This is a genomic window from Micromonospora sp. NPDC003197 (genome assembly GCF_053590565.1).
On the sequence record NZ_JBSFTE010000009.1, the window covers coordinates 113,311 to 169,888 of the forward strand.

The 56,578-nt window shown below is 68.7% G+C and carries 53 protein-coding genes and 4 pseudogenes (2 of these 57 running past the window's edge); 31 read left to right on the plus strand and 26 right to left on the minus strand.

Features of this window, described 5'->3' with window-relative positions; genetic code table 11:
- Together ACWDV4_RS12565 and ACWDV4_RS12570 are read left to right on the plus strand one after the other, a co-directional pair.
- A protein-coding gene (locus ACWDV4_RS12565) for a M14 family zinc carboxypeptidase (RefSeq protein WP_449977479.1) crosses the window boundary here: on the plus strand, positions 1-2,354 show its 3' portion. The gene continues 760 nt to the left of window position 1, outside the view; only the last 2,354 of its 3,114 coding nucleotides appear in the window; the start codon falls outside the window, past its left edge; it ends in the stop codon at positions 2,352-2,354.
- Between the two features lie 172 nt (positions 2,355-2,526).
- Positions 2,527-3,015 carry an N-acetyltransferase family protein gene (locus tag ACWDV4_RS12570; protein WP_449977481.1) on the plus strand — a complete coding sequence of 163 codons (489 nt, stop codon included), beginning with the start codon at positions 2,527-2,529 and terminating at the stop codon, positions 3,013-3,015.
- Positions 3,016-3,050: 35 nt separating this feature from the next.
- Here the strand turns inward: ACWDV4_RS12570 and pgm are convergent, their stop codons facing one another.
- Complete coding sequence (pgm, locus tag ACWDV4_RS12575; RefSeq protein WP_449977483.1) at positions 3,051-4,697, minus strand: phosphoglucomutase (alpha-D-glucose-1,6-bisphosphate-dependent); 1,647 nt, start codon at positions 4,695-4,697, stop codon at positions 3,051-3,053.
- Positions 4,698-4,846: 149 nt separating this feature from the next.
- Between pgm and ACWDV4_RS12580 the strand changes: the two genes are divergently transcribed.
- Positions 4,847-5,464: a DUF1707 SHOCT-like domain-containing protein gene (locus ACWDV4_RS12580; RefSeq protein ID WP_449977486.1), complete on the plus strand. Its 618-nt coding sequence runs from the start codon at positions 4,847-4,849 to the stop codon at positions 5,462-5,464.
- Here ACWDV4_RS12580 and ACWDV4_RS12585 read toward each other — a convergent pair.
- Positions 5,461-6,504, minus strand: coding sequence for an App1 family protein (locus ACWDV4_RS12585; protein WP_449977489.1), 1,044 nt, complete (start codon positions 6,502-6,504; stop codon positions 5,461-5,463). The two genes, ACWDV4_RS12580 and ACWDV4_RS12585, sit on opposite strands and share 4 nt — an antisense overlap.
- 100 nt (positions 6,505-6,604) lie before the next feature.
- Here ACWDV4_RS12585 and ACWDV4_RS12590 point away from each other — a divergent pair.
- Positions 6,605-8,270: pseudogene (locus ACWDV4_RS12590) on the plus strand (hypothetical protein).
- 7 nt (positions 8,271-8,277) lie between these two features.
- Here the strand turns inward: ACWDV4_RS12590 and ACWDV4_RS12595 are convergent.
- Positions 8,278-9,261 (minus strand): helix-turn-helix domain-containing protein, encoded by a 984-nt coding sequence (locus tag ACWDV4_RS12595; protein ID WP_449977492.1) that lies wholly within the window; start codon positions 9,259-9,261, stop codon positions 8,278-8,280.
- 227 nt (positions 9,262-9,488) lie between these two features.
- Between ACWDV4_RS12595 and ACWDV4_RS12600 the strand changes: the two genes are divergently transcribed.
- Complete coding sequence (locus ACWDV4_RS12600) at positions 9,489-9,902, plus strand: hypothetical protein (RefSeq protein ID WP_449977495.1); 414 nt, start codon at positions 9,489-9,491, stop codon at positions 9,900-9,902.
- A 74-nt stretch (positions 9,903-9,976) separates the two neighbouring features.
- A complete protein-coding gene (locus ACWDV4_RS12605; protein ID WP_449977497.1) occupies positions 9,977-10,912 on the plus strand; it encodes a hypothetical protein in 936 nt (311 codons plus the stop codon).
- Here ACWDV4_RS12605 and ACWDV4_RS12610 read toward each other — a convergent pair.
- The 3 genes from ACWDV4_RS12610 to ACWDV4_RS12620 all read right to left on the minus strand — a co-directional run bounded on the left by ACWDV4_RS12610 (position 10,877) and on the right by ACWDV4_RS12620 (position 13,276).
- The gene (locus tag ACWDV4_RS12610; protein ID WP_449977500.1) at positions 10,877-11,461 is read right to left on the minus strand and encodes an anthrone oxygenase family protein; all 585 of its coding nucleotides are present in this window, start codon (positions 11,459-11,461) and stop codon (positions 10,877-10,879) included. The two genes, ACWDV4_RS12605 and ACWDV4_RS12610, sit on opposite strands and share 36 nt — an antisense overlap.
- A gap of 36 nt (positions 11,462-11,497) precedes the next feature.
- Complete coding sequence (locus ACWDV4_RS12615; RefSeq protein WP_449977503.1) at positions 11,498-12,718, minus strand: MFS transporter; 1,221 nt, start codon at positions 12,716-12,718, stop codon at positions 11,498-11,500.
- Between the two features lie 105 nt (positions 12,719-12,823).
- Complete coding sequence (locus ACWDV4_RS12620; protein ID WP_449977505.1) at positions 12,824-13,276, minus strand: carboxymuconolactone decarboxylase family protein; 453 nt, start codon at positions 13,274-13,276, stop codon at positions 12,824-12,826.
- A gap of 164 nt (positions 13,277-13,440) precedes the next feature.
- Between ACWDV4_RS12620 and pdxR the strand changes: the two genes are divergently transcribed.
- Both pdxR and ACWDV4_RS12630 read left to right on the plus strand, forming a co-directional pair.
- On the plus strand, positions 13,441-14,826 hold the full coding sequence (gene pdxR / locus ACWDV4_RS12625; RefSeq protein WP_449977508.1) for a MocR-like pyridoxine biosynthesis transcription factor PdxR: 1,386 nt from the start codon (positions 13,441-13,443) through the stop codon (positions 14,824-14,826).
- Positions 14,827-14,945: 119 nt separating this feature from the next.
- Complete coding sequence (locus ACWDV4_RS12630; protein WP_449977511.1) at positions 14,946-15,974, plus strand: fatty acid desaturase family protein; 1,029 nt, start codon at positions 14,946-14,948, stop codon at positions 15,972-15,974.
- A 33-nt stretch (positions 15,975-16,007) separates the two neighbouring features.
- Here the strand turns inward: ACWDV4_RS12630 and ACWDV4_RS12635 are convergent, their stop codons facing one another.
- The 5 genes and pseudogenes from ACWDV4_RS12635 to tnpA form a co-directional block, all read right to left on the minus strand.
- On the minus strand, positions 16,008-17,186 hold the full coding sequence (locus tag ACWDV4_RS12635; protein ID WP_449977513.1) for a Cmx/CmrA family chloramphenicol efflux MFS transporter: 1,179 nt from the start codon (positions 17,184-17,186) through the stop codon (positions 16,008-16,010).
- Positions 17,187-17,555: 369 nt separating this feature from the next.
- Complete coding sequence (locus ACWDV4_RS12640; protein WP_449977515.1) at positions 17,556-18,830, minus strand: sensor histidine kinase; 1,275 nt, start codon at positions 18,828-18,830, stop codon at positions 17,556-17,558.
- Positions 18,831-19,502, minus strand: a complete 672-nt coding sequence (locus ACWDV4_RS12645; RefSeq protein ID WP_449977516.1) for a response regulator transcription factor — start codon at positions 19,500-19,502, stop codon at positions 18,831-18,833.
- A gap of 56 nt (positions 19,503-19,558) precedes the next feature.
- Complete coding sequence (locus ACWDV4_RS12650) at positions 19,559-20,824, minus strand: cation:proton antiporter (RefSeq protein ID WP_449977518.1); 1,266 nt, start codon at positions 20,822-20,824, stop codon at positions 19,559-19,561.
- A 51-nt stretch (positions 20,825-20,875) separates the two neighbouring features.
- Positions 20,876-21,262 (minus strand): annotated as a pseudogene (gene tnpA, locus ACWDV4_RS12655) (IS200/IS605 family transposase); the annotation flags it as partial.
- Positions 21,263-21,316: 54 nt separating this feature from the next.
- On the opposite strand from tnpA, the gene ACWDV4_RS12660 reads away from it, so the two are divergent.
- A complete protein-coding gene (locus tag ACWDV4_RS12660) occupies positions 21,317-22,522 on the plus strand; it encodes an RNA-guided endonuclease InsQ/TnpB family protein (protein ID WP_449977520.1) in 1,206 nt (401 codons plus the stop codon).
- Here the strand turns inward: ACWDV4_RS12660 and ACWDV4_RS12665 are convergent.
- Genes ACWDV4_RS12665 through ACWDV4_RS12680 form a run of 4 tightly spaced genes read right to left on the minus strand, consistent with a single transcriptional unit; the run spans position 22,519 to position 28,015 of the window.
- A complete protein-coding gene (locus ACWDV4_RS12665) occupies positions 22,519-23,859 on the minus strand; it encodes a cytochrome P450 (RefSeq protein WP_449977523.1) in 1,341 nt (446 codons plus the stop codon). The two genes, ACWDV4_RS12660 and ACWDV4_RS12665, sit on opposite strands and share 4 nt — an antisense overlap.
- Complete coding sequence (locus ACWDV4_RS12670) at positions 23,856-24,917, minus strand: alpha-hydroxy acid oxidase (RefSeq protein ID WP_449977525.1); 1,062 nt, start codon at positions 24,915-24,917, stop codon at positions 23,856-23,858. The genes ACWDV4_RS12665 and ACWDV4_RS12670 overlap by 4 nt, the downstream gene beginning before the upstream one ends.
- Position 24,918: 1 nt before the next feature.
- On the minus strand, positions 24,919-26,517 hold the full coding sequence (locus tag ACWDV4_RS12675) for an NAD(P)-binding domain-containing protein (RefSeq protein ID WP_449977528.1): 1,599 nt from the start codon (positions 26,515-26,517) through the stop codon (positions 24,919-24,921).
- Positions 26,507-28,015, minus strand: coding sequence for an aromatic amino acid ammonia-lyase (locus ACWDV4_RS12680; RefSeq protein ID WP_449977531.1), 1,509 nt, complete (start codon positions 28,013-28,015; stop codon positions 26,507-26,509). Before ACWDV4_RS12680 ends, ACWDV4_RS12675 begins: the two co-directional genes overlap by 11 nt.
- A gap of 64 nt (positions 28,016-28,079) precedes the next feature.
- On the opposite strand from ACWDV4_RS12680, the gene ACWDV4_RS12685 reads away from it, so the two are divergent.
- Genes ACWDV4_RS12685 through ACWDV4_RS12695 form a run of 3 tightly spaced genes read left to right on the plus strand, consistent with a single transcriptional unit; the run spans position 28,080 to position 31,962 of the window.
- A complete protein-coding gene (locus ACWDV4_RS12685) occupies positions 28,080-29,642 on the plus strand; it encodes an NAD(P)-binding domain-containing protein (protein ID WP_449977533.1) in 1,563 nt (520 codons plus the stop codon).
- Positions 29,632-31,074: a class I adenylate-forming enzyme family protein gene (locus tag ACWDV4_RS12690; protein WP_449977535.1), complete on the plus strand. Its 1,443-nt coding sequence runs from the start codon at positions 29,632-29,634 to the stop codon at positions 31,072-31,074. Before ACWDV4_RS12685 ends, ACWDV4_RS12690 begins: the two co-directional genes overlap by 11 nt.
- Positions 31,075-31,116: 42 nt before the next feature.
- Positions 31,117-31,962, plus strand: a complete 846-nt coding sequence (locus ACWDV4_RS12695; RefSeq protein ID WP_449977537.1) for an alpha/beta fold hydrolase — start codon at positions 31,117-31,119, stop codon at positions 31,960-31,962.
- Positions 31,963-31,990: 28 nt separating this feature from the next.
- On the opposite strand, the gene ACWDV4_RS12700 is transcribed toward ACWDV4_RS12695, so the two are convergent.
- From ACWDV4_RS12700 to ACWDV4_RS12715, 4 genes and pseudogenes are all read right to left on the minus strand, one after another.
- Positions 31,991-32,518, minus strand: a complete 528-nt coding sequence (locus ACWDV4_RS12700) for a GNAT family N-acetyltransferase (RefSeq protein ID WP_449977540.1) — start codon at positions 32,516-32,518, stop codon at positions 31,991-31,993.
- A gap of 34 nt (positions 32,519-32,552) precedes the next feature.
- Positions 32,553-33,305: a DUF4232 domain-containing protein gene (locus ACWDV4_RS12705; RefSeq protein WP_449977543.1), complete on the minus strand. Its 753-nt coding sequence runs from the start codon at positions 33,303-33,305 to the stop codon at positions 32,553-32,555.
- Positions 33,306-33,319: 14 nt separating this feature from the next.
- Positions 33,320-33,685: pseudogene (locus ACWDV4_RS12710) on the minus strand (DUF4232 domain-containing protein); the annotation flags it as partial.
- Positions 33,686-33,845: 160 nt separating this feature from the next.
- A complete protein-coding gene (locus tag ACWDV4_RS12715; protein ID WP_449977546.1) occupies positions 33,846-34,409 on the minus strand; it encodes an HAD domain-containing protein in 564 nt (187 codons plus the stop codon).
- A 301-nt stretch (positions 34,410-34,710) separates the two neighbouring features.
- Between ACWDV4_RS12715 and ACWDV4_RS12720 the strand changes: the two genes are divergently transcribed.
- The 4 genes and pseudogenes from ACWDV4_RS12720 to ACWDV4_RS12735 form a co-directional block, all read left to right on the plus strand.
- Positions 34,711-35,094, plus strand: coding sequence for a hypothetical protein (locus ACWDV4_RS12720; protein ID WP_449977549.1), 384 nt, complete (start codon positions 34,711-34,713; stop codon positions 35,092-35,094).
- 353 nt (positions 35,095-35,447) lie between these two features.
- Positions 35,448-36,260 carry a hypothetical protein gene (locus ACWDV4_RS12725; protein WP_449977552.1) on the plus strand — a complete coding sequence of 271 codons (813 nt, stop codon included), beginning with the start codon at positions 35,448-35,450 and terminating at the stop codon, positions 36,258-36,260.
- A 14-nt stretch (positions 36,261-36,274) separates the two neighbouring features.
- A complete protein-coding gene (locus tag ACWDV4_RS12730; RefSeq protein ID WP_449977555.1) occupies positions 36,275-36,742 on the plus strand; it encodes a DUF6301 family protein in 468 nt (155 codons plus the stop codon).
- Positions 36,743-36,830: 88 nt separating this feature from the next.
- A pseudogene (locus ACWDV4_RS12735) lies at positions 36,831-37,037 on the plus strand (TY-Chap domain-containing protein); the annotation flags it as partial.
- Positions 37,038-37,120: 83 nt separating this feature from the next.
- Here the strand turns inward: ACWDV4_RS12735 and ACWDV4_RS12740 are convergent.
- Both ACWDV4_RS12740 and ACWDV4_RS12745 read right to left on the minus strand, forming a co-directional pair.
- Positions 37,121-37,312, minus strand: a complete 192-nt coding sequence (locus tag ACWDV4_RS12740; RefSeq protein WP_449977558.1) for a DUF397 domain-containing protein — start codon at positions 37,310-37,312, stop codon at positions 37,121-37,123.
- Positions 37,303-38,106, minus strand: a complete 804-nt coding sequence (locus ACWDV4_RS12745; RefSeq protein ID WP_449977560.1) for a helix-turn-helix domain-containing protein — start codon at positions 38,104-38,106, stop codon at positions 37,303-37,305. The genes ACWDV4_RS12740 and ACWDV4_RS12745 overlap by 10 nt, the downstream gene beginning before the upstream one ends.
- A 321-nt stretch (positions 38,107-38,427) precedes the next feature.
- Between ACWDV4_RS12745 and ACWDV4_RS12750 the strand changes: the two genes are divergently transcribed.
- The 4 genes from ACWDV4_RS12750 to ACWDV4_RS12765 all read left to right on the plus strand — a co-directional run bounded on the left by ACWDV4_RS12750 (position 38,428) and on the right by ACWDV4_RS12765 (position 42,998).
- Positions 38,428-38,991 carry a copper chaperone PCu(A)C gene (locus tag ACWDV4_RS12750; protein ID WP_449977763.1) on the plus strand — a complete coding sequence of 188 codons (564 nt, stop codon included), beginning with the start codon at positions 38,428-38,430 and terminating at the stop codon, positions 38,989-38,991.
- Complete coding sequence (locus tag ACWDV4_RS12755) at positions 38,988-40,220, plus strand: Dyp-type peroxidase (protein WP_449977563.1); 1,233 nt, start codon at positions 38,988-38,990, stop codon at positions 40,218-40,220. The genes ACWDV4_RS12750 and ACWDV4_RS12755 overlap by 4 nt, the downstream gene beginning before the upstream one ends.
- 94 nt (positions 40,221-40,314) lie before the next feature.
- Positions 40,315-40,941 carry a copper resistance CopC family protein gene (locus tag ACWDV4_RS12760; protein ID WP_449977566.1) on the plus strand — a complete coding sequence of 209 codons (627 nt, stop codon included), beginning with the start codon at positions 40,315-40,317 and terminating at the stop codon, positions 40,939-40,941.
- Complete coding sequence (locus ACWDV4_RS12765; protein ID WP_449977569.1) at positions 40,914-42,998, plus strand: cytochrome c oxidase assembly protein; 2,085 nt, start codon at positions 40,914-40,916, stop codon at positions 42,996-42,998. Before ACWDV4_RS12760 ends, ACWDV4_RS12765 begins: the two co-directional genes overlap by 28 nt.
- Positions 42,999-43,041: 43 nt before the next feature.
- Here ACWDV4_RS12765 and ACWDV4_RS12770 read toward each other — a convergent pair whose 3' ends face one another.
- Positions 43,042-43,971, minus strand: coding sequence for an RNA polymerase sigma-70 factor (locus ACWDV4_RS12770; RefSeq protein WP_449977572.1), 930 nt, complete (start codon positions 43,969-43,971; stop codon positions 43,042-43,044).
- Between the two features lie 182 nt (positions 43,972-44,153).
- Between ACWDV4_RS12770 and ACWDV4_RS12775 the strand changes: the two genes are divergently transcribed.
- The gene (locus tag ACWDV4_RS12775; protein WP_449977575.1) at positions 44,154-44,639 is read left to right on the plus strand and encodes a carboxymuconolactone decarboxylase family protein; all 486 of its coding nucleotides are present in this window, start codon (positions 44,154-44,156) and stop codon (positions 44,637-44,639) included.
- 124 nt (positions 44,640-44,763) lie between these two features.
- On the opposite strand, the gene ACWDV4_RS12780 is transcribed toward ACWDV4_RS12775, so the two are convergent.
- On the minus strand, positions 44,764-45,936 hold the full coding sequence (locus tag ACWDV4_RS12780; RefSeq protein ID WP_449977578.1) for a trans-sulfuration enzyme family protein: 1,173 nt from the start codon (positions 45,934-45,936) through the stop codon (positions 44,764-44,766).
- A gap of 87 nt (positions 45,937-46,023) precedes the next feature.
- On the opposite strand from ACWDV4_RS12780, the gene ACWDV4_RS12785 reads away from it, so the two are divergent.
- A complete protein-coding gene (locus ACWDV4_RS12785; protein ID WP_449977580.1) occupies positions 46,024-46,587 on the plus strand; it encodes an Lrp/AsnC family transcriptional regulator in 564 nt (187 codons plus the stop codon).
- A gap of 30 nt (positions 46,588-46,617) precedes the next feature.
- On the opposite strand, the gene ACWDV4_RS12790 is transcribed toward ACWDV4_RS12785, so the two are convergent.
- Entirely contained in the window at positions 46,618-46,926 is a 309-nt protein-coding gene (locus ACWDV4_RS12790; RefSeq protein ID WP_449977583.1) for a YciI family protein, read from the minus strand.
- Between the two features lie 72 nt (positions 46,927-46,998).
- On the opposite strand from ACWDV4_RS12790, the gene ACWDV4_RS12795 reads away from it, so the two are divergent.
- The 9 genes from ACWDV4_RS12795 (at position 46,999) to ACWDV4_RS12835 (ending at position 55,248) form a co-directional block, all read left to right on the plus strand.
- A complete protein-coding gene (locus tag ACWDV4_RS12795; protein ID WP_449977586.1) occupies positions 46,999-47,991 on the plus strand; it encodes an asparaginase in 993 nt (330 codons plus the stop codon).
- A 110-nt stretch (positions 47,992-48,101) separates the two neighbouring features.
- Positions 48,102-48,764 carry a TetR/AcrR family transcriptional regulator gene (locus ACWDV4_RS12800; RefSeq protein ID WP_449977589.1) on the plus strand — a complete coding sequence of 221 codons (663 nt, stop codon included), beginning with the start codon at positions 48,102-48,104 and terminating at the stop codon, positions 48,762-48,764.
- Between the two features lie 140 nt (positions 48,765-48,904).
- On the plus strand, positions 48,905-50,185 hold the full coding sequence (locus ACWDV4_RS12805) for a cytochrome P450 (protein ID WP_449977592.1): 1,281 nt from the start codon (positions 48,905-48,907) through the stop codon (positions 50,183-50,185).
- A 137-nt stretch (positions 50,186-50,322) separates the two neighbouring features.
- A complete protein-coding gene (locus tag ACWDV4_RS12810; RefSeq protein ID WP_449977595.1) occupies positions 50,323-51,012 on the plus strand; it encodes a response regulator transcription factor in 690 nt (229 codons plus the stop codon).
- 140 nt (positions 51,013-51,152) lie between these two features.
- Positions 51,153-52,376 (plus strand): cytochrome P450, encoded by a 1,224-nt coding sequence (locus ACWDV4_RS12815; RefSeq protein WP_449977597.1) that lies wholly within the window; start codon positions 51,153-51,155, stop codon positions 52,374-52,376.
- 14 nt (positions 52,377-52,390) lie between these two features.
- Positions 52,391-52,588: a ferredoxin gene (locus ACWDV4_RS12820; protein WP_449977599.1), complete on the plus strand. Its 198-nt coding sequence runs from the start codon at positions 52,391-52,393 to the stop codon at positions 52,586-52,588.
- The gene (locus ACWDV4_RS12825; protein WP_449977601.1) at positions 52,585-53,874 is read left to right on the plus strand and encodes an NAD(P)/FAD-dependent oxidoreductase; all 1,290 of its coding nucleotides are present in this window, start codon (positions 52,585-52,587) and stop codon (positions 53,872-53,874) included. Before ACWDV4_RS12820 ends, ACWDV4_RS12825 begins: the two co-directional genes overlap by 4 nt.
- On the plus strand, positions 53,858-54,694 hold the full coding sequence (locus ACWDV4_RS12830; protein WP_449977603.1) for an SDR family oxidoreductase: 837 nt from the start codon (positions 53,858-53,860) through the stop codon (positions 54,692-54,694). The genes ACWDV4_RS12825 and ACWDV4_RS12830 overlap by 17 nt, the downstream gene beginning before the upstream one ends.
- A 110-nt stretch (positions 54,695-54,804) precedes the next feature.
- Entirely contained in the window at positions 54,805-55,248 is a 444-nt protein-coding gene (locus tag ACWDV4_RS12835; protein ID WP_449977606.1) for a DNA-binding protein, read from the plus strand.
- Between the two features lie 109 nt (positions 55,249-55,357).
- On the opposite strand, the gene ACWDV4_RS12840 is transcribed toward ACWDV4_RS12835, so the two are convergent.
- Both ACWDV4_RS12840 and ACWDV4_RS12845 read right to left on the minus strand, forming a co-directional pair.
- Positions 55,358-56,197 (minus strand): alpha/beta hydrolase, encoded by an 840-nt coding sequence (locus tag ACWDV4_RS12840; protein WP_449977609.1) that lies wholly within the window; start codon positions 56,195-56,197, stop codon positions 55,358-55,360.
- 85 nt (positions 56,198-56,282) lie between these two features.
- A protein-coding gene (locus tag ACWDV4_RS12845) for an ABC transporter permease (RefSeq protein WP_449977612.1) crosses the window boundary here: on the minus strand, positions 56,283-56,578 show its 3' portion. The gene runs 499 nt beyond the window's last position; the window shows 296 of its 795 coding nt (coding positions 500-795); its start codon lies off the right edge, out of view — the gene reads right to left on this strand; its stop codon occupies positions 56,283-56,285.

Below are 56,578 nucleotides of genomic sequence, written 5' to 3' on the forward strand. Positions count from 1 at the left end.
GGATCACCAACGGCGACGGCGTCGACCTGAACCGCAACTTCGACTACCAGTGGGGTTACGACAACGAGGGTTCCTCACCGGACCCGGCCAGCGAGACCTACCGGGGACCGGGGCCGAACTCCGAGCCGGAGACGAAGGCACTGGACAAGCTGCTGCGCCGAGTTGGTTTCGAGTTCTTCATCAACTACCACTCGGCCGCCGAACTCCTGCTCTACGGGATCGGCTGGCAGGTCAGCACTCCGTCCCCGGACGACGCGATCTACCAGGCGATGGTCGGTGACGACGCCAACCCGGCCATCCCCGGCTACGACCCGGACCTCTCCGCCGAGCTGTACACCACCAACGGCGACACCGACTCGTACGCCACCGTCCGGTACGGCACGCTCGGCTTCACCCCGGAGATGTCCACCTGCGAGTCGGCCTCGGCCTCGGACCCCAACGACCAGTGGCACCCGGAGGACTGCGTCAGCGGTTTCATCTTCCCCGACGACGAGAAGCTGATCTCCGCTGAGGTGGCCAAGAACCTCCCGTTCGCGCTGTCGGTGGCGAAGTCGGCGGCCGACCCGGCGAACCCGGTGTCGGTGGTCGGGCGTAGCACCCCCGACTTCGTGGTGGACGCCTTCGACGTGTCGTACGGCGCGACCCAGCAGGTCGCCACTATCGCGCGTAAGTCGCTGAAGAACGTACGGATGCACTACACGATCAACGGCGGCCGTCCGAAGACCGTCTCGGTCAAGCAGTGGCGCGGTGGCGAACGGTACGGGGACACGCACAGCGACTACTTCGCCGAGCTGCGCGGAAAGGTCACCGGTGCCCGACCGGGTGACCGGGTCGAGGTGTGGTTCACCGGCACCAAGGCACGGTCGGGGGTGGTGGCAAGCGAACACTTCAGCTACCGGGTGCACACCGATATCGGTGGTGAGGTGCTGGTGCTCGCCGTCGAGGACGTCACCGGGTTGAGCCCGGTGCAGACCGGGACCACCGCGAAGTACGCCGACGAGATCACCGCCTCGCTGACCGCCGCCGGGCGGACCAGCGACGTCTACGACTTCGACACGATGGGCCGGAAGGCACCGCATCCGCTCGGCGTGTTGTCGCACTACCGGGCGGTGGTCTGGGAGACCGGCGACGACACCATCCTGCGCTCCCCCGGCCAGGTGCCCGGCACCACGGCCAAGGCGGCGCTGGATGTCGAACTGGCCGTCCGGGACTATCTCAACGAGGGCGGCAAGCTCCTGGTCAGTGGCAAGAACGCGCTGCTCGCTCAGTCGGCGGACGGGGCCTACACCTACCATCCGGACGCCCCGCCGGAATGCACCTCGGCCGACGACCCGGCCTGTCTGCCGATCCTGAACGACTTCCAGCAGTACTACCTGGGTGCGTACACCTATGTCAGCGGCGGCGGCACCGCACCGGACGGTACGGCGTACCCGGTGCGCGGCGAGAATGGGAGATTCGACGGCTTCACCGGCACGCTGAACGCCCCCGGATCGGCCGGCAACCAGGACCACACCGCGTCGTTCCTAACCACCTCCGGGTTCCTGCCCCCGGCGGACTTCCCGCAGTTCACCAGCGCCCCGGCGCTGGGTTGGGTACGCCCCGGCGCGGCACCGTTCGACCCGCGCACCGGTGACTGGTATCTGTTCAGTGGGCAGTCCGACCAGTCGTACAAGCGGTTGTCCCGAAACGTGGACCTGACCGGGGCGAGCAGCGGCGCATTGCAGTTCGCCGCGTCGTACGACATCGAGCGCAACTGGGACTTCATGATCGTCGAGGCGCGTGAGGTGGGCACCGACAACTGGACGACGTTGCCGGACGCGAACGGGCACACCGGCACCGAAACCGGGGAGAGCTGCCGCTCGGGCTGGGTCAACCGGCTGCACCCGTTCCTCGCCCACTACCAGGGCCCGGACTGCTCCCCCAGCGGCACGACGGGTGCGTGGCACGCCGCCACCGGCCCGTCGAGCGGCTGGCAGGACTGGTCGGTCGACCTGTCGGCGTACGCCGGCAAGCAGGTCGAGGTCTCCATCACGTACGTGACGGACTGGAGCACCCAGGGCCTGGGCCTCTTCCTCGACGACGTACGGGTGGTCGTGGGTGGTACCACGGTGGCGGAGACCTCGTTCGAGACCGATCTGGGTGGCTGGACGGTGGCCGGACCGCCGGCCGGTTCCCCGACCGGTGCCAACGACTGGTCACGCAGTCAGCAGGCGTTCGAGGAGGGGGCGGCGGTGCTCACCCCGGACACCGTCTACCTCGGTTTCGGTCTGGAGGGCCTCGCCCCGGCGGCCCGCGACGACCTGGTGGCCCGGTCGATGCGGCATCTGCTGGGCACCAGCCGGAATCGGCCGTAGCGAGAGAGCCAGTAACCGGTCCTGGCGGGAGAGCCAGTAACCAGCTCTGGCAGCGATAACGAACGGCGGGGCGGTCGGCGCACCACAGCCGACCGCCCCGCACCACAAAACCAAGCAGCACGGATGCCGTCGTCCCCAGTAGCATCGCCGGAAACCCTGGGGAGGATCATTCATGACCGTCGTGCTGCGTCCGATGACCGAGCAGGAATTCGCCGAACGGAACACCGTACTGATCGACCGGTACGCCGACGACCTACGGGAGTCGGGCCGGGTGTCGGCCGTGGAGGCCCACGAGGAGTCGGTACGGCAGAACACCGGCTTCCTCCCGCAGGGTATCGACACCCCCGGAATGCTGCTCTTCATGGCCGAAGCCGATGGTCAGTCCGTCGGCTGGCTCTGGGTCGGCCCCACCATCAAGCCGGACCTTCCCGAACAGGCCTGGATCTACAACATCGAGGTCAATGAGGAACACCGGAGCAAGGGGTACGGCCGGGCCATACTCGAGGCCGTCGAACGCGAACTCGGCAACCATGGCTACACCAAGATCGGCCTCAACGTGTTCGGGAGCAACACGGTGGCGATCCGCCTCTACGAGAGCCTCGGCTTCGAGGTCACCGCACAGCAGATGGCCAAGCCCCTCACCCCGACCGGCACCGCCTGAGTCCGGGCCCGATCCGGGAAGGCACGGAAGACACGTCAGGCGTTCTGCAAGACCACGGTCACCAGATCACGGGCCTCCTGCTGGATCCGGGCCAGGTGCTCCGGTCCCTGGAACGACTCGGCGTAGATCTTGTAGACGTCCTCAGTGCCCGAAGGCCGGGCGGCGAACCAGCCCGAGTCGGTGCACACCTTCAGCCCACCGATCGACGCACCGTTGCCGGGTGCCGAGGTCAGCTTGGCGGTGATCGGCTCCCCGGCCAGGCTCGTGGCGGTGACCTGGTCCGGGGAGAGCTTGCCCAGTGCCGCCTTCTCCGGTCGGCTGGCCGGGGCGTCCACCCGGGCGTACACCGGCTCGCCGAAGTGCGCGACCAGGTCGGCGTAGTGCTCGCTCGGCGACCGACCGGTGCTGGCGATGATCTCGGCGGCGAGCAGGCAGAGCAGCAGCCCGTCCTTGTCGGTGGTCCAGGTGGTGCCGTCCTGTCGCAGGAACGACGCCCCGGCGCTCTCCTCACCACCGAATCCGATCGTCCCGTCGAGCAGTCCGGGGACGAACCACTTGAAGCCCACCGGCACCTCGACCAGGGGACGACCGAGGTCGGCGGCCACCCGGTCGATCATGGACGACGACACCAGGGTCTTGCCGACCGCCGCCTCCGGTGACCAGGCTGGCCGATTGCGGTAGAGGTAGGAGATGGCCACCGCCAGGTAGTGGTTGGGGTTCATCAGACCGGCGTCGGGGGTGACGATGCCGTGCCGGTCGGCGTCCGCGTCGTTGCCGGTCGCCACCTGGTAGTCGGAGCGGGCAGCGATCAGCGACGCCATCGCGTTCGGCGACGAACAGTCCATCCGGATCTTCCCGTCCGAGTCCAGGGTCATGAACCGCCAGGTCGGGTCGACCGTCGGGTTGACCACGGTCAACTCCAGCCCGTGCCGTTCGGCGATCTCCCCCCAGTAGGCCACGCTCGCCCCGCCCAGCGGGTCGGCTCCGATGCGCACCCTCGCCGACCGGATCGCCCCGAGGTCCACCACCGAGGGCAGGTCGTCGACGTAGCTGGCGAGGAAGTCGTACCGGCCGGTGGTGTCGGCGCTCCGAGCCCGGGCGTACGGGATTCGGCGTACCCCGGTCAGGCCGGCGGTCAGCAGTTCGTTGGCCCGGTCCTGGATCCACCGGGTCACGTCACCGTCGGCCGGTCCGCCGTTGGTCGGGTTGTACTTGAACCCGCCATCGGCCGGCGGGTTGTGCGACGGGGTGATCACCACCCCGTCGGCGAGCCCGCCGCTGCGGCCCCGGTTGTGGGCCAGGATCGCGTGCGACACCGCCGGGGTCGGGGTGTAGCCGTCCCGGCTGTCGAGCAACACATTCACCCCGTTGGCCGCCAGTACCTCCAACGCGCTGACCATCGCCGGTTCGGAGAGCGCATGGGTGTCCCGCCCCAGGAACAGCGGACCGTCGATGCCGTTCGCCTCGCGGTAGTCGCAGAGCGCCTGGGTGACGGCGAGAATGTGGTGCTCGTTGAAGGCACCTCGCAGACTCGACCCGCGATGCCCCGAGGTGCCGAAGGAGACCTGCTGTGCCGGGTCGGCCGGATCGGGTTGCTCGGTGTAGTAGGCGGTGACGAGGTGCGGCACGTCGACCAGGTCCTGCGACTCGGCGGGCTGACCGGCACGGGCGTGGATCGACATCGACAGCCTCCTAGGGCGGGTTCGGCGCACTCATCGTGTGGGGTACAGGACTTGTTGATCGATAATGCCCCAGCTCCCCGTCGCCCGAACCTGGATCGACGGACACACCGGTCGGCCGAGTGGTTACTCGGTGCGTAGAATTCGCGGGCGTGCAGCTGGAACCGCGTGACGATGACGACCGCATCCGGGTGTCCGACCGGGAACGAGAGCAGATCATCGAGTTGCTCGGTACCGCCACCGGCGAGGGCCGGCTGACCCTGGACGAGTACGAAGACCGGGTCACCCTGGCGCATGCGGCGCGTACCCGGGGCGAACTGGCCCGGCTCACCCACGACCTGCCGGTTACCGCCGCCGGCCCGGCCGTCGTCCAGCCCACCAGCATCAGCCCAGCGGAGCCGGTGGAAAAGTTGACGGCCATCTTCGGGGAGGAGACCCGCAAGGGCCGCTGGCGGGTGCCGGCGCTGCTGCGGACCCTGTCGGTCTTCGGCTCCTGCCGGGTCGACCTGCACGAGGCGGAACTCCAGCAGTCGGTGACGGTGATCGAGGCGACCACGGTCTTCGGTGACCTGACCGTGGTCGTACCGGAGGGGACCGACGTCCGGCTCACCGGCAGCGCGATCTTCGGTTCGAAGACGTCCAAGATGCGGGAGCCGGTCCGACCAGGCGCACCGGTGGTTGAGATACGCACCCGGGTGGTCTTTGGTGACGTGACTGTGCGCCCGCCGAAAAAGCCCTGGTTGAAGCAGCTCCTCAACGACATCGGCTAGGCGAGGTCCGCCTCCCGGAGCAGGTGCCAGAGGCCGGCACCGTCGGGCGCGGACAGGACTTTCTGCCCTTCTGGTCCGGTGGAGCGGGCGCCGCCTCCCGGTGCCGGCAGATGGCCGGCCAGCACCGCCTGGGTGGGCGAGAGCCGCCGAATCGCCACGGCGGCCACGTTGTCCGGGTATGCGGCAGCGAACTCGGCGTAGATCTCCTGGTCGTGTTGGCCGTCGTCACCGACCAGCAGCCACCGGATGTTGGGGAACTCCTTGGCCAGCCGGATCAGCATGGCTCGTTTGTGCGCCCGGCCGCTGCGGAACCACCGGTCGGCGGTCGGCCCCCAGTCGGTGAGCAGCAGCGGCCCGGCTGGATAGAGATGGCGGGACAGGAACCGGGTCAACGCGGGGGCCACGTTGAAGGCCCCGGTGGAGAGGTAGAGAACCGGTGCACCCGGGTACGCGTTGACCAGCCGCTCGTAGAGCACCGCCATCCCCGGTACGGCTGCTCGGGCGTGCTCGTCGAGCACGAAGGTGTTCCATGCGGCGAGCAGTGGTCGGGGCAGCGTGGTGACCATGACCGTGTCGTCGATGTCCGACAGGATGCCGAAGCGTACCGCCGGGTCGACGATCCGTACCGGGGCCTCGACCGGCTCCGCGTCCGGGCTGGTCAACCGGACGGTTCCCCAGCCGGGTGGCAGGTCGGCGGGCACCACGACGTCGATGAAGCCGCTGCGGTCGGCCTGTGTCTCGTGCCGCACATCGCCGGCCTCGATGATCACCGGCGCCCCCTTGGCGGGGAGGGTGGCGAAGCTACGCCAGCCGCGTAGTTTGGCGGGCCGACGGCGGGGACGGCGGGCCAACCGGCCAAGCAGCACCCGGCCCATCACCCGTACCCAACCGGGTGCACCGTAGCCGGGATAGGCGATCATCGTCACGTCCCAGCCGCCCCGCCGCAGCCTGCGGGCAACGAAGTGATGGACCGCGTCCTCTATCCGTGCCGCCCGGTGCAGCTGGGGTATGGCCACCTCATTGGGGGAAGTTGGGGACACGGCTGCCACCCTGCCATACGCCGCCGACACACCTTACGCCGCCAACCCGTTTCCCCGCCGCCGCAATCTTTGTCAAACCCGGGCATTTTCCCCGCACTTCGTGCGAGACTCCGGACGGGACGACGACGGGGGCGTTGGTCGTGTCGGTGGCAGCGCAACACGACAGGCGGCGGGCCCGGCTCCGGCTCGACCGCCCAGCCTGGGTGGCGCTCGCCCTCGGCCTGGCCGGCCTCGGTTACCGACTGGTCCTGTTGCTGCTCAGCGTTCCCGGCTCGAACAGCGACGAGGCCACCTTCGGCCTGGTCGCCATGCACATCGCCGCCGGCCGGGGCTGGCCGGTCTTCCTGTACGGGCAGCACTACATGGGGACCTTCGAGTCCTACCTCGCCGCCCCGCTGTTCCTGTTCTTCGCACCGAGTTGGCCGCTGCTACGGGTCCCGCTGCTCCTCCTCTACGCGGCCTTCGTCCTCCTGATGTACCTGCTCACCCGACGGCTCTACTCCCCCTGGCTGGCCACCTTCACGGTGGGCCTGCTCGCCCTCGGCTCCGAGCGGGTGGTCCGAGACCAACTCACCGCTGTCGGCGGGCGACCGGAGATCAAGCCCGCCGTCGTACTGCTCCTGCTGCTCGCAGTGGCCCTCGGGCAGCGCCGGTTAGGCCACCGTCGGCTGGCCTGCGTCGTCTTCGGGCTCGTCGCCGGGCTCGCGCTGTGGAACGACTGGCTGGTGCTGCCGTACCTCGCCGTGGTCGGGCTGGTACTGCTGATCGGGTCCTGGCGGGAGCTGCTCGGCTGGTCCGGGGTGCTGCTGGTCGGCGGATTCGTGCTCGGCCTCCTCCCGTTGATCGTGGACAACCTGACCGCCCCGCCCGGGCAGGACTCGCTCTCCGTACTCCGAGAGCTCAGCAACGGCGAGAGCGAACCGGCGACGCTGTCGGAACGGCTGCGCGGCGCGATACTCACCGGCCTACCACTGGCCACCGGGCTGTGCCCGTCGACCGGGTGTGCACCGTGGCAGTCCTGGTGGGGACCGCTCTATCTGGCGCTGCTGCTCGGTGCGGCCGTACTGGCGGTGCTCGGGCTGCGACGCGCGGGCGGTGACCGGATCCGGTACGTGGCACAGCTCGCCCTGCTGCTCGGCGCGGCCCTGACCGTGCTCAGCTATGCCCGCAACGCGCTGGCCGCCACCGCACCGCTGGCGACCGCCCGCTACCTGTCGGTGCTCCAGATCTCACTGCCGGCAATACTGTGGCCACTCTGGCTGGCCGCCCGGCAGACCTGGCAGCACGCGGCGACCCGACAGACCTGGCGGAGCGGGCTCTGGCGACCGGTCGGGGCGCTGGCCACCCTGGTCCTGGCCTGGGTCACCGTGCTGATGATCTACACCACGGCGGTGTTCGTCCGCGACATCGACGCCATCCGGGACGAGGAACGGGGCGCCCGGGAGCTGGCTGCTGCCGTGCAGCGCGCCGGTATCCGCTACACCTACGGCGAATACTGGACCTGCAACCGGCTCATCTTCAACAGTCGCGAGCAGGTGATCTGCTCGGTAGTCGGCGCGGACCTGAGCGCCGGCCAGAACCGGTATCCACGCTACGCGGCACAGGTGGACGCGGCCTCCGCACCGGCGTACGTCTTCGAGGCGGATGAGCCCGCCGATACTGCCTTCCGGGCGTACCTCGAGCGGATCGGCGTCCCGGCACGGGTGACCGAGGTGGCCGACTACCGGATCTACCAGCCCGCGGTGACCGTACGCCCGCCCGGCTGAGGTCTGATCACTGTCGCTGTTCGGTGAGGATGGTGGCCCCGAGCGGGTGCAGACTGTGTAGCACGGAGCCCCCGAGTCGGCGTGTGGTGATCAGGCCGGCCTCCCGGAGCACGGTGGCGTGCTGACTGGCAGTGGCCGGGGACACCCCGACCCGGCGGGCCAGTTCGGTCGTGGTGCAGCCGGTGTCGACCGCCTCCAGCACCGCCGCCCGGGTCCGGCCGAGCAACGCGACCAGCGCTTTCCGGTCCGACCGGGCAGCCGGGCCGGCCAGTCCGAGCCCCGTGGTGCCACGCTCGATCGGATAGACCAGGACCGGCGGAAGGTCCGGATCCCGCAGCAGGGTGGGCTGCTGCCAACAGAAGTACGACGGCAGCAGGTGCAGGCCTCGACCGTCGAGGTGGATGTCCCGGGTGCTGGTGAAGCCGTGCAGTTCCAACACGGGTGGCCGCCACCAGATGTCGGGGTGGATCGCGGCCATCAGCCCTTCGAAGCCGGTGTCGGCCAGCAGGCGAGCATGGGCGGCCCGCTCGGCGTCGATGCCAGCCCGGATCCGGGTCCAGTACGGCGCGATGGCTACCTGATGGTAGCGGCGGGTCGCATCGGCGAGCACCCCGAGGCTGGCTGCCCGACCATCAGCGAGTTCCCGCATCCAGCTTGTGACCTGCTGATATCCGGCCAGCTGCCCCAGGTCTGCGCGGAGCCGGGTGCGCGAGGTGGCGGTCAACGCGTCCAGCTCGGCTTCCAGGCTGCTACCGCTGATCGACGGGGTCAGGAAGTCTGGCGAATAACCGTGAGCCGGGGCCAACTCGAACAATGGTCGCATCGACCGGGACAGCCGCTGACGAGTCTGGTCCCGCCAATGTCGGAAGATCGGTGAGTGCGTTCTGATCTGTAACAAATGCAGACTGAGCAGGATCTCCCACATCGGACTTGGTTCAGTCGCTATCCGGAACCGGGCAAGATCCTGATCAGTGAAGAAGATTCGTATCATGCTGACTCCCCGTGTTCGCCAACATCCCCACAAACACTGCTGGCCCTGCGCGGCCCCCGGCAACCGATTAACCTGACGCATTTCCGTCACTCAATTAATTGATCACGTCGTTTACTCGAGGGTTTCGAGCACCGCCGAAACCCGTGGCAACAGCCTTTTCCCCGGGGCAATTCTGTTTGGCGTACGGCACGACAACCAGGTCGGCCGACGATCCAAGGGGGAAAGACATGCGCTCCCTGACCAAGGCAGCCACGTTGCTGCTCGGAGCCGCAACGACGCTGGCGGTGCTCCCGATGAGCCCGGCCAGCGCCGACAACGGGAACAACCAGCCCGGATGCAGCCGGGGGGAGATCTGCTTCTGGTGGGACACCGGGACCCGCTTCCAGAAGCAGTTCTGGTACACCGGCAACCACGGCGGGAACAACTTCATGGACGGCACCTCGGTCTCCAGCCTGCCCGTCCAGGACAACGCCCGCGACGTGACCAACCGCGACACGGACTGCCAGGTCCGGGTGGGCAACCTCGGCAACGGGCTCTGGACCTGGGTGTACATCCCGAACGACGGGAAGCGGTACTTCCTGAGCTTGGTCAACAACCGCAACGACCGACACGAGCGCGTGGGTGCCCCCGGCTGCGTCTGATCACGCTCATCACACCGGGTGGGGCAACGGCTCGGGGCGTCGCCCCACCCGGGAGCGGAAAGGAGAACCGTTCCATGACCCGGATTCCGGTCCGTTTGCCGGGCGTCCTCGGCACTGTCGGCGCGGTCGTGCTGAGCCTCGTCGGCGCGGTGGCGCTCACCGCCGGCTGCGCCCCGGACCGCCGCCCCACCACTGGCCGTTACCTCGACGTTCCCGCCGATCGCATCGCCGTGGAGGTGTTCCGGACCGACAAACTCGTCATGCTGGAACGCACCCAGGGCCGGCTACGTGCCGGCTGCCTGGCGAAGCGTGGGTTCCACCAGTTGAGCAAGCTCGACAATCCGGAGCAGCCCGACCCGTTCGCCGACCTTAACGTCACCGCCCCTGATTTCGCCGCCCGCAGCGAGGACGACGCTCGACGATTCGGGTTCGGCTGGAACGAACCGGCACAGTCGGCGCACATCATCAGCTCCGACCCCGCCTTCGACCGCGCCTTCGACCAGTGCGGGAACAGGGCTGCGCAGACGATCGACCCGGAGTTCCCCCGGTTACGCAGCCGGGCGTACGACCTGATCAACAAGATCAACGTCGAGACGACCCGGGCCAGCCTGGACGGACCGGCGGCGGCCGACTTCGACCGGATGACGGCTCCACTGCTCGACTGTCTCGACCGGCACGGCTTCCACGGTGCCAGCGGCCAGCAGCGCAGCCTCGACTCCTATGGGGTCGGCCGGCCAACCGGCCGACACACCGGCCCGGAGCCGACTGCGCCCCGCAAGATCCCGGGCACTGTGGAGGTCCTCCCCCCGGTCCCCGAACGCACCTATCTGCCAACGCCGCAGGAGAGCGCGCTCGCGGTCGCCACCGCCCGGTGCGCCCGCGACATCGGGTACGCCGACAGCTACGTGGCCCACCGCCTCGGCGTGCTGCGGACCCTGCTCACCACATACGAGTCCGAGGTCCACGAGGTCACCTCACGGATCGAGGAGATGGCCACCCGTCTCCGCTGACCTCCGCCGCTGTGTAAGGAAGGGCCCCTTCTTATCGCTTTCTGTATAGGAAGGGGCCCTTCCTAACCGCAAAGCGGGGCGGGGGCGGTCGATCACCTGGACGGCGAGCATCCCGGCGAAGGCCACCAACACCAGCGCGGTGCGTACGGTGTGCAGCCGCCACCACCGGTCCCGCAGTTCCGCCCAGTCGGCGGGTGGCGCGTCGGGCGACCAGGTGTCCACGACGTGGTTGATCGGCTCCAACACGGCGACAGTGAGCACGACGGTGGCCGCCACCAACAGTGCGGCGCCCCCGGTCAACCCGAACACCCACCACCCCCGGCGGTACGACAACACCCCGGACAGCAGGAGCAGCGCCAGACAGGTGAGCAGCAGCGGAGGCATGTTGCGGGGGTAGTCGGTGTTGAGGGCCTGCCAGTAGTGGATGTAGGCGGGGGCGGGCAGTTCGCGCACGGATGGCGCGAGCAGGAGACAGAACATCCCGCCGGTGAAGAGGCCGAGCAGTAACGTTCCGGCCGCCCGAACGATCGGCAACGAAATCCGGTGCATCCGTCCACCTCCGACAGCGACGGCACGAGCTAACTGTCAGTAATCCTGACATTTGAAAAAATTTCCGGCAATACCGAATGCTGGTTGACGCTTGGCCAGAAGCAGGGTGGGCAGCAGTAGCCCACAGCCGATCCACAGCACGCTCGTCGGGGAAAGCGTGTCGACCGCCAGGCCACCGAGCAGCGCGCCGAGCGCGATGGACAGGTTGAACATGGAGACGTACAGGGAGGATGCGGCCTCCGTGCTCTCGGGTGCCGCACGGAGAATCCAGGTCTGCAGGGTCACCGGGACCGCGCCGTAGCCCACTCCCCAGACAACGAGCGAACCGACCGCGACGACCATACTTTCGGTGGTCAGGGCGAGCAGGGCCATGGCTACCGTCATGACGAGGCCGATACCGATGACGGTCCGCCGCAGGTGTCTGGCGGCGAGCGCGCCGGCGATGAAGTTGCCGCAGATCCCGGCCACGCCAAAGACCAGCAACAACAGACTCGTACGGCTGTCCTCGACGCCTCGACCGTGCAGGATCGGACGGACGAAGGTGTACGCGATGAAGTGACCCGTGATGATCAGGAACGTCATGGCGATACCCGCCCGTAGGGCGGCGTTTGCCCGGAACACCCTTGGCAGGTCGGCGAGCGTGAGGGTGCGCTCCGGCGGAAGACCTGGCAGCAGGAAGACCAGGCACAGCAGGGCGACCAGACCCAGCAGACCGACTGCTGCGAACGCGGTACGCCAGCCACTGAGATCGCCGACGAACGTGCCGGTCGGCACCCCGAGTACGGATGCCGTCTCGACGCCGCCGAAGATCAGGGCGGTGGCTCGCGGGACGTGCCGTTCTGGCACCAGCCGCATCGCGATGCCACCCGCGATCGACCAGAAGCCGCCCACGCTGATCCCGATCAGGAAGCGGGTGGCAAGAACGAGGGTGAAACTGGTGGCGAAGGCGGCGGCGAGGTTCGCCAATCCGACCAGCCCGACCAGCCCGATCAGTACGAGTCGACGGTCCACCCGGCCGGTGGCCACCGTTACCAGCGGTGCCGAAGCCGCGGCGACCAGGCCGGGCACGGTCACCATGAGCCCGGCGGTGCCGTCGGAGACGTCGAGGTCGGTGCCGACCGGGGTGAGCAGACCTACCGGCAACAGTTCGGAGGTCATCAGGGAGAAGATGCCGAGCGTCACGGCGAGGACGGCGAGCCAGCCCTTCACAGGGGAGCGTTCGCCTACGGCGGGTGGGTGGGGCGCGACGGCGGTCATGGCATCAGCCGTTCTTTCGGTACGAGCTACGGGTGGACATGGCGTGGGGCGGTGCCCGGCCGGTATGGCCGACACCGCCCCACGGTGTGCGAGTGGACAGTTGGGCTACTCGGTGCCCGGGGTCTTGCGGGTGGTCACGTTCATGCGGTTCCAGACGTTGACCGTGAAGATCAGCGCGATGAGCTGGGCCAGCTCCGACTCTTCGAAGTGCTTGGCGGCCTCGTCGTACACGTCGTCCGGAACCCCATCGGGCAGCCTCGTGGCGGCCTCGGTCAGGGCGAGCGCGGCGCGCTCCTTGGCGGTGTAGAGGCTGGCCTCCTCCCAGGCGCTGAGCTGGTAGATCCGGTCCTCGCTCTCGCCGGCCCGGCGAGCGTCACCGGTGTGGTAGTCGATGCAGTACGCGCACCGGTTGATCTGTGAGGCGCGGATCTGCACGAGTTCGAGCAGGACCGGGTCGAGGCCCTGGCGGGCCGCTGTGTCGAGGGCGAGCACGGCCTTGTAGACCTTGGGGGCGACGGTGGTGAAATTCATCCGCTGGGGAATCTGAACTGCTGTCACGTCAGAAACCCTAGGAGCCGATTGCCCCGAGGGTATGGTGCATTCTCATGTCAGATCAGTGGGGCAATCCATCCGAAGGTGACGTCAGCCGCGGGCCGGACCAAGACACAGGCGCGGACCTCCATCTGGAGCTCACCGGGGGCGGGACCCGGCGGGAGCAACTGATGCGTGCGCTGCGCGAGGCCATCAGCTCCGGCCGGCTGGCCCCCGACACCCGTCTTCCGCCGTATCGGAGCCTGGCCCGGGACCTGGGCATCGCCCTCAACACCGTTGGCGCGGCGTACGGCGAACTGGTGGCCGAGGGGTGGCTGACGGCACGGCCGGGCTCCGGCACCCGCGTCGCCCAGCGCAGCACCCCTCTCATGTCGGACCATCCCCACCGGAGCACGCCACCCGTACGACGTCCTTCCCATGATCTGATGCCCACCTCCCCGGATGCCGCCTCGTTTCCCCGGGCGACATGGCAGGCCTCAGCACGCCGCGCGCTCCACGCCGCCCCCAACGACGCCTTTGGCGTGGGGGATCCTCGCGGACGGATCGAGCTGCGCACCGTGCTCACCGAGTACCTCGCCCGGGCCCGAGGGGTGCGTACCGCGCCGCACCGGATCATCATCTGCACCGGGTTCGCGCACGCACTGAGCATGCTGGGTGAGGTCCTGGAGGGCACGGTCGCGGTCGAGTCGTACGGACTGGACTTCCACCGGTCCCTCCTGACCAAGGCAGGACGGGACACGGTGCCGTTGGGATTGGACGCACAGGGTGCCCGGGTCGAGGAGCTGTCGCGTACCGGCGCGAAGGCCGTCCTGCTCACTCCCGCCCACCAGTTCCCCACCGGAGGGCCGTTGCACTCCGCACGTCGAGCAGCCGTGATCGACTGGGCCCGGGCCTCCGGCGGGCTGGTCATCGAGGACGACTACGACGGCGAGTTCCGCTACGACCGCCAGCCGGTCGGCGCGGTGCAGGGCCTCGACCCGGACCGGGTCGTCTACATCGGCTCGACAAGCAAGAGCCTGTCCCCCGCACTCCGGCTCGGCTGGATGGCCGTACCCAGTCACCTCGTCGACGACGTTCTCGACGTCAAGGGCCCCCGGGAACTGTGGTCCGGGTCGCTGGAGCAGCTCACCCTCGCCGACTTCATCGCCTGCGGGTCGTACGACCGGCATCTGCGTCGGATGCGGCTGGCCTACCGACGCCGCCGCGACCAGCTTCTCGCGACCCTCGCCGAACGGACCCCGCAGGTCAGGGTCAGTGGCATCGCCGCCGGGCTACATGCCGTCCTCGACCTTCCCCCCGGCACCGAAGAAACTGCCCTTTCGGCGGCGAGACGTCAGGGCGTGGCTCTCGACGGACTCGCCTCCTATCGTCATCCCCACTGCACCATGCCGGTACGCGACGGCCTCGTCATCGGTTACGGCACCCCACCCGACCATTCCTTCGCCGGGGCACTGGACGCCCTGTGCCGCGCGCTGACAGCGACTACCCGACCTCACTCGGACCACATCCGTCCTGGTGAGGGAAGAATGACCGCAGGATCCGACAAGCGACGGTAGGGCTGGCCCTACCTACCTTTAGGGGGTTCTCAGGATTACTCACTGCAACCCAAACCCGAAAACTTGGGTACGACAGCGCGCCGTCCGGCGTCGCGCAGACCCGAGCATCTGGGGGAAGAATGGCCGTCGCCCTGGCAGCCAAGCCCGAGGTACGACAAGCGAGCGACTACTCGCAGCTACTTCGTCGGATCAATGCCGCGCGCCTGCTGGACCGCCGTCCGGGTTACTACACCGCGCGGCTGAGCCTGGTGGGCGGCCTTTTCATCGGCGGCTGGGTGGCCTTCTTCCTGATCGGCGACTCCTGGTGGCAGCTGCTGGTGGCGGTGGCGCTCGCGGTGCTCTTCGCCCAGATCGCGCTCGTCGCGCACGACCTGGCGCACCGACAGGTGTTCCGCAGCCGCCGGGCCAGCGGCGTCGCCGGGCGGATCGCCGGAAACCTGGCGGTCGGGATGAGCTACGGCTGGTGGATGGACAAGCACACCCGCCACCACGCCAATCCCAACCACGAGGACCTGGACCCGGACGTCGCACCGGACATCCTGGTGTGGTCGACGGATCAGGCTCGTGCCAGCAAGGGGCTCCCCCGGTTCATCGGGCGGTGGCAGGCGTACCTGTTCTTTCCGCTGTTGACGCTGGAGGGGTTCAACCTGCACGTCTCCAGCGTCCGGGCACTGCTGCGTCCGGGAATGAAGGGTCGCGGGCTGGAGGCGGCGCTACTGCTCGCCCACTTCGTCGGCTACCTGGCCGCCCTGTTCCTGGTGCTCTCCCCGGGCAAGGCGCTGGCGTTCCTCTTCCTGCACCAGGCGCTCTTCGGGGTCTACCTCGGCTGCACGTTCGCGCCGAACCACAAGGGCATGCCCACCATGAAGGAGGGTGACCAGCTCGACTACCTGCGTCGGCAGGTGCTGACCTCCCGCAACGTACGCGGCGGCTGGCTGGTGGACGTGGCGCTGGGTGGGCTCAACTACCAGATCGAGCACCACCTCTTCCCCAACATGCCGACTCCGCACCTGCGGCGGGCGCAGCCGATCGTCCGGAAGTTCTGCGCCGAGCGCGGCATCCCATACGAGGAGACCGGCCTGGTCTCCTCGTACCGTCGGGCGTTGTCCCACCTGCACGCCGTCGGCGCACCGCTGCGACGCAGGTGAGCCAGCGGCGCAGGTGAGCGAGGCAGGGCTGAGCTAGGAAGCGATCGCCTCCTGGCTCGGTCGTGGCTTGGCCCGGCGCACCGCCTGGGCCAGCCCGGCCACGACGAACGCCAGCGCGATCAGCAGGGCACTGACCCAGAGTGGCGACCGATAGCCGAGCCCCGCGCCGATGGTGGCCCCGCCCAGCAGGGGGCCGATGGCCGCGCCCACGTTGAGAGCGGCAGTCGCGAACGAGCCACCCAGCGCTGGCGCGTCGGTGGCCGCGTACAGCACCTGCGTGATCAACGTGGCCCCGACGGCAAACGAGAGCGCCCCCTGGACGAAGACAAGCACCAGGACCGCGTACGTATCGTCCGCCGCCAGCGTGAACCCGAGCCAGCCGACGAGCAGGGCAGCGCCACCAAAGAGCAGGACCAACGTCGGCCGAGTGTCCGACATGCGGCCGGCCACGGTGACCCCCACGAACGATCCCAGGCCGAAGAGCGCCAACAGCACCGGCACCCACCCCTGTTCGTAGCCGCTGACCTCGGTGATGATCGGGGCCAGGTAGGTGAAGGTGCAGAAGGTCGCCCCGTTGACCAGCGCGGCCAGGAGCAGGGTCACGAGCAGCCGGGGACGCCGCAGTGCGCGCATCTCCTGTCGGGCACCGGGTGCCGCCGCATCCGGTGCGACGGCCGGGACCGAAGCCAGGATCGCGAGAACGGCCGGTAGCGAGACGACCGCCACCGCCCAGAAGGCCGTACGCCAGCTCCACAGTTGACCGAGCACGGCCCCGGCGGGCACGCCGACGATGCAGGCGAGGGTGGTACCACCGAGCAGCACGGCGGTGGCCCGCCCCTTGGCGTTCGGCCCGACCATAGTGGTCGCCGTTGCCAGCGCCACGGCCAGGAACCCGGCGGTGGCCAGGGCTCCGACGAGCCGGGTGGCCAGCAGGGTGCCGAAGCTGGTGGTGACTGCCCCGACGACGTGGACCACGATGAAGGCGATCAGAAAGACGAGCAACGCCCGTCGTCTCGGCCAGCGCAGACTGAGGACGGCCATCAGCGGCGCGCCGATGATCATTCCTACGGCGAAGGCCGATGTCAGCGTACCGGCAGCCGGAACGCTGACCCGCAGGTCACCGGCGATGTCCGGGGTCAGGCCGGAGAGCATGAACTCGGAGGTTCCCTGGGCGAAGACGGCCAGTCCGAGCAGGTAGATGGCAAGTGGCACAACAGACTCCACGCGTCGTGAGTGAGCAGACAGGACGCGCGGGACACCGCTGGTCGCCCCGGGCACCTTGCCCGGCTACAGCCAGACGCGGCCGAGGCACGCTTCCGGCCGACCCGGGCAGGTCAGGCTGGGGACGTACGGGAGATCACCGCGCGCGGGAAGATCAGCCGGTACGGCGGCGATTCGATGGCGGGTATGGCGAAGCAGCGCGCGGTCAGCTACAAGATTTCGTCAGCGCGAGGTCACAGTACGGGTCAGCCACCGAAAAGCCGGTGGCTGGCGTCTGGACGCTTCCGGGCTGGACACGAAGCGAACCCTAGTTGCCGCCCGAACGCGCCGTCAAACGTTTCGATCGTCGTGGTGGAGCAGTCAGGTGCCGAGTTTTCTCCACCGAAGGCGTCTGAACCCCGAGGGTCTACCTGTTGGGGTGGGCAATCGTGCCGAGGGGAGGCGCACGGTGAAGGTCGCGCCTTGGCCCGGTCTGCCCCGGGCCTCGATTGTGCCGTGGTGACTCGTGACGACCTCCTTCAGCAGGGCCAGCCCCAGTCCGAAGCGGCGGTCGCCGGTACCCGTGCCCCGGTGGAACCGGTCGAAGAGGCGCGATGCGTCCGCCTGGTCGAAGCCATCCCCGGTGTCTGCGACCACGAGTTCGGCGTAGCCCTCGCCGGCCCGTAGCGTCACGTCGATCCGGCCTCCGACGGGGGTGTGGGCCAGCGCGTTCGCGAGCAACTCGCCAACGACCCGGCGCAGTGCCGACTCGACGCCCGGCACCGGCAATGGGCTATTGGGCGTGTCCGACGTGATCGTGACCTGACGTTCGGCGGCTCGTTCGATCTCGGCGGCGACCGTCGTCCCGATCAGCGAGGTGAGTTCGACCGGCGGGTTCGGCGGCCGGTCGGCGGGAGCCGCAGCGAGCTGGGCCGAGAGCAGCAGGTCGTCCACGACCTCGCCGAGTCGGCGCGTGGTGCCGATCAGTCGTTCCAGGTCGTTCAGTTCCGCAGCCGTGCCGCCGGTACGTGCTCGCCGGGCCAGCAACTGGGCATGGGTATGCACCTGGGCGATCGGGGTTCTCAGTTCGTGGCTGGCGTCCGCGACGAAGCGGCGCTGACGGGTCAGTGCCTCGGCCAGCGGTGCGACGGCCTGCCGGCCGACGAGCAGGCCAGTCAGCATGGCGGCGAGCATCCCGACGGCCGCCGCGAGGCTGAACGCGAGCAACAGGTACCGGCGGTCGGACAACTGGAAACGCGCGTCGAACACCGCCTGGACAACGCTGTCGCCACGGGCCTCGGTGCGCACGTGGTAGACCGTTCCGTTGCCGGCGACGGTGGTGGTCTCTGTTGTCCGGGTAGCCGCCACGTTGTCCAACGCGCTGTGCAACGGGAAGCCGGATGGCGGCGGGTTGATTCCGGCGTGCACGGTGGTGCCGTCGTACTGGAAGATCCAGCTGCAGGCGGGTGGACCGGCGATCGCCCCGTACCTTGTGCCCCATTCGAGTTCACGTTGTATCTGGGCGTTCTGGTGGCGGATCAGCGCCGCGTACGAGATCGCGCCGCCCAGTGTCAGCAGGGCGCCGATGACCAGGCCGACGAGTACGCCGATGCGTAGCCGGGCCCGACGGACGATTGCCCGCTCGGCCGACTCCATCTACAGCCTGCCGATCCGGTAGCCGAGCCCGTGCACGGTGCGGATCACCGCACGGCCGAGCTTGCGCCGGAGGTAGTAGACGTAGGTGTCCACGATCGATGCCGCGACGGCCTCGTCGAAGACCCGGCGGCGCAGCTCACCCCGTGGGTGCACGGTGTTCGGCCGAGCCACCAGCACCCGCAACAACTCGAACTCGCGGGCGGACAGCGCCACCCGGGTGCCGTCGGCCAGTACAGCGTCGCGCGCCGCCAGGTCGAGCCGCCCGGCACCGATGCGCAGCACATCGGTGGACTCGGCGGTACGCCGGCACAGTGCCCGTACCCGCGCGCTCAGTTCGTCCAGGTCGAAGGGTTTGACCAGGTAGTCGTCGGCGCCCGCGTCCAGCCCGGCGATCCGGTCGTCGACCGTGCCGAGCGCGGTGAGCATCAGCGCCCGTGCCGGGACTGCCCGGGAGCGCAGCCGGGTGACCAGGTCGAGTCCGTCGAGCACCGGCAGCAGCCGGTCGATGACCATGACGTCGTAGGTGCGGGTCAGTCCGAGATGCAGACCGCGCTGGCCGTCGGGGGCGCGGTCGACAAGGTAGCCCTCGTCGACCAGCGTCTCGGTGAGCAGCTCCGTCAGTTCTGCGTCATCCTCGACCAGCAGCAGCCGGTTCGGTCGTTCCCCGCGCATTCACCAACGATTACATAGGTCAATGCCGATTGAATCAGTGATAGTTGTCTCTTCAACTATTTTGAACTCGCCATGGCCGGTGTGCGTGTAGAAGTGGATGACCGGGCCTCCCGCCGCTCGATCCAGCTCAGCAACGGCGTCGTCATCAGCGTGGTGATCAGCGCGACCAGCACCAGCACGGTGAACAGTGACGGGTTCACGATGCCCGCCTCCAGCCCCACGTTGAGCGCGATGAGCTGCATCAGACCACGGGCGTTCATCAGCGCGCCGACCCGCAGCGCGACTGGCTGTGGCTCACCTCGGAGTCGGGCAGCCGCCCAGCAGGCACCGAACTTGCCGATGATCGCCGCCAGCACGCAGGCCAACGCGAAGAGCAGCACCGGCATGCTGCCGAGCAGCCCGAACTCCGTGCGCAGGCCCGAGTACGTGAAGAACAACGGCAGGAAGACCGTCGCGGCGATCGGGGTGAGGGTGTCCACCACCTTGTCGGTGTTCTCGGTGTGGGGCATGACCACACCGACCGCGAACGCACCGAAGACCGCGTACAGCCCGATCTCGTCGGTGTACCAGGCCACGAGGAAGAGCAGGACGACCGTGCCGAGCAGCCGGGCGCGGTCGTTGAGGCGATGGCCCGTCATCAGCGCGGTGGTCGTCCGGCGCCCGCCGAGCCAGAGCACCAGTCCGAAGAGGATCGCCCCACCCGCGGTGACGATCGCGGGACCAGCCCGGCCGGAGGCGAAGGCCAGCACGACGGCAAGCATGATCCAGGCGACCATGTCGTCGATCGCGCCGCTGGCCAGGGAAAGGGTGCCGTGCCGGGTGCCCGCATGGCCGCGTTCGGTGATGATCCGGGCCAGCATCGGGAAGGCGGTGATGGCGAGTGCGACGCCAACGAACGCGGCCGAAACCCCGAGCGAGGTCCCGTCGGCCCTGATCGGCACCACATCGGAGGTCACCAGGACCAGCAGGACACCCAGCACGAGCGGCGCGGCGATCCCGGCCAGCGACACCGCCCCGGCGGTGCCGGCGAGACCGGTGACGCGGTGCGCGCTGAACGCGTATCCGGCCTGGAACATGAACAGCACCAGGCCGACCTGGCCGACCACGTAGAGAACGGGGAGCAGCGGAGCCGGGAAGAGGGCGTCCTGCACGTCCGGTAGGAGCAATCCGAGCAGCGACGGGCCGAGCAACACACCGGCAAGCATCTCGCTGACCACGGCGGGCTGACCTACCTTGCCGAGCAGCCAGGCCACCCCCTTGCAGAAAAGCAAAATCACCGCGACCGCGATGAAGAACCGCGGTGCCAGCTCCGTTGGGGTCATCGGAGTCTGCCCGTGAAACCCCTGGCTTCAGCCATGGGGAGGAAAGGGCGGTCAAGCGTTGCGTTGGTTTTCGACATAGCGTTTGACGACCTCCAAGGTGGCGGCACCGCCGGGTGGCGACGAAGTAGTTGTTGGTCCACGCCGGTGGGCAGTCGGGACCGCAGGGACGGGAACTCGGCGTGTAGCAGACGTGATGACCGGCTTTTGATCTGTTTGACCAGACGGTGCATGCCGTACTGCGGGTCGCAGCCGAGGAGTAGATGTACATGGTCGGGCATCGTTTCCAGTTCCACGATCGGGGCGTCCCGTTCTGCGCACACCTCGGCGATGATCTGTGGGAGGCGGGTTGTGGATGTCGCCGGTGAGGACCGGCCGGCGGTATGTGGGGCACCGGACGACGTGGTGGGTGTAGTGGTACGTGTCGTTGTTGCGGGAGCGACGCTTATCCGCCGCGACCGTGTTGTGACGTGTGGTAGTTGTAGGCTGTCTGGTGTGGAGGAGACGGTGCGGTACACGTACCGGTTGCGCCCTGGCGCGACGGCGGTAGCCGCGCTGATATCCGAGTGGGGCCGGTGCCGCTGGCTGTGGAACGAAGCCGTCCACCAGCAGAAATCCGGCAACAAGCCGACGTTCGGCAAACTGTCGAAGCTCCTCACCGAGGCGCGGGCCCGTTCGGCATGGCTGCGCGAGGGTTCGCAGGTCGCCCAGCAGCAGACACTGCGCGCCTACGCGCTGGCGTTGCGGCAGTCGTTCACGGTCAAGGGACGCGGACGGCCGACAGTCAAGCGGCGGAGGAACACCCTGCCCAGCCTGGAATACACCGTGCGTGGTTTCTCGATCCGTGACGGGCGGCTGCGCCTGGCCGGCGGTATCGACATCCCGGTGGTCTGGTCCCGCGACCTGCCGTCCGCCCCGACCAGCGTCCGGGTCTACCGGGACTCTCTCGGCCACTGGTACGCCTCGTTCGTGATCCGCCGCCATATCCCGCCCGCACCCGTGCCCGAGGCTGACGCTGATGCGGCGATTGGCGTGGACTGGGGTGTCACTGTCACGGCCACCACCACCAACCCGGCATACGACCTGCCTTATGTCGGGCATCGCCGGCGGTGTGCCGCGGAGTTGGCGAAAGCACAGCGCCAGATGAGCCGCAGACGCCGCCCCCGAGGAGCCGCACCGTCGAAGGGCTACCTGCGGGCCGCCCGGCAGGCCGCGAAATGGCACAAGAAAGCGGCCCGGCAGAACACCCACGACGCCCGCCAGTGGGCCAAACGTGTCGTGGACCACCATGCGACGATCGCCATCGAAGACTTCCGACCGACGTTTCTCGCCAGGTCGACGATGGCTCGTAAGGCGGCGGACGCCGCGATCGGCGCGGCGAAGCGGGAGCTGATCGACCGTGGCCGGCGGGCGGGCCGGAAGGTGGTGTTGGTGCCGCCCGCCTACACCACGATGACCTGCTCGCAGTGCGGTACGAGAGCCAAGAACCGCCTCGGGTTGGGTGTCAGGATCTTCCGGTGCGATACGTGTGGGCATACCGCCTGTCGTGACCGGAATGCCGCGAGGACGATCCTCGCCACGGTAGAGCGTGACCGTGCTGGTGCCGACGACGTAAGACATGTGCTCACCCCCTCCCAGGGCGGTGGGTCCGTGCGGTCTGATCCAGAAATCCCCCGGCCTTCAGCCGTGGGGAAGCGTTAACGGACAGCCTCCTTGAAGTAGTTGCTGCACAAGCGCTGACGACGGGCGTCGATGACCATCCAGGTGCCCAGCACCAGCTGCCGGACGCTGCGGCCCACGTCGGCCCAGCGGTCCCGCACCCGCATCGCGCCCAGCCGTAGCCGGCCGGGGCCGGGGACCCCAGCCGGGGTCAGGTACGCCGGGCCCCGGCTGGGCAGCGACCGGGTGTGTGCGGCCGAGGAGGCCAGGGCGTACCGGCGTAGCACCTCTCGGGTCGCGGCGCGCATCATCACCGGTGCGGCTCCCCGGGCCGGACAGGCCCGGTTCGCGGTGATCCCGTACGGGATGAAGCGGGCGTCCTTGCGTTTGAGCGTCAGCCACCGGTCCGGGGCGAACCGGTCGTCGGCGGCGGCCCCGGTGCGCTGGAAGGCCAGGTAGTTGAAGAGCAGCACCGATCCGGTGGGGAGGGTCACCCCGGTGGGCAAGGTGATCGGCGCGGACGTGATCCGGTGCGCGACACCGAAGAGTGGATGCACCCGTAGCGTCTCGTCGACGACCCGGTCCAGCGCCTCATCGTCGTCGAGGCCACGCTGCAGGTCGGGATGGGTGGCGAGGGCCAGCAGCACGTGCGCCATCGCCTCGGACATCTGCACGACCGCGGTGTTGAAGAAGGCGCCCTGCAGGTACCAGGCCGTTTCCTGCGCGTCGAACGGTGGCGGCAGCGTCACCGGGCAGGTCCCCGCGTCGATCCGGTGGCGCAGGTACCTGGTCAGCCGGTCGCGCCGTTGCATGTGTCGCAGTCCGGTGCACTTCAGCGAGTTGACCACGTCTTCCGCGTTGGCGACGATCATCGCCCGCGCATCAGGCGGGCACGCCTCGTCGAAGACCAGCTCGTAGAAGACCTCGGCCCAGACCGGCATCATCAGGTCGCGCAGCCGTACGTGGTTGACCCGACCAGCCGGCAACTCGTCCAGCACCCGCCGCGTGGCGGCGGTCGCGAGCTCGTCCGAGCGTTGCTGCCGCACCGCGAGGATCCGCCTGGTCGTACCGGCCACCGTGCGGTAGCGCTCGCCGGGTTCCAAATGCTCCTGGTGCATCTGCGGCCCGGGCGCCAGCCAGTACCAGAACAGGTCCGACAGCCCGGCCCCCCGACTGCGCCCGTCGGCCGCAGGGTCCGAGTACACCCGCTCGAAATGCTCGACGCCGACGGTGGGGCCCGGCACCGGGATGCCTTCCGCGCCGTTGACCCTGGCGAAGACCCACTCGCGGAGCCGGACCACCGCCGGGGGCAGCCAACGCGGGACGGTCCAGGCCGCACCGAGCACGGCCAGGGCGATCACGACAACCGGAGCACTCATCCGCGTGCCACCGTGGCGACGAGGTCAGCGCTGAGGTCGCCCGGTCTCGTGGCACCGGCCAACGCCAGCGCCCGGTCCAGGTCGGCACGCAACAGGTCGAGCACGTGCCGTACGCCGGCGGTGCCGCCCACCCCGAGCCCCCAGAGCACCGGGCGCCCGACCAGCACGGCGGTCGCGCCGAGCGCCAGCGCCACCAGTACGTCCGTACCCCGGCGGATGCCGCCGTCGACCAACACCGGCAGCCGCCCCCCGACGGCCTCGACGACTCCGGGCAACGCGTCCAGGGTGGCGACCACGCCGTCGAGTTGCCGGCCACCGTGGTTGGAGACCAGCACACCGTCGACGCCGTGCTCGACGGCCAGCCGGGCATCGGCCGGGTGGAGCACCCCCTTGAGCAGGATCGGCAGCGTCGTAATCCCGCGCAACCAGGAGATCCGCTCCCAGCTCAGCCCGGCGTCCATCTCGATGTTCCGGACCCGGCCGCCCGCGTCACGCATGTTCTCGCAGACCAGTCCGGGTGGCAGGTCAACGAAACCGTGCCGCAGGTCGCGTTCCCGCCGGCCGAAGACGGGCGAGTCGACCGTGACGACCAGGGCCTCGCAGCCGGCGGCCTCGGCCCGCCGCACCACAGTGGTGGTGAAGCCGAGGTCCGACTGCGGGTAGAGCTGAAACCAGAGCCTCCCGCCGGCTGCGGCGATCTCCTCGACTCCCCGGGTGGCCGCCATGCTGATCACCATGACCGTGCCGGCCTCGGCGGCGGCGCGCGCGGTGGCGACCTCCCCCTCGGGGTGGGCCAGCCGGTGGAACGCGGTCGGCGCGATCAGCACCGGCATCGAGACCGGACCGCCGAGAAGCGAGATCCGTAGGTCGCGTTCGCCCACACCGCGCAGCACCCGAGGCACGATCCCACGCCTCGTGAAGGCCTCCTCGTTGGCGCGGACCGTCCGTTCTTCGCCGGCTCCGCCAGCGAAGAAGTCCCAGTGCGCCGGGTCCAGGCGACGCCGTGCACCGGTTGCCAGGTCGGCCAGGTTCAGCCCCGCCTCGTCCAGCGTGAGCATCTCAACCCTCGACACCGGTAAGGCAGCGGTCGAGGAACGCGGCCAGCGGCGCCACGTGGACCTCCGGCCGATCCCAACGGTTTTCCAGGTTCTCCGCCAGGTGGTGGGTGGCCACGGTCCGCCCCGCGCGGTGGTAGCGAACGACCGGATGCAGGTACGCGGCATCGTGGGCCTGGCCGACGACGTCCTGCGCCACCCGGCTGACCGTGATGTCGAACGGGTCCACCTGGTCGTGCTCGGGGCCGTACTCGAGGGTGACGACAAAGGCGTGCGCGTAGTCGTGGTCGGGTGTGTGCAGGCCGGTCTGGGCGAAGTAGTCGACCGGTACCTCCTCGTGGTAGCGGGCGTCCGCCCCGGCGAGACCGGTCAGACCGGCCTGCTGCTGACCGGCCACGGTGACCACGTCAGCGAGGACGCCGAACTGCTGCCACAGGGCCGAGGTGCGGTTGACCCGGGCGACGACCGCATCGGCGATCGACTCCGCGGTCGCGTCCAGCTTCTCGGCCGGCCACGGCGTCTCCCCGTACCGTCGCTCAAGGATCTTGTGGAGCGCCCGTACGGCGTAGCGGAAGCCGTGGATGAAGCCGTTGGTGGAGCGTTTGAAGTCCCGTTCCTGGGAGAGCGTCCCGGCGAAGTACATGCCGGGCACGTTCACCGATTCCCACTCCGGGGTCTGGGCCGGGAACCGGTCTGAGATCGCGAGGGTCGGACGGCAGGTGTCATCGAAGATCGACGGGTCGAAGGCAAAACCGGTGCAGGCGAGCACCCGGTCGTACCACAGTTCCTTGATGACCTCGTTCGCGCGGGAGAACGAGAACGTCACCTTGAAGCCGGTGCCGTCGCGCTCGATCCTCCTGATGTCGCCGTCGAGGATCGCGTTCGCCGACTTGAGCTGGTACGTGTCCAGGAAGTTGTTGTTCACCGCGCGCAGGTGCCCGACGTAGTGGGTGCGCCAGGCCATCCGGATCGAGCTGGGCCCGGCGAGGTGGATCAGCGTGGTGGTCTCCATCAGGTTGTCGGCGGTCTCGAACGCGGAGTTGCCCTTGCCGATGATCAGCACCTTCTGGTCGAGGTAGTCACGCGGGTCGACGGACATGTCCGCGTACTGCTCGGCCAGCTCCAGGCCCGGAATCGGCGGCTCGTACGGCCTCGAGACGCCGGTGGCGACGATCAGGCGCCGGGCCCGGAACGTCTCACCGGCCGTCCGCACCTCGAAGATCCCGTCCACCTTGCCGACCGATGTCACCCGGGAGCCGTACCGCACCTTCACCCCGGTCTTCGCGGCAAAGTCCGCCAGGTATCGGACCATCACATCGGCGTCCGGGAAGTACCGCTCGGTGTAGCTGGTGAACCGCAGCGCCGGGTCGTCGCTGAGCAGCGAGTTCCAGTCCAGCCGCAGGTTCAGCTCCGGGTCGTCGGAGCCGGTGTGCGGCTTGTTGATGGAGATCAGTTGCCGGTGGCGGGGGAAGGTGGCAAAGAACGCCCCCGGTATGTCCGCGCCCTCCAGCACCAGATAGTCGCGGTTACCGTCGGCCTCCAACAGGGCGGCGAGTTGGAGCCCGGCTGGCCCGGCTCCAATGATCAGGTAATCAAGCGTCACGGCGGCCACCCCAGGGAAGAGAAGTTACGAGCGTTTCGATGACATCGGCGGCGCGCTGCACGTCACCGTCCAGCGGCCGGTCCGGGTCGACCGGAGGTACGGCCGCGACCAGCGCCGCCAGCACCTCGGCGCAGCCGGGCGCGGTCGGGGTACGCGCGCCGACGTACGCGGCCTGGCGCAGCCCCAACGCGAGCGACCCGACGATCAGGTGCAGCAGCCGGGCCTGGTCCAGCGCCCGCAGGGCGGCCTGGGTGCCAAGCGGGATGACATCCTGGTTGTGCAGGTTGGTCGGCAGGCTCTGCATGCTCGCGGGCATGGCGTCCCGGCGGATCTCGGCGATCAGGGCGGTCGACGCCAGTTGCACGCCCTGTAGTCCGTGCTGCTGTCCCGGGCCGGCGGCGAGCATCGGCGGCAGGCCGCCGTTGCGGTGCGGGTCGACGAGTAGGTCGAGTTGCCGTTCGGCGAGGTTGCCGACCTGCGCCACGACCATCGACAGCAGGTCGGCGGCGAACGCGGCCGGCTGCCCGAAGAAGTTGCCGCCGTGTACGACGAGGTCGTCGTCGGGAAAGAACAACGGGTTGTCACTGACGCTGCCGAGGTCGGTCGCGACGACGGCGTCGACGTAGCGCAGGGCATCCTCGGCCGCGCCGAGCAGTTGCGGCGAGCACCGGATGCTGTACGGCTCCTGTAGTGGGCGTTTGCCGGACGGGACGAGCCCGTCGCTGACCCGCCGCATCTGCGCGCCCACGTCGATCGCACCCGGATGGCCGTACGCGCGCAGGAGCCGGGCATCGAGGAACTGCGGGTCACTGCCGAGCAGATCGGCGAGCAGACAGGTGAGCACCTGGACCGCCCGGTGCGAGGCGCGTACCGCGCCCAGCGCGAGCGCGGTCGCCGCCGTGGTCAGCGACGTTCCGTTGACCAGGGCCAGGGCATCCCGACCGTCCAGCGGCAGCGGTTCGAGACCGGCCCGTTCCAGCGCCTCGGCCGCCGGCATCCGTACCCCGTCCAGATAGGCGTGTCCCCGGCCACGTAACGCCTGGGCGGCCGCGCCCAGCGGGATCAGGTCACCGCTGGCCCCGACCGAACCCAGCCGCGGCACCGCGGGGACGAACGTGGTCGCGAGCATCGCCGCGAGAGCGTCGATGACGTGCGGGGACACCCCCGACGCACCACGGGCCAGCGACCAGGCCCGGACCAGCATGGTCGCGCGGACGACCTCGGGTGCGATGTCCGGGCCGTGGCCCGCGCCGAGGTGGGCGAGCGTGTTGTCGGCCTGGTCGCGCAGGTCGGCCCGACCCGCGTACCCCACGAGGGCACCGAAGCCGGTGGTGCTGCCGTACACCGCTCGGTCGTCGCCGAGCACCTCGGACAGGAAGATGCGGGCGGTCGCGACCCGGTCGCGGACCTCCGGTCCGACCACGACCCGGACCGGGTCGCGGGCGGAACTCAGGTCGGCGATCCGCAGCGGGGCCGCGAGGTCTACCTCTGTCGTCATGCGACCGGACCCTAGAGACGGATTCTCAGAACGTTCTGAGATCAGGCCGTTAGGTTTTCGCCGCATGACGCTCGACTACCTGATCATCGGAGCCGGACCGGCCGGGCTCCAGCTCGCCGCCCTGCTGGAGCGCGACGGTCGCGACTATCTGGTCCTGGAGGCCGGCCCGGCACCGGGCACGTTCTTCACCACCTATCCGCGGCATCGGCAGCTGATCTCGATCAACAAGATCTGGACCGGTTCCGACGATCCGGAGTTCAACCTGCGCGCGGACTGGAACTCGCTGCTCACCGACGACTCAGCGCTGCTGTTCAAGAACTACAGTCAGCGTTACTTCCCGGACGCGGGCGACCTGGTGCGATACCTCGCTGACTTCGCCCACGGCCTGCGGATCAGGTACGGCACCACGGTCACCCAGGTCGCGCGGGACGGCGAACTGTTCACCATCACCGCCAGCACCGACGGCGACGGCGACGGCGACACCGTGACCGCCCGCCGGGTCATCGTCGCCACCGGCGTCTCCCAGCTGTACGTTCCGCCGATCGAGGGCGCGGCGCTCGCCGAGCGGTACGACACCGTCAGCGTCGATCCGGACGACTTCACCAACCAGCGCGTCCTCATTGTCGGCAAGGGCAACTCGGCCTTCGAGACCGCCGACGCCCTTGTCGAGACCGCTGCGGTCATCCATGTCGCCGGCCCACACTCGATCAAGATGGCCTGGCAGTCGCACTATGTCGGACACCTGCGCGCGGTGAACAACAACTTCCTGGACACGTACCAGCTCAAGTCGCAGAACGCGGTGCTCGACGGCACCGTCGAACGGATTGCCCGACGCGACGACGGCGGCTACCGGATCGACTTCCGGTACGCCCGGTCCGTCGAGTCCATCCGGCAGATCGACTACGACCGGGTCATCCTCTGCACCGGCTTCCGGTTCGACGCGAGCATCTTCGACCCGTCAGCCAGGCCGCGCCTGGTCATCAACGACCGCTTTCCCGAGCAGACCTCGGCGTACGAGTCGGTGAACGTACCCGGCCTGTACTTCGCCGGCACACTCACGCAGCAACGCGACTTCAAGCGCTCGACCAGCGGATTCATCCACGGTTTCCGGTACGGCGTGCGTGCCCTACACCGGATCCTGAACGCCCGCCACCACGACACCCCGTGGCCGTCCACCGCACTCGACGGCACCCCGGAGGCGATCACCGACGCGATCATCGCCCGGATCAACCGGACCTCGGCGCTGTGGCAGCAGTTCGCCGTCCTCGGCGACGTCGTCACCATCGCCGGCGACGCCGCGCTCTATCACGAGGAAGTGCCGGTCAGCTACCTGCGCGACGGCGGCCTCGGCCCCGAGCCGTTCGCCTTCGTGATCACCCTGGAGTACGGCCCGGACCACGACCAGGTCGACCCCTTCGACGTCACGATCCCCCGGATCGCCGAGAACGACGCCGCGCACGCCCACGACGCCAGCTACCTGCACCCCGTCGTACGGGTCCACCGGGGCGGCCGGGTCGTCGCCACCCACCACCTGGCGGAGAACCTGGAGAACGACTGGAACCTGCCCGCCGTGCACCAACAGCCACTCGCGCACTTCATCAAGGGCGTCCTGTCCGATGCCGACTGAGGTCTGGCCGCAACCCCTGCTGGACCTGCTCGCCACCGGCGGTGACCGGCCGGTCTTCGAGGACGGCGACCGGGTGGTCCGCGCCGCCGAGATGTCCGGGCTGGTCCGCCGCGTCGCCGCCGGGCTGCGCGCCGCCGGGGTCCGACCCGGTACCGGGGTGGCGCTGCGGCTCGGCATCACCCCGGAGGCCTTCGCAGCGACCATCGCCGCGTTCGCCGTCGGTGCCCGGGTCTCCGGGATCCGCACCGACCTGCCGCCGGCGCACCTCACCCACCTGCTCGGCAGTGACCAGGCACTGCTCGTCGACGACGCGCGCCTCGCCGAACTGGTGCAGACCCCCGACGACGGAAGCACGCTGGTCGCCGCCGGGCGTCCGAGCGATGCCGCGCGGATCATCTGGACCAGCGGCAGCACCGGCAACCCCAAGGGCTGCGTCCAGACGTACGCGGCGATGAGCGCGGCCTGGGCCCCGTACCCGAACCGCTGGCCTCCCGCGATCGCCGACCTCGCCACGCGACTGCAACGCTATCTCGTCTTCGGCTCGCTGAGCAGCCAGGTGATGCTGGAGTACGGCATCCTCACCCTGACCGCAGGCGGCACTCTCGTCGCCGCCCGCCCCCCGGGTTTTCCCGACATGCTCGCCCGGCACCGAGCGACCGCAAGTGTGATCACCGTCGGCAAGCTGCAACAACTCGTCCACGACCAGCGCACGGACCCGGCCGACTTGAGCAGTCTGCGGGCCCTCATGGTCTCCGGCTCCCCGCTCACGCCGAGCCGGCTCGCCGAAGCGCTCGATGTGCTCGGCCCAGTGATCTTCCACGGCTACGGCCAGACCGAAACCGGCATGATCACGATGATGACCCCGGCCGAGATGCTGGCGTCTCCGGCCGCGCTTTCCTCGGTGGGCCGACCGCCCGCCGTCACCGATCTGTCCATTCGGGACGCGGCAGGCCGCCCCGCCACCCAGGGTGAGCTCTTTGTGCGGACACCGGCACAAGCCACCGCCTACTGGGCGGACCCGGCCGAAACCGCCGACGTCTTCGCCGACGGCTGGGTACGCACCCGCGACCTGGCCCGACTGGACACCGACGGCTACCTGCACCTGCTGGGCCGGGTACGAGACATCATCATCGTCAACGCCAACGTGGTGTACGCCGGTCCGATCGAACGAGTTCTCGCCGCTGACCCTGAGGTCGCGGAGGCATACGTCATCGGCCTCCCCGATGACGTCACCGGGGAGGCGGTGCACGCGTACGTGGTGCCGACTCCCGGTCACTGTTTAGATGCCGTACGCCTGCGTGCTCTGGTGGTGGAGGCGCTGGGAGAGGCCGCAGCCCCGCAGACGATTCGGCCGATCGATCGGGTTCCGGTGGGGCCGAGCGGTAAGCCGGACAAGCGCGCACTGACAGTCCGAACGCAACCTCCCCTATAACTCCCTATCTGCGTTCCTATAGGGAATGTTAGGGTCTGCGCCATGACTGATCTGTCGATCTACAAGTCCGAGGCCGGTCAGCGTGAGATTCAGCGGCGCTACCGGGAGGCGCTGGGCACCTGGCCGGTCCCGGCTGAGCACGTACGGGTGCCGACCCGGCAGGGCGAGACCTTCGTCGTCGTCTCCGGCCCGGCCGACGCACCGCCGCTCCTGCTGCTGCACGGCTCGGGGGCGAACACGGCGATGTGGCAGGGCGACATCACCTCCTGGTCGCGACACTTCCGCGTCTACGCTCTCGACCTCATCGGCGAGCCCGGCCTGAGTGCACCGTCCCGCCCGCCGCTGGACTCCGAGGCGTACGTGCGATGGCTGGACGACGTGCTGGCGGGCTCCGGCGTCACGGACGTCTCCATCGTCGGCACCTCGCTGGGTGGCTGGATGGCGCTGGACTACGCCACCCGCCGGCCGGACCGGGTCACTCGCCTGGCCCTGTTGTGCCCCGGCGGCGTCGGCCGACAGAAGCTGGGCTGGCTGGTCACGCACCTGCTCCTGCAACCGCTCGGCCAGTGGGGGAAACGGCGGTCGGTCGCCGCCGTGGCCGGCCTGTCCGCACCGCAGTTCCGAGCCGCCCTCGACGCCGTGACGCTGACCTTCACCCACTTCAAACCCCGCACCGAGCGGCTGCCGATCTTCTCCGACAAGGCACTGGGCCGGCTGACCATGCCCGTACTGGTGATGGCCGGCGACCGGGACGCGATGTTCGACTCGGCGGAGACCATCCAACGTGTACGCCGCTGCGTCCCACACGCGACCGTGAAACTCCTGCCCGGGGTCGGGCATGCCATCCTCGGCCAGACCGAAACCGTCCTGACCTTCCTGCACAGCTGACCTGTCAGGGCGCTCGTCAGCCCCTCCCCTATCGCGAAAGCTCGAACCAATAGCGCCGGGCGGGACCGAACCTGGTGTCCTGGACACTCTCGAAGATTCCACCGCAGCGCTCGATCGTCCTCGCTGAGGCGACATTGTCGACCGCACAGACGGCCAGCAGCCGGTCCATGCCTAACGCTCGCGCCTCGTGGAGCATCTGACCGAGCGCCCAGACGGCCAGCCCGCGCCGGCGCGCGGACGGGCGGATGCCGTAACCGATGTGGCCGGCCCACAGAACGAAGTCGTCGCTATGGTGCCGTAGTGCGATCCCGCCGAGCACGCGATCGTCTTCGACGATCCATCGATAGCTACACCGACGTTTGCCGACGTCGATCGTCTCCGTCGGATCCGACCCGCCCGCGAGCCTCGCCACCCAGGCCGCGAACCCAGCTGGCGAGTCCACGTTGTCGGACGGGATCAGTCCGAAGCCGTCCTCGTGTAATCCGGGCCCCCACTCCGTATGCGCTTCGAGCCAGGCGTTGTGCAAGCGGACGGTAGGTGCGACCAACTCGGGCACGCGCCGAGGATACCCGCCCCGGGGACGGATGCGATCAGTCCAGCTTCGCCTGGCTGTAGCCCTCCTCGTTGAAGGGTTCGGTAGGCAGCAGCAAGGGACGATCAGTCAACGCGGTAATGGTGAAGTCCGGGACCATGCCCGTGCCAACGTCGATTGGTGGTTTCAGGTCACCGTGCCCGCCGGGCAGTTTGAAGGTCAGTTGGAAGCCCGAACGTGCCGACCCGCTGTCATCGAAAGCGAGTTCGGTGTAGGCGGCGCTACCAGGATTGATGACGAGCTGTCGCGAGCCGGGGTCGGGCGCGAACCTGCCGTAGTGCCGCACCGGGCCACCATCCAGTTGGACGGGCTTACCGGAGCGATCGCTGATGGCGAGGTCGAGGTAGCCGGACAAAGCACAGGGGCGGTCACCGGTGTTGGTCACCGCCAACGTCACGCCTTCGAAGGCACCGGAGTCGTGGCGGCGAGCGTCAGAGTCGGGTACCTGCCGCATCTTCATCTCTGCCGCCGCGCACGACACCACTCCGGCCTGTGCGCCTCCTGCGCTGGTAGCGTCCCTCGGCTCTGGCTGTGCCGACGTACATCCCGCGACCAGCACCAGCGCCACGCCCGCAACGACTGCAGCAATTCGCGTGCTCATCATGCTGATCACCCCACTGCCCGGAAGGGAAAGACTGCTGTGGTCCGCTCCTCGCGGTTGTAGTCGCGACTCATCACGCCCACGGGCCATGGCACGAATACCCATCCGTCTACGCCGGCAAAGGTGACCACTGCCCAGGTTGGCGACCACGAACTGAGTCCGGACGGCTCGTGGTACCGGATCCCCCCGTATGCGCGGCCGCCCGCAGCAAGCTTCAGGGAGCCTGTCGGTGTAGGCTTCGGAAGCTGCCAACTGGGACCCTGGAGCGCCTCGTTCGGCCCGAACAGCTGGATCTGCGGATCGCTGGGCAGGACACATTCCCCAGCGCCGGCATTGACGACATCCAGTCGGACGTACGAGTACGGACCAAGCTTCTCGCGCGGCCAGTTTGACGCGTGATCAGACTTGATCGTGATTTTCAACGAGGCTGGTTGACATGCTCCCGAGGCACTTGCCGACCCGGGCGCGTTGATCACCGCTGCGCACAGCACCGCGACTATCGGCGCAGCAATCCTCCGATGCCATTTCATGTTTCTCCTCAGTGTTGTCTACAGAGCAGAACGGGCGACATCGGGCCTGGGTTCAGCCGGCCGATCTGCCGGCCACGCGCGGCCGCGAACTCCACAGCGGACGTTCACCTCACGCCCACCGCGCCCGTCGATGAAGCGCACATCGCACAGATTGGCACCATTACCGGCCCAGCTCAAGCGCATGAGCGCTCTGATCAAGCCGTGACAACCCCTGCCTGAGCCAGCTCCCCACTGCGGAGAAGTCCGCTTCAGTCAGGCCCACGTACGGGTCAACCCGATGCAGCAGCGCCCGCCCCGGGTGGTGCGCGACGACCCATTGCCGGTCGACGTCCGTCAGCTCGTCGTCCAGCCAGACGAATGGGCGGCCCGCCGCCCGTTGAATGAGAACAGGGGTTTTCCAGTGCAGACCGTGCTTCGGCTCCTCATCGTCGTCCGACCACTCGACGACGGGCAGGTGCGGAAGCCCGAGCCGTGGCGAGATGACCTCGTTCGCCTCCGCCATCCAGGTCGTCGCCCAGACCAACTGGCCGCCCAACGCCAAGAGCCTGCGCCCGTCATCCGGATCGAGTCGGTCCAGCAGAGGCTTGCCGGTATCGCTCAGCGGCGGCACGACGGAACCGACCGAGGTACGTGTCCGGCCAACCGGCCGGGCTTTGAACGGGATCAACGGCCCGTCCACATCAAGGAAAATCAAGAAGCGGTTGGCAAGGCCGGGAATCACCATCGAACCGTATCGTGTGCCCATCGCCCATGGGCACACCATGAGCCATTTTCATCGTGACCGTGCTGGTCGGCGGCGTCAAAGCAGGGGTGAAATCGACATAGGTCGAGACTCTTGGTGCGGCCATAGTCAACCGATAAAGACAAGGCCGACGCAGGGACTTGAAGCCGGTGGCAATGCACCAAGGATCGAAGTACGACGCCCGCCTGGGCACCTTCCGGCCAGACGCCACTAGGCGGGGACCAGTGCCGTAGCATGGCGGCCCGGCAGACTTCGATGAGCATGATGGAAACGAGGCAGATACATGGACTTGAAGCCGGTGGTGATGTACCGGGAAATGTATCTGGACCGGTATCAGGACCTGCCCTCGCTGTGGACAGCGGAAACCGGAGTGACGGAGCCGGACCGAGCCCGGGTCCTGGACTACATGCACAGCGTGCGGGCTGTGCTCGATGCGATGGGGTCGGTGCCCGATCTCTTCGCCGACGGCGAGTGGATCCAGGGCGGATCATCGCTGTATTCCGACGGGATATGGGTCTGGCGCGAGGATTCGATGAAATATCTGGCTGAGCAGCCGCTGACACTACCTGCCGAGTTCGTCGGACACATTCGCGGGCACGACTACGCTCCACCCGCGTTCGATGATACGGACCCCGCTTTCGATGCAGCGTTTCTGGCCTACTTCTGACAACCGGAACTATCCGGAAGGACAAGTTTGTGTTGTTGGTGGATGTAGATGACTCGGAGTTCAGTACGGTCGGAGACCGACTTTTCTATCGCGGCGAGCCGTTTACTGGGGAAACCAGTGAGTCGCTTTCCAACATAACCGAGATCGAGACGATCTCGTACGAGGGTGGCTATCGCGAAGGATCCTGCCACGGCTGGCACCCGAACGGCACCCAACGATACTCAGGCGTCTTCGGTGGCGGTCGCAAGGTTGACGTCTGGCGATACTGGTCGGCGGAAGATCAACTCGTCCAAGAGGACGTGTTCGACCCCAGCGGAGGGCTTCGACATCGCAAACGTTGGGACGATACAGGCGTGCTCGTCGAGGACTTCGACGCTGCTGCCCTTGCGAAACCCGTGCTCCAGGGCGCGGTCAAGCGGAATGATGCTCGTCTCGAATACGACGTTATGTGGCATGCGGGCCGACCGTTCACCGGTCAGACCGTCACGTACTTCTACGACGGAGGGCCGATCATCCACCTTGAGTGGTTTGTTGACGGTTACTCCAACGGTCCCGAGCTCGGCTGGCACGGTGACGGCGCCCGCCGCGACGCCGGTCTGGTCGAGCGTAACCGCCCCATCGGACTCTGGCTGGACTGGTATCAGAACGGCAGCCTGAAGCACGAGCGCGTCTTCGATGCGGGTGGTGCCCTCAGACTCCGACAGGAATGGAACGAAACCGGCGAGCTTGTCGCCGGCGGCAGCTGCATACCTCCGCCTGCGGACGAGCTACCACGGATCGCGACGACCGATGACGAGCTCATCCGGGACGAGGTGAGCGGGCGGCTCCACCATCGCGGCAGCCCGTTCACCGGACGTCTGGAGACCCGGGCGAATGGCGTACTGGCCCGGTTCCAGGACTACCGGGACGGCTATCCCAACGGACTGTCCGTGGAATACGACCAGGGGCGGGAACGTCGCAAAGGGGTTGCCGATGCGAACGGCCCAATCGGCTGCTGGTACGAATACCGGCCCGACGGCCGGATCAGTCGCGAAGCGTGCTACGACCGTCAGCAGCGGCTGCTGCTGGACCGGCACTGGGATGAGGAGGGCGTCCTCGTTCGACCGGCGAGCGGGCTCGCACTACTCGACAACGACACCAACGCACCCGGGAGGGCAGACAAGTGAGGCCGTGGCGGACGATGCCGCCGGCAGACGTGGTCGAGGTGGCAACGCGACTACGTGCACTGGACTGGTCCTGGCAGATGGTGGACGCACCAAAGATTTCCACGGCATTCGGTTGGGACACGATTTCGAGCAGGCCGCGACGCCTCATTCTCGACACCGGGCTCGGCCCGGACAGTGGCAACATCCAAGCCAAGAACGGCCAGGTGGTACGCATCGAGGTGCAGGTCACCGACTTCGCCGACGCAGCAACCCAACACCGAGTAGCCGAAGCCTTCGAGGCCGTGGCCGAAGCCATGAGCGAGAAGTTCGGTGTCCCCACCGCAGCGCAGTCGGGACCTCCTGCCCAACTCCGGTGGGCAGGACCGGAAACCACCCTACTGCTGAATCGGCTCACGGCTTCGGTGTGGGTGGCCTTGGTAACCAATGCGCGGCTCGCCGCGGACGACCGCAACATCGAGCTGGAAGAACAGGGTTTGCTGTGACCGGCTGGGCTGATCTGGCCGAGAACCTGGCGATGGAACTCTGGACTGTGCCTGACACCTCGTACCTGGTCATCAGCGAAAACCATCCGGCTGCCACGTCGACAACTGGTGGGTGGAGTGCGAGTGGCCCGTCCGCCAGGAGGACTATCGTCGAGTTGCGGCCATGGCAGTTACCGGGCTACGTGACGGATTCCGGATCGCCGGCCCGAGCAACCTGTCATACAAGGGCTGGATCGCCCAGATGGGCAACTTCCCCCTACTCCTTCCGTCGCTGGGGCTGCCCGAAACTGAGTGAGTCCGCCGGGTACGCCCCACGCGGTCGCCGCAGAAGAGTGTGCCCGACGCGACCGGTGTAGGGGCGTACCCGAAGGTCGAGGCTCAGTCGCGGGTGGCTACGTCCGCGACAAAGGCCCGCCAGGCGGCGGGGCCGAAGACCAGCACCGGGCCGGTACGGTCCTTGCTGTCCCGTACGCCGACCACATCCGACAGGTTGTCGGCCACCTCCACGCAGGCCCCACCGCTGCCGTTGCTCCGCGTGCTCTTGCGCCACCGTGCGCCGGTCAGGTCCATGTCTCTGCCACCTCTGCCATCAACTCAAGGGACTGCTGGTGTGACAGGGCCAGGCTCCGGATGGTCTCCCACAGTTGGATCGCCAGTTGCACATCGTCCCGGCGGTCGAAGGTCTGACCGTGGAGCTGACCCTCCACATAGACGGTATCCTCTCCGACCGGCGAGGTGGCGATCACGAACGGCCCGTTGAGCCCGGGATAGACCCCGGCCGACCACGGCGCGACGTGGATGCGCACCCGGGGCAGCGACTCGCCGAGCTTGACCAGGTGGCGCAACTGTTCGCGCATCACGTCCGGCCCGCCGACGCAGCGCCGCAGCACGAACTCATCGATGACCACGGTGAGCACCGGCGGCTTCGCCCGGGTGAGGATCTCCTGCCGCTCGATCCGCGTCGCGACCTGCTGCTCGACCTCCTCGTCGGAGAGCAGTCCGACCCCGGAGAGGATGGTGCGCATGTAGGCCTCGGTCTGCAACAGACCCGGCACGAACATCGACTCGAACCAGCGCAGCGCCAGGGCCTCCTGTTCGATGCCGACCCACTCCCGGAACCAGGGCACCACGCTGTCCCGGCTGAGCCGCCGCTGGATCCGCGCGAAGACGCCGTTGGTGCCGAGCACCACGTCGCAACGCCGCGCGAAGTCGGGACTGGGACGACGGTCCCCCGTCTCCACCTTCGCCACCATGCCACTCGAATAGTTGATGGCTTCGGCGAGTTGGATCTGCGACATTCCCGCAGCCCCACGGGCAACCTTCAATTCTTCACCGAAGAGTTCGAGCATGGGCGACTTATTCACGGACAACCTCCGGACAACTGGCAGACCGACGCTAGAGATCTACAAACGCGCTGGTGGCGACACCTACACATCGGACAGTAGTGCTGCGGGCACCGAAATGCATCAATCAATCGCGGCGCCTGCCGATATTCGCGACGGCTCGCAAAAAATGATCTCTAATTGCCGCACAAAACGGCATCGGTCCGTTGCTCGCGCTTATCGGGGTGCGGATTCCGTGGCGGTGAGATGAGCCCCCGACCGGGTGAACCTCGTCTCGTCGGGAACTTCCCCGCCGCTCGGGCCGACCAACAGGCAGCACGTCCCCTGCAAGGAACGGAGAGCATCGTGTCGCACCTGGTCACCCGCCGGGCAGCCGTCGCCCGTACGACTCTGGCGGTGGTCGCCGCCCTGGCCGTCGGCGGCGTCGGCGGCTGCGGCACGGAGGACCCGCCGTCGAACACCCAGCCCAGTGCGACCGCCTCGACGAGCGCGGCGACCAGCGGCGTCACCGTACGGGATCCGTGGGCGAAGGCCGCCGACACCGGCATGACGGCCGTCTTCGGCACCCTGGTCAACAACGGCCCGGCGGACATCACGATCACCGGTGCCACTTCCCCACTCTCCCCCATCGAACTGCACGAGATGGCGATGGAATCCGGCAAGATGGTCATGCGGCAGAAAACCGGCGGGCTCACCATCAAGGCGAAGAGCAGTCACCCGCTGGAGCCGGGCGGCGACCATCTGATGCTGATGAAGCTCGCCAAGCCGGTCCAGGCCGGTGACGAGGTGACCATCACCCTGACCCTGGCCGACGGCGGCAGCATCCCGTTCACGGCCGTCGCCAAGCCGTTCGCGGGCGCGCAGGAAAGCTACGCCCCCGGCACACACGAAAGCCACCCGGCATGACCGACCAGCGGTCACCCCGTCGACTGAACCGACGTCATCTGCTCACCAGCGGCGCCGTGGCCGGCGGGGCCGTCCTCGGTGGCGCGGTCGGCGCGACACTCACCCGGGACCCGGCGCAGCCGGCACCGACCCCGGTCACCGCAGACACCACCATCGGTACGGCTATCGAGCCGTTCCACGGCCCCCGGCAGGCCGGGATCGCCACCGCGCCGCAGGCGCACGCCTCGTTCGTCGCGTTCACGCTGCGTCCGAAGACCGACCGGGCGGCCCTGGTCCGGCTGATGCGGCTGCTCACCGACGATGCCGCCCGGTTGACCCAGGGGCAACCCGCCCTGGCCGACACCGAGCAGGAACTGGCCCTGCTGCCGGCCCGGCTCACCGTCACCTTCGGTTTCGGTCCCGGGTTCTACCGCGCCGCCGGGCTCGACCAGCGCCGGCCGGCGTCCGTGGCCGACCTGCCGTCGTTCGGCATCGACCGGCTGCAACCGCGCTGGTCCGGTGGCGACCTGCTGATCCAGATCTGCGCCGACGACCCGGTCACCGTGGCGCACGCCCAACGGATGCTGGTCAAGGACGCCCGACCCTTCGGCACCGTCCGCTGGACCCAGCTCGGCTTCCGGCGCAGCCGGGGCGTACAGGGCGAGACAGCCACCCAGCACAACCTGCTCGGACAGTTGGACGGCACCACCAACCCGAAGCTCGGCACCGACGCGTTCGAGCAGGCGGTCTGGGTGTCGGACGACCCGTCCTGGCTGCGGAACGGCACCACCCTGGTGCTCCGCCGGATCACCACCGAACTGGAGACCTGGGACCTGCTCGGTCGTACGGACAAGGAACAGGCGCTGGGCCGGCGGCTCGACACCGGTGCCCCGCTCACCGGGCAGGCCGAGCACGATCCACCGGACTTCACCGCCACCGACGAGCACGGGTTCACCGTCATCCCCGACTTCTCCCACGTCGCGCGGGCCCACGTCACCGACGACCGGCTGCGCATCCTACGCCGGACCTACAACTACGACGGGGTGCCGGACGCCGACGGTCGGTCCGACAGTGGCCTGATCTTCGCGTCGTACCAGGCCGACATCGAGCGGCAGTTCCTGCCGATCCAGCGCCGGTTGGCCGAACGGGACCTGCTGAACGAGTGGACCACCCCGATCGGCTCGGCCGTCTTCGCCATCCCGCCCGGGTGTGCCCTGGGCGGCTGGATCGGCGAACAGCTCCTCACCTGAGCCGGACCAGCCCACCGTCCGACCCAGCCCACCGTCCGACCTGCCCGTCACCCGACAGCCCGCTGCCGTCATCTGACTTTGGAGTCGCCCGCAGATGCCCACCTCACCGCCACTGCCCGTACGGCTGCGTCGCGCGGCCGGTGCCGCGCCGATCGCCGTACTCGGCGTCATCCTCGTCGCGGTAATCGTCGCCGCATCCGTCGTGCTGCTGCCGGCCGGACCGGCCGCCGCGCACAACTCGCTGCGCTCGGCGACCCCGGAACGGGAGGCCACGCTCACCGCCCCGCCCACCGAGGTGGTACTCGAATTCGCACAATCACTGAACCCGGCCTACACCACGATCGTGGTCACCGACGCCGCCCGGCAGCGGGTGGCCACCAGCGAACCAGTGGTCACCGGCACCCGGGGCAGCGTGACCTTCACCGAGCCGCTGACCGACGGCGGTTACACCGTCGCCTATCGGGTGGTCTCCGCCGACGGGCATCCGGTGCAGGGCTCGTACCCGTTCACCGTTGGCCAGGCGTCGGGGAGCACTCCGTCGCCGAACGCCGCAGCGAGCACCCCGGCCACCCCGGCCGGGATCGCCGAGGCAGCCGGCCCGGACAGCGACGACAACGGGGGTGTCAGCGGTTGGCTGATCGCCGCTGGCACGGTTGCCCTGGTCGTGCTGCTCGCCGGTACCGGATACCTGCTGTGGCGTCGACGCCCCGCACGCCGATGACCCGGCCCGCTCCCCCACCGAACCGGCTCGCCCACCCCTGGTGGTACGCGATCGGGGGTCTGGCCGGCGCGGTCCTGGCCGCGACCGCACTGCTCTGGTACGGCGGCGGCATCAGCCGCGCGGACCTGCCCGGCCTGCCCGACCCCGGGATCGTCACCACCTGGGCGTTGCCGGCGGCCCGACTCGGCACCCAGGTCTGCGCGGTGGCGACCGTCGGGCTGCTGTTGGCGGCGGTCCTGCTGTCGCCCCGGGAGGCGGGCGGCCTGTCGGCGGTGGGCTATCGGCGGTTACGGGCCGCCGGCTGGACCGCGCTGGCCTGGTGCCTGTCGGCCCTGCTCACCCTCGGCTACACCCTCTCCGACCTGCTCGGTCAGCCGGTCAGCCAGGCGGCCACCCTGTCCGCGCTGATCAACTTCGCGGTCTCGGTCAACCTCGGCCAGGCGCTCGGCCTCTCCGCAGTGCTCGCCGCCGCGGTCTTCGTGACCTGCCGGGTCAGCCTGCGCCCGACCGGGGCCACCATCGCACTGGGGCTGGCGCTCCTCGCCGTCGTACCGCCGGTCTTCACCGGGCACACCACCGGGGCCGGTAACCACCAACTCGCCGTCTCCAGTCTGCTGCTGCACGTCGTACCGGTGACCCTCTGGGCGGGTGGGCTGCTCGCCCTCGCGATGACCGGCCACCGAGGCAGCGGGGCGGGCGCTGGCATCAGCACTGGCACCGCGCATCTCGCCACCGCCGTACGCCGGTTCTCGGTGCTGGCGACGGTGTGCCTGATCGCGGTCGCCGGCTCCGGCCTGCTCTCCGCCCTGACCCGGCTGCCCGGCGGCCTCGCCGACCTGGCCACCAGCCGGTACGGCCAGCTCGTCCTGGTCAAGACCGGACTGCTCGCCGTCCTGGCGGTGGTCGGCGGATGGCAACGGTTCCGGGCGCTCCCGGCGCTGCGCGACGGTGACCGTCGCCGCTTCGCCCGGGTCACTGCCGTGGAGATCGGGCTGTTCGGGCTCGCCATCGGCGCGGCGGTCGCCCTGTCCCGCACCCCCACCCCGAACGGCGAACTCGTCGAGGAGGACCTGGCTACCACGCTGCTCGGCTTCCCGATGCCGGGACCGTTGAGCGTCGGCGCGGTGCTCAGTGACTGGCTGCCCGATCCGCTGTTCATCGTCGCGGCACTGGCGGCCGCCGGCCTCTACCTGGCCGGGGTGTGGCGACTGCACCGACGCGGAGACCGCTGGCCGGCGGCCCGCACCTTCGCCTTCCTCGGCGGCTGCGCGGTGCTCCTGGTGGCGACCTCCAGCGGGCTGGCCCGCTACGGAATGGTGCTCTTCTCCGTACACATGGGGCAGCACCTCCTGGTCGCGATGCTGGCACCGATCCTGCTGGCCCTCTCCGGGCCGGTCACCCTCGCCCTACGCGCGTTCCGCAAGGCCGACGACCCGGCCTGGCCAGGGCCGCGCGAATGGTTGCAGGGTTCGCTGCGGCTGCGCATCGTGAAGGTGTTGGCGCATCCGATAGTCGCGCTGGTCCACTACGTCGCCGCCATGTACCTGATGTACTTCACCGGGCTGTACGAGTTCGCCCTGCGCTCACACGCCGCCCACCTGGCGATGATGCTGCACTTCTTCATGGCCGGCTACCTGTTCTTCTGGGTCGTGATCGGTGTCGACCCGGCCCCTCGGCCACGGCCCACCCCACCGCTGCGGATGGTGCTGGTGCTGTTGGCGATGGTCCTGCACGCCTTCCTCGGGGTCGCCATCATGCAGGCCACCACGCTGCTGGCCGCCGACTGGTTCACCGCGTTGCCCCGGGACTGGGGGCCCAGCCCGTTGGAGGACCAGCGGACCGCAGGCGGCATCGCCTGGTCGTTCGGGGAGATCCCCACCCTGTTCGTGGTCGGTGCGCTCCTGGTGCAGTGGATCCGCGCGGATGAGCGGGAACAGCGGCGACTGGACCGGGCTGCCGACCGGGCCGCCGCCGAGGGGCGGGAGGAGGAGGCGCTGGCCGCGTACAACGCCATGCTCGCCCGGCTCGCCGAACGCGACTCCGCCGAGCGGCGCTGACCGCCGGCCGACTGGTCAAAAAGGTCGAGGAGGTCGTTCGGACTCACCGGGTCATGCTGGTCTCGCGCTCGATCCGAGACAGCTTCTCCGGATTGCGCACGACATACAGTCCGCTCACCAAACCATCGGCGAGCCGTACCGCCACCACGTCGTCGATTTCGCCGTCGAGCCGGATGATCAGAGCCGGCCCACCGTTGATCTGCACCGGCTCGACCGACATCCGGCCGGCGACCTTGGGCAGTCCCTTGGACAGCAGGCGAGCCACCCGATCGGCTCCGACAATCGGCCGCACTACGGCCTGCACGAGGCCGCCACCGTCGGCCAGGAGAACGACGTCCGGCGCGAGAGTGTTCAGCAGATCCTGCAGGTCGCCCGTTTCGACCGCCCGCTGGAACGCCTCAAGTGCGCGGTGGGCTTCGGCTGTGGAGACCACCCCACGCGGTCGGCGGGCGGCGACGTGTGCCCGTGCCCGATGCAGAATCTGCCGGACCGCCGCCGGGCTCTTGTCGACGGCTTCGGCGATTTCGTCGTACTCCAGCTCGAACACCTCGCGCAGCACGAAGACCGCCCGTTCGGTCGGGGTCAGCGTCTCCAGCACCAGGAGCATCGCCATCGAGACGCTGTCGGCCAGCTCGACGTCCTCGGCCACATCGGGCGCGGTGAGCAGCGGCTCGGGCAGCCAGGGGCCGACGTAGGACTCCTTGCGCCGGCCGAGCGTACGCAGCCGGCTCAGCGCCTGGCGAGCGGTGATCCGGACCAGGTAGGCGCGCTGGTCCCGGACCGCATCGAGGTCGACGTTCGCCCACCGTAACCAGGTTTCCTGGAGGACGTCCTCGGCGTCGGCGGCCGAGCCGAGCATCTCGTAGGCGACGGTGAACAGCAGATTGCGATGGGCGACGAACACCTCGGTGGCGAGGTCCATGTGCCCGCCATGGGCGAGTGGCTTGGCGGTGTCCACTGATCTCTCGTCCATGATCGGCTCCCGCTCGTTCGCTCTCGACTGTGCTCCCCCACGAGACGCCGGTCTCCGTTCCGTTGTGACATCCAGGCAGGGTGGCGTGGGCCACATCGGCGCGCTGTCACAAGGATCGGGTGGCCGACATCTTGTGTTCGTCCAGTGCAGCAGCACACCGCGCCACGAGTGAGGACGCAGCCATGGAAGCCCGATTCAACCTGTTCGACAGCCCGACGGCCGTGAAGGTCGCCAAGCGGCTCTACAGCATTTCCCAGGTTATGGAGCAGTCGACGCTACCGAAGTCCACCCAGGAGTTGGTGAGCCTGCGGGCCAGCCAGATCAACGGCTGCGGTTGGTGCGTCGACATCCACATCAAGGACGCCACGGCCGCCGGCGAGACCGCGCTCCGGCTCAACCTGGTCGCCGTCTGGCGCGAGACCACCGTGTTCACCGAGGCCGAGCGGGCCGCACTGGCATTCACTGAGGAAGGTACCCGGCTCGCCGACGCCCACCACGGCGTGTCCGACGAGACCTGGGCCGAGGTGCGCAAGCACTACGACGACGACCAGACCGGCACGCTCATCTGTCTGGTCGCCCTGATCAACGCGGCCAACCGACTCGCCGTGATCGCCCAGCAGAAGGGCGGGTCCTACGAGCCCGGCAAGTTCTCCGACATCTTGAACTGATCAGCCCGCAGTTCCGGCCCGGATCCGACCGGATCCGGGCCGGAATCGGGCCGGAATCGGGCCGGAATCGGCGTACGCCTCGCCGGAGCCGGGCTGATCAGCCGAACCCCCGGAGCCGGGCCGGTCAGCCGAGCGCCTGGGCCAGGTCGGCCCGCAGGTCGTCGGGGTCCTCCAGGCCGATGGAGAGCCGGAGAATGTCGGCACCCGGTCGAGCCGACTCGGCCACCGGGCGGTGGGTCAGCGCCGCCGGGTGCTGGATCAGCGAGTCGACCCCGCCGAGGGAGACCGCGTGGGTGAACAGTTCGACCCGGTTGGTGACCTGCACGGCGTGCGGGTAGCCGCCGGCGAGTTGGATGGCCAGCATCGCCCCGCAGCCGCGCATCTGCCGGCCGACCAGACCCGCCGGGTCACGGTCCGGCACACCCGGATAGAAGACCTGACGTACGGCGGGATGGCTCTGCAACCAGGCCACCAGCTTCTCAGCAGAACTTTGCTGGGCGCGAACCCGGATGGGCAGCGTGGTAAGGCCCCGGTGCAGCAGATAGCCGGCCAGCGGGTGCAGCAATGCCCCGGTCACCGCCCGGACCCGACGCAGGGCGGCGGCCCATACGGCGCTACCCGCGACGACACCACCGACCACGTCACCGTGCCCGCCGAGATACTTTGTGGCGCTGTGCAGCACCAGGCTCGCCCCGTGCGCGGCGGGATTCTGTAGCACCGGGGTGGCGAACGTGTTGTCCACCAGTACCGGTCGGCCGGCGGCGGCCTCGACGACCGCGCCGATGTCCACCAGCTCCAGGGTGGGATTCGCCGGGGTCTCCACCAGCACCAGGCAGGTGTCGGGGCGGATCGCGGTCGCCACCTGCGCCGCGGTGCAGTACGTGACCTCGGCACCGAGCAGCCCGGAGGCGAGCAGGTGGTCCGTGCCACCGTAGAGCGGACGGACCGCCACGACGTGACTCCCGCCGGTCTCCGCCTTGGCGGCGAGCAGGGTCGCGGTCATCGCGGCCATGCCGGAGGAGAACGCCACCGCTTCCTCGGTGCCCTCCAGCTGGGCCAGGGCCGACTCGAACCGGGCCACTGTCGGGTTCCACAGTCGGGCGTAGACGTGACCGCCGCCGTCGACCGGGTGCCCGCCGCCGGCCATCGACTCGTACGACGCACCGCCCAGCTCGATGTCCGGCAGCGGACTGGTCGAGGAGAGATCCAGGGGCGGTACGTGTACCCCCAGGTCGGACAGATCCGCCCGACCGGCGTGCACCGCCAACGAGTCGAATGAAAGATTCGCGCTGCTCACGGCATGATGGTGCAAGAGGCTGCAACGCAGGGCAATGATGAGGAAAGATTCCTCGGCAGAATCGACAATATTGGCAGAATCATGGAGGTGAGTTCGGTGCCGCGCGTGGCCAAACCGAGGAATCCGCAACCTACCCGGGCCGGGAATCCGCAGCCGGCTCCGACCGTCGGGCTGGACGACACGGACCTCGCCATCCTCACCGAACTGGCGGCCGATGGGCGGCTCACCAACACCGCATTGGCCTCCCGGGTGGGAATCGCCGAATCGACCTGCGTCCACCGGGTCCGGGCGTTACGCGACAGCGGCGTCATCGCCGGCTTCCACGCCCAGCTCAGCCTGCCCGCCCTCGGCTATCCACTCCAGGCCGTGATCCGGGTACGGCTGGGCAGCCACAACCGGGAGCACGTCCGCAGCTTCCACGCCATCCTCACCGACATCCCCGGCGTCCTCACCGCGTTCCACATCGCTGGCGCGGACGACTATCTGGTGCACGTGGCGGTCGATTCCCCAGAGGCGCTCCGCGACCTCGTCCTGGAGCACATCACCGTGCATCCCGCCGTACGCCAGGCGGAGACCCATCTCGTCTTCGAGGTGCTGGCCGGGCGGGGTGTCCTGCCCCCGCCCGGCCCGCGCAACAGTCGCCGGGCCTGACCTTCGGGCCTTCCCCGGAAACCCCGTTCGTCAGCCGCGAAGCTGCGACTCGGACGTCGCTACCAGCGACTCGGCGAGGCTCCGATGGACCCGCCCGGGCTCGATCGTCGTGATCGCGTACGTCGCCACACCGGCCACGACAAAGGGATCTGCTGCGGCGATCCGCTCGACCTCCGGCCGGTCGATGCCACGCGCCACGATCGCGCCGCCGTGCACCGATGGAACCGTCTGCCCGGAGACCAGGAAGACGCCCTCGGCGTGCCAGCGCTCGAGGTAGTCGACATGCGCGCCGATGAACGGCTCGGCAACCTCCTCCGGACCGACATAGGACAAGATCATCAAGTGCAGCATGATGACAGTCAAGCAGTCGCCCACGGTGGCACCGCTTCGACCTGACGGAGGCCCGAGCAGATGAGCGTCGCACTGTTCACCCTCGGCGGCACGATCGCGATGACCGGCAGCAGCGGTGGAGTGGTCAGTCGGCTGACCGGTGCCGAACTCACCGCGGCCGTACCCGGGCTCGCCGATGTGGGTGTGCCGCTCGACGTACGGGACACACACGCCGTACCCAGTGCGAACCTGACCTTCCGACAGGTGCTCGACGTGGTCGCCGCCGCCTCGCGGGCAGTGACCGACGGCGCTGGTGGCGTCGTCGTCACCCAGGGCACCGACACGTTGGAGGAGACCGCCTTCCTCGCCGACCTCGTCTGGTCACATGCGGCACCACTGGTCTTCACCGGGGCGATGCGCAACCCGACCCTGGCCGGGCCGGACGGACCAGCGAACCTGCTGGCGGCGGTACGGGTCGCTATGTCGTCAGCGGCCCAGGACCTGGGAACGCTGGTCGTCTTCAACGACGAGATCCATGCCGCGCGGTGGGTACGCAAGACCCACAGCACCAGTACGGCGACCTTCGCCTCGCCGAACGCCGGACCGATCGGCCACGTCGTCGAGGAACGGGTACGCATCCTGTCCCGACCCGTACGACGGGAACCGATCCCGGCCGAGCCAGCACACCTGGACGCCCAGCGGGTGGCGCTCTACACCGTCACGCTCGACGACGACGGTCTACTGCTCGACGGTCTACTGCTCGACGGCCTCGCGGAAACGCATCACGGCCTCGTCGTCGCCGGCTACGGAGTCGGACATGTGCCGTCCGCGCTCGCCCCGGTGCTCGGCGCGCTCGCCGAGCGCATTCCGGTGGTGTTGACCTCCCGGACAGGCAGTGGATCCGTGCTCCGGCACACCTACGGGGCGGTCGGTTCGGAGACGGACCTGTTGCGGCGTGGCCTGGTCGACGGCGGGCTGCTCGACCCGTACAAGGCACGGGTGTTGCTCCGGCTGCTGATCGCGGCCGGGGCCCAGCGAAGCGACATCGCCGAGGCGTTCGCCCGGCACGGTTGACCGCAGCGGCTGGACCGCCACGACCTCGGCGTGCAACCCGTCTGACGGCCGGAAAAGCGGGTCGACTCGGCCGGAGGGGCAGGTCGACGCGGCCGGTACGGTGTACGGCCATGGCGACGGTGGAGCGGGCGAAGCAGGTGCGGGAGACGCGCGAGCTGATGCTGGCCGCCGCAGAACGGCTCTTTGCGGAGCGCGGGGTGGCCGTGGTGTCCGGTCGGCAGATCGGCGAGGCAGCCCGGCAGGGTAACAACACCGCGGTCAGCTACCACTTCGGTTCCAAGGACAATCTTGTCCGGGCCATCGTCCGCAAGCACGGCTCGCACATCGAGACCTTGCGCGAGCAGATGCTCGCCGACCTGGGCGATGGTCCGGAGCTGCGGGACTGGGTCGGCTGCCTGGTACGCCCGTTCACCGATCACCTCGCCGCGCTCGACGGCCCGACCTGGTACGCGCAGTTCGCAGCCCAGGTGATGACCGATCCGGGGCTGCGCGACATCGTCATTCAGGACACCCTCGCCGAGGCACCGCTACGGCGGGTCATCGAGGGCATCAACCGCTGGCTGCCCACCCTGCCGGCGCCGGTCCGGGCGGACCGCAACGAAATGGCACGTCAGCTCATCATCCACATGTGCGCCGCGCGAGAGCGGTCCTTGAATGACGGGGCCGGTACGTCGAAAGCGGCGTGGCAGGCCACGGCGGCGAGCCTGGTCGATGCGATCGTCGGGCTGCTGTCGGCACCCGTGGTGGCCGATCAGGGCCCATCGCTGGGCTGAGCTGAGCTGGGCGGAAGATAGTCCGGTTCGTCGCGAACTCCTCATCTGAGCAAACAATGCTCGAATACCCGCTGTGCCCCATTGATTAAGTCAACTGACTGAATTATGTTGGGTTTCTGGACGAGCACAATGGAGGTTGTATGACCGCCGACAAGTCGCCGATGACCCAGACCGTGCCGGACTACCCGTTCGCCCACCCATCCGCCCTGGCCCCGTCCCCGGAGTGGGACGAGCTGCGCAGCAGCTGCCCGGTCTCCCGAATCCGAATGGCCAGTGGCGACGAGGCGTTGCTACTGACCCGTTACGCGGACGTCCGGGCCCTGCTGTCGGACCCCCGCTTCACCCACAGCCTCGACAAGCCCGGGGCCGCCCGGATCGCCAGCTCGGACAACGGCGGCGTCTTCAACAACACGCCGCCGTACGAGAAGTCCCGCGGCAACGAGCCCGAACCACCACCACCGGCGGCGGCCGCGTCGATGACCAGCGGCCCCGGTCACAGCCGCTGGCGGCGGTTGATGAGCCGCTCCTTCACCGTCAAACGGGTCATGGCGTTGCAGCCGCGAATCGACCGGATCGCGCACGACCTGGTGGACGACATGCTCACCGCCGGCGCTCCGGCGAATCTCAACGCGTTCCTCGGGTTCCCGCTGCCGGTGTTCGTCATCTGCGAACTGCTGGGCGTCCCCCCGGAGCACCGCGACAAGTTCTCCTACTGGTCCGACACCATGCTCAACCTGACCCGCTACGACCAGCGCGAGATGGACGCGGCCGCCGCCGAGTTCCAGACGTTCATGGCCGACCACGTCCGGACGAAACGGCAGACACCGGGCGATGACCTCCTCAGCGACCTCGCCGCGGTGGTCGACTCCCAGGACGGCCGATTGACCGAGGCGGAGCTGGTCGCGACCGGGCAGGGTCTGCTGGTAGCCGGCCACGAGACGACCGCGAACATGATCGGCAAGATGGTGGCAATGCTGCTGGCCGACCGGCCCCGCCGCTGGGAACGGCTCCTCGCCGACCGGTCCCTCATCGCGTCCACCGTGGAAGAGGCGTTGCGCTTCGATGCCAATCCCGGGTTCGGCATCCCCCGCTACATCTCCGAAGACGTCGAGGTCGCCGACCAGACGATCCAGGCGGGCACGACGGTCATCACGAACCTCGCCGCTGCCAACCGCGACCAGCGGGCCTTCACCGAAGCCGACGACATGGTGCTCGACCGGACGCCCAATGCGCACCTCGCCTTCGGGGTCGGCCCGCACTCCTGCCTCGGGCAGGCGTTGGCCCGGGTGGAGCTACAGACCGTACTGGGTGTACTGCTCGACCGGCTACCCGGGCTCGCACTCGCGGTCGCGCCGGAGGAACTGCGTCGCCGGGAAGGCCTGATCGTCGGTGGCTTGGCGGAACTGCCCGTGCGCTGGTGACACCAGTCCTGCGGCTGTTCGCGTTCCACCCCAGGTATGGGAACAGCCGCAGGCGGTCGACGGCAGTCCGGCATCGCTGCGGAGCGAAGGGTTTCTGCATGCACAGCAGCAGCAGCACAGTGACAGCACATCCCGTCATGGCGCGTGGGCGCGACGTCCTGGCGGTAGTACCCGACCCCGACCTGCTGGAGTCGGTGGCGAAACCTCTGGAGCTGGCCGGTTATGCGGTCGCCTCGACCGCCACCGGCTCCGGCGGGCTGACGCTACTGGGCATCCGCCGCTTCGATCTGGTGATCGTGGACGTGGGCATCCAGGATCTGGACCAGCTGGCTCGGGGACGGCGTCTGCCGCCCACCGACCGTCCGCCCATCCTCTGCCTGGCGCCTTGCGAAATCCTGGACCGGCTGGTGCCCGAGCTGGGTTTCGGGGTGGAGGACTACGTCACCAAGCCATGCCGGGTCACCGAAGTACTGGCCCGAGCGCACGTGCTCCTGCGCGACCGGGACGCCACCCGACAGGCCAGCCTGCTCTGCTACGACGACCTCCTGATGGACGATGCGGTCTGCCGCGCCTGGCGTGGGCAGCGGGCGCTCGATCTCACGTCGGCGGAGTTCCGCCTGCTCCGCCAGCTGCTGCTACACGCCGAACAGGTGCTCTCCAAGGAGCAGATCGCCCGGCAACTCTGGGGCGAGGCCCGTGGCGACAACGCGATCGAGAGGTTGATCTCGCGGTTGCGACAGAAGGTCGACCATGACAATCCCCCGCTGATCCACACCCGACGGGGATTCGGGTACTGGCTCGGGCACCCGAGCGACCATCGACAGTGACCTGGACCACGTCAGCGTCCTGTCAGGTTGGTGTCCGCGCCGCGTCAGGTCGCTCTGTTTGCATGGGTTCATCTGCTTTGCCGTCTAGTCCGACGCTTCCGGCCACCATCGGAAGCCGCTATGAACAACCAAGGAGACCCATGGTTGACACCACGACAGCCGCTCCCGCCCCCGACTATCCGATGGCACGAGGCGCGGTGTGTCCCTTCGCTCCGGCGGAGACCGTACGGACGATGACCGCTGAGCAGCCTGTCGCGAAGGTACGGATCTGGGACGGCAGCACCCCGTGGTTCATCACCCGCCACGCCGACCAGCGCGCCCTGCTCGGCGACCCACGGATCAGCATCGACGAGAAACGCCCCGGCTATCCGCACATGACCCGTGGCCGGGCCGAAACCGCCAAGGTCACCCCGCCGCTGATCACCAACACCGACGCCCCAGAGCACACCCGATTGCGCCGGATGGTCAACGGCCCGTTCATGGTCAAGCGGATCGAAGCCCTGCGCCCGCGTATCCAGCAGATCGTCGACGAGCTGATCGACACCATGCTCGCCGGCCCGAACCCCGTAGACCTGGTCACCGCGCTCGGCCTTCCCGTACCGACGCTGGTGATCAGCGAGCTGCTCGGCGTGCCGTACCGCGACCACAAGTTCTTCCAGGAGAACAGCAACAAGACGGTCAGCCATGACGTGCCGGCGCTGGAGGCCATGCAGGCCAGTCAGGCTCTCTTCGGCTACCTCGACGACCTGCTGAAGAAGAAGATGACCGACCGCGCCGACGACGTGCTCTCGGAGATGGCGGCCCGCATCGAGGCCGGCGAGATGACGCACACCGAGGCCGTATTCATGGGCGTTGCGATCCTCATCGCCGGCCACGAGACCACCGCCAACATGCTCTCCCTCGGCACCCTCGCCCTGCTGCAGAATCCGGACCAGCTTGCGCTGCTACGCGACAGCGACGACCCGAAGCTGGTGGCGAACTCGGTCGAGGAGCTGTTGCGTTACCTGACCATCGTGCACAGCGGCATCCGCCGCATCGCCAACGAGGACTTCGAGTACGGCGGTCAGCTCATCCGAGCCGGCGACGGCATCATCTTCGACCTGTCCGCCGCCAACTGGGACGCCGAGGAGTTCCCCGACCCCGACCGGTTGGACCTGACCCGGCCCGCCCGCCAGCACCACGCCTTCGGCTACGGCGCCCACCAGTGCCTTGGCCAGTCCCTGGCCCGGGTCGAGCTACAGGTTGCCTTTCCCACGCTGCTGCGCCGGATACCCACCCTGCGACTGGCGATCCCCGCCGACGAAGCGCCGTTCAACTTCGAGGGCGTCGCGTACGGCCTGCGGTCCCTGCCGATCACCTGGTGACAAGGAGGAACAAGATGCGTGTGGAACTCGACGAACCCAAGTGTGTCGCGGCCGGCCAGTGCGCCATGGTCGCCCCGGACGTCTTCGACCAGCGCGACGAGGACGGCGTCGCGGTGATCCTCGACGTCGAACCGTCGGCAGACCAGCACGACGCGGTGCGGGAGGCTGCCGCCGTGTGTCCGGCGGCAGCCATCCTCCTGGTCGAACAGTGAGACGAGTCGTCGTTGTCGGGGCCTCGGCGGCCGGTCTTGCGGCCGCCGAAACCCTGCGTCGGGAGGGCTACGACGGCTCGCTCACGCTGATCGGCGCCGAGCTCGACGCCCCGTACGATCGCCCGCCGCTCTCCAAGCAGATCCTCGCCTCCACCTGGGAAGCGGACCGACTCGCCCTGCGGACCGCAGCGCAGCTCACCGCGCTCGACCTGGATCTGCGGCTCGGCGCCACCGCCACCGGCCTGGACCTCGTCACCCGGGTGGTGCAGCTCGCCGACGACGAGGCGGTCGCGTACGACGGGCTCATCGTCGCCACCGGGGTCCGGCCCCGCCGGCTACCCGGCCAGGGTGGTGCCCACGTGCTGCGTACCCTTGGTGATGCCCTTGCCCTGCGGCAGCGGCTGCGCCCGGGTCGGCACCTGGTCGTGGTCGGTGCTGGCTTCCTCGGCGCGGAGGCCGCCGCCGTGGCCCGCGGTCTCGGCTGCCGGGTGACCCTCCTCGAACCGGCACCGGTGCCCCTGGCCCACGCGGTCGGTACCGACATCGGCAGGGTGCTCTCCTCCGCGCACCTCGAACATGGCGTCGAGCTGCGCACCGGTGTCACCGTGTCCGCAGTCGGCAACAACGGCGTCCACCTCACGGACGGTGAGCTCATCGAGGCCGACGAGGTGCTGGTGGCCATCGGATCGCAGCCCAACACCGAATGGCTCGAAGGCAGCGGGCTGGAACTGGCCGACGGCCTCGTCTGCGACGAGTACAGCGCCGCCGCACCGTACGTCTACGGTGCCGGCGACGTGGCCCGCTGGCACAACCCACTGTTCGGGGTCTCGATGCGCATCGAGCACCGCACCAACGCCGCCGAGCAGGGCATGGCCGCCGCCCGGAACCTGCTGCACCCGCAGGCCCGCAAGCCGTTCGCACCGGTGCCCTACTTCTGGTCCGACCAGTACGACATGAAGATCCACGCCTACGGCTACCTACGCGGGCACGACGCGGTCCAGATCGTCGATGGCGACCTCGACCAGCGAAAGTTCGTTGCCGCCTACCGCTTCGGCGACCGCCTCGCCGGGGTTCTCGCGGTCGGCATGCCCCCGAAGGCCATCCGACCCTGGCGGCAGGCCATCGCCACCGGCGTCACCTGGTCCGACGCCGTTGCCCGGGTCGAAGCAGTCCCTTTGAACGCGCACCCGGCCGAAGCTGTCCTCTCGAAGGTCCACTTGGCCGGCGCTCTCCCCTCGAACGTGCAATCGGCAGAAACGGAGTTGAGTGGTGAACCGGCACGATGACGAGCGACCCGACGTGGTCGTGGTGACGGGTGCGGGTGGCATGGGCCTGGCGGTCGCCCGGCGCATCGGCAGCGGACGCCACCTGATTCTGGCCGACTACTCGCCTGCGGCACTCGACCTGGCGGTCACGTCGCTACGCGCCGAGGGGTACGCCGCCACCGGCGTGGTCACCGACGTCGCCGACCACGCGGCGGTCGAAAAGCTCGCGGTGATCGCCGCCGAGGCCGGTCGGGTGACCGCAGTGGTACACACCGCCGGGGTCTCCGCGGCGACCTCGACCGCCCAGCAGATCCTCCAGGTCGATCTGCTCGGCACCGCTCATGTGATCGACGCGTTCGGGCCGGTGGCAGCACGGGGAGCGTCGCTGGTCTGCGTCTCCAGCATGGCTGGCCACTATGCGCAGGTCAGCCGAGCGGACGAGGTGGCACTCGCGACGGCACCTACCGAGGCGCTGCTTGGGCTCGACGTCGTCACCACAGTCGGCGACGACCCGATGGCCGCCTACATCCTCGCCAAGCGCGGCAACCACGTACGGGTGCAGGCTGCGGCGCTCGCCTGGAACCGGCGAGGCGCGCGGATCAACACGGTCAGCCCGGGTGTCATCTCCACCGCCATGTCCAAGGCCGAGGCCGAATCCCCCTCCGGAACGCACATGATGGCCATGCTGGATGCCTGCGGCGCTGGCCGGACCGGAACGCCAGGGGAGATCGCCGACGCGGTCGCGTTCCTCACCGGTCCCGAATCCCGGTACGTCACCGGCACCGACATCCTGGTCGATGGCGGACAGGCGGCGTGGATCCGCTGGCATCGCCCCGAATAACAGGTGTGTTGCGCGTCTTGGCGCAGCCGAGGGATCCATCACCCCCACTTTAAACAAGTTGTTTGCAACGTTCGGTTGACAACGCTTCGTCGAAGTGCTGTGCTCGCACCATGACCGATGCCTCGCAGACGGATGACCCCTTCGCCCCGCCGGACGCCAGCCGCGCCCGCGCGCACCGTGACTTCGCCGCACTTCACCGCATCACCGAGCGGCACGCCGCAACGGAGAGTCAGCGGCGCAGATGGAGCCACCAGAGCGTCCTCGACCCGTACGAGGCGGTCAGCCTGGTGACATCACTCGCGGCCGGAGCCGCCCTGCCGGAGCCGGACGAAGCACCACTGGACGAAACGGACCTGATCGCCGCGCTGACCCTGGTCCCACGGGTTCGGGCCGACCTCGACGCGCTCGAGGTCGGCCTGCTCGACCTGGCCCGCAGTCGCGGACTCACCTGGCAGGCCATCGCCTTCGGCCTCGGCCTCGGCACCGCCCAGGCGGCACGGCAGCGCTACGAGCGCCTGACCGAGCGAACCCGGTCAGGCGCTACCGACAGTTAACGGCCCTGCTCACCGCAACAATTAGCGAGGCGAGCAGGGCCGTTGGAGCTAGCCCGAGACGAGCAGGGTCGTTGGAGCTAGCCGAACAAGCCGAGTAGGGCCGTTGGAGCTAGACCAGCGAGGCGAGCAGAGCCGCCGTCTCGCCCGGGTGGACCAGCACACTGGCGTGGCTGACGTCGAGCGACCGGACGTCGAACCGGTTGTCCGGCGTCAGCGCGTCCGCATCGGCGATGAACCGGTCCTGGAGCGCGATCGGCATCGACCGATCGGCGGTGAGGCGGATATAGGTGCGGGGAATCCGGCCCCAGGTCTCGGCGTTGGCCTGCTCCTCCCCGACGTCCAGGCTCTCGTCCGGCTCCAAGGTGTTCAGATATCCGTAGAACTCGTCGTCGGTACCGTCGGCCAGGATGGCCTCCCGAAGCGTGGCGAGCAGTTCAGGGTCGGCGGTACGCCAGTTGAAGCGCAACGCACCGAGTTCCATCGGATTCGCGGCGATCAGGCCACCGACATTGGCCAACGCGCTCGACGCGTTCTCCGCCGATTTCTGGTAACCGGCCGGGGGCTCGTTGACGCAGCACCACGCCGAGATGTAGACCAGCCGATCCACCAGCTCTGGGGCGGCATTACCGACCCCGGTCACAGTGAACCCACCCCGGCTGTGCCCGACCAGGATCACCGGTCCGTGTTCGCGTACCCGCTTCACCACGTCCAAGACGTGCGCCACGTTGTCCGCGTGACCGATGCCGGCAATCGCGCTCGGCGCGCTCGCCAGGCCGGCGAGGTCCTGCGGTGCCTGGTACGCCGCCGGGAACGTGGCGCCGAACCCGTGCCCGGGCAGGTCGACGGCGAGCGAACGATGTCCGCGTAGGGCCAACTCCCGCTGCATGGGTGCCCAGGTGAACGAGTTGCTGCCGGCGCCGGGAACGAAGACGAAGGTGGGAGCAGTCATCCAGCCATGATCGCAACGCCACTCCGCCACACCCGTACCCCCACCCGTATGGCAGGTGGTCACGATCACTCAACTGGGGCAGCGCCTACTTCCAGCGGAAGAACCGGGCGGCTGCGGCACTGGCGGCCAGGGTGACCCCGGCCAGCACCACGATCTGCCCAACGCTGGGCGCACCGCCAGACCACGATCTGCTGATCGCGTCCAGTGCGGCACCGAAGGGCAGATATCCGCCGATCTCGGCCAGCCATCCCGGCAGGTTCTGCCGAGGGCCGAAGCCACCACCCAGCGCCATCACCGCGAAGAAGGACGTCAGGCCGATGGCGACGGCCGCGTTGACAGTGGGCGCGATCGCCGAGATCAGCAGGCCGATCGCGTACATCG

Coding starts and splice junctions, on each gene's coding strand:
- ACWDV4_RS12645 (WP_449977516.1), bottom strand. CDS start 19,502: ATGCGCGGGGAACGACCGAACCGGCTGCTGCTGGTCGAGGATGACGCA.
- ACWDV4_RS12630 (WP_449977511.1), top strand. CDS start 14,946: ATGGCCGTCGCCCTGGCAGCCAAGCCCGAGGTACGACAAGCGAGCGAC.
- ACWDV4_RS12680 (WP_449977531.1), bottom strand. CDS start 28,015: ATGACGACAGAGGTAGACCTCGCGGCCCCGCTGCGGATCGCCGACCTG.
- ACWDV4_RS12760 (WP_449977566.1), top strand. CDS start 40,315: ATGCCCACCTCACCGCCACTGCCCGTACGGCTGCGTCGCGCGGCCGGT.
- ACWDV4_RS12715 (WP_449977546.1), bottom strand. CDS start 34,409: ATGGTGATTCCCGGCCTTGCCAACCGCTTCTTGATTTTCCTTGATGTG.
- ACWDV4_RS12730 (WP_449977555.1), top strand. CDS start 36,275: ATGCCGCCGGCAGACGTGGTCGAGGTGGCAACGCGACTACGTGCACTG.
- ACWDV4_RS12790 (WP_449977583.1), bottom strand. CDS start 46,926: ATGATCTTGTCCTATGTCGGTCCGGAGGAGGTTGCCGAGCCGTTCATC.
- ACWDV4_RS12570 (WP_449977481.1), top strand. CDS start 2,527: ATGACCGTCGTGCTGCGTCCGATGACCGAGCAGGAATTCGCCGAACGG.
- ACWDV4_RS12595 (WP_449977492.1), bottom strand. CDS start 9,261: ATGATACGAATCTTCTTCACTGATCAGGATCTTGCCCGGTTCCGGATA.
- ACWDV4_RS12800 (WP_449977589.1), top strand. CDS start 48,102: ATGGCGACGGTGGAGCGGGCGAAGCAGGTGCGGGAGACGCGCGAGCTG.
- ACWDV4_RS12685 (WP_449977533.1), top strand. CDS start 28,080: ATGACGCTCGACTACCTGATCATCGGAGCCGGACCGGCCGGGCTCCAG.
- ACWDV4_RS12615 (WP_449977503.1), bottom strand. CDS start 12,718: ATGACCGCCGTCGCGCCCCACCCACCCGCCGTAGGCGAACGCTCCCCT.
- ACWDV4_RS12810 (WP_449977595.1), top strand. CDS start 50,323: ATGGCGCGTGGGCGCGACGTCCTGGCGGTAGTACCCGACCCCGACCTG.
- ACWDV4_RS12775 (WP_449977575.1), top strand. CDS start 44,154: ATGGAAGCCCGATTCAACCTGTTCGACAGCCCGACGGCCGTGAAGGTC.
- ACWDV4_RS12650 (WP_449977518.1), bottom strand. CDS start 20,824: ATGACCCCAACGGAGCTGGCACCGCGGTTCTTCATCGCGGTCGCGGTG.
- ACWDV4_RS12695 (WP_449977537.1), top strand. CDS start 31,117: ATGACTGATCTGTCGATCTACAAGTCCGAGGCCGGTCAGCGTGAGATT.
- ACWDV4_RS12720 (WP_449977549.1), top strand. CDS start 34,711: ATGGACTTGAAGCCGGTGGTGATGTACCGGGAAATGTATCTGGACCGG.
- pdxR (WP_449977508.1), top strand. CDS start 13,441: ATGCGTGCGCTGCGCGAGGCCATCAGCTCCGGCCGGCTGGCCCCCGAC.
- ACWDV4_RS12840 (WP_449977609.1), bottom strand. CDS start 56,197: ATGACTGCTCCCACCTTCGTCTTCGTTCCCGGCGCCGGCAGCAACTCG.
- ACWDV4_RS12605 (WP_449977497.1), top strand. CDS start 9,977: ATGACCCGGATTCCGGTCCGTTTGCCGGGCGTCCTCGGCACTGTCGGC.
- ACWDV4_RS12690 (WP_449977535.1), top strand. CDS start 29,632: ATGCCGACTGAGGTCTGGCCGCAACCCCTGCTGGACCTGCTCGCCACC.
- ACWDV4_RS12835 (WP_449977606.1), top strand. CDS start 54,805: ATGACCGATGCCTCGCAGACGGATGACCCCTTCGCCCCGCCGGACGCC.
- ACWDV4_RS12755 (WP_449977563.1), top strand. CDS start 38,988: ATGACCGACCAGCGGTCACCCCGTCGACTGAACCGACGTCATCTGCTC.
- ACWDV4_RS12815 (WP_449977597.1), top strand. CDS start 51,153: ATGGTTGACACCACGACAGCCGCTCCCGCCCCCGACTATCCGATGGCA.
- ACWDV4_RS12665 (WP_449977523.1), bottom strand. CDS start 23,859: ATGAGTGCTCCGGTTGTCGTGATCGCCCTGGCCGTGCTCGGTGCGGCC.
- pgm (WP_449977483.1), bottom strand. CDS start 4,697: ATGTCGATCCACGCCCGTGCCGGTCAGCCCGCCGAGTCGCAGGACCTG.
- ACWDV4_RS12600 (WP_449977495.1), top strand. CDS start 9,489: ATGCGCTCCCTGACCAAGGCAGCCACGTTGCTGCTCGGAGCCGCAACG.
- ACWDV4_RS12610 (WP_449977500.1), bottom strand. CDS start 11,461: ATGCACCGGATTTCGTTGCCGATCGTTCGGGCGGCCGGAACGTTACTG.
- ACWDV4_RS12805 (WP_449977592.1), top strand. CDS start 48,905: ATGACCGCCGACAAGTCGCCGATGACCCAGACCGTGCCGGACTACCCG.
- ACWDV4_RS12795 (WP_449977586.1), top strand. CDS start 46,999: ATGAGCGTCGCACTGTTCACCCTCGGCGGCACGATCGCGATGACCGGC.
- ACWDV4_RS12740 (WP_449977558.1), bottom strand. CDS start 37,312: ATGGACCTGACCGGCGCACGGTGGCGCAAGAGCACGCGGAGCAACGGC.
- ACWDV4_RS12820 (WP_449977599.1), top strand. CDS start 52,391: ATGCGTGTGGAACTCGACGAACCCAAGTGTGTCGCGGCCGGCCAGTGC.
- ACWDV4_RS12670 (WP_449977525.1), bottom strand. CDS start 24,917: ATGCTCACGCTGGACGAGGCGGGGCTGAACCTGGCCGACCTGGCAACC.
- ACWDV4_RS12640 (WP_449977515.1), bottom strand. CDS start 18,830: ATGGAGTCGGCCGAGCGGGCAATCGTCCGTCGGGCCCGGCTACGCATC.
- ACWDV4_RS12770 (WP_449977572.1), bottom strand. CDS start 43,971: ATGGACGAGAGATCAGTGGACACCGCCAAGCCACTCGCCCATGGCGGG.